This is a genomic window from Oscillatoria sp. CS-180, from assembly GCF_028330965.1.
Taxonomy (GTDB): Bacteria; Cyanobacteriota; Cyanobacteriia; order Phormidesmidales; family Phormidesmidaceae; genus Halomicronema.
On sequence record NZ_JAQMUB010000044.1, the window covers coordinates 1 to 57671 of the forward strand.

The following is a 57671-nucleotide window of genomic DNA, read 5'->3' on the forward strand; positions in this document are numbered from 1 at the left end:
CGCGTCGCTATGCAGAATCGCTGCGATTGCGCGGACATGGGAATCCAGTTGCTGACGGTCCTCGGGGGTCATGACTATCACCGAATAGAAACGATATCTTCTAGGATATTTTTTCTACCATGAGCGGATGACGTGCTCCCCAATCAACTGGCAACAGAAACGCGGCTCGACCTGTGTCAACCTCTATACGTTGAGCCAGGTCGAGCGCGGAATAACGTGGTCAAGCGTGAGTCGCTGCTACGGTAAAGGCGATCGCTCAGCGAGAGGAACGATGCGCTCTGACCAAAGAGCTGATTCTTGCCGGACAGCCAATGTTGCTGGGGCTAACAGAAGATGGGCGCATGGTGGCAATCGCACAACAAAGCGTTAGGGAATAAGATGGCCTAATTTGTTCCCTAACATTCGGACAAAGTGACGTACATACCCTCGACGAATAGAGGTCCGACTAGCTCAGCTCAAGGGCTTTAGCTATTTGCGCCTGGAGAAACGAGAATCCGTGAACTATAGAAGGATGGCTCCGTCGTCTCTAACTGGAATCCCCCCAACAGAAGGCTTAACCAGAGTTGGATCAAGGGCCAGCCTAGATTTTGCTGGAGGTCCAACAACGGAATGGGTTGCGGATATTGTTCAAACCACGCTTGAATCTCACTTACCCATTCTTGGACTCGCTCCTCATGGGCGACCGCTAGAGCTGCTGTCTTTCGTGTTTCCAGTTCCACTTGGTCCAGCATCTCTAACAGGTTAGCTTTGGAAACTTCTCCAACAACGGTATCTTGCCCTGGTCGGTGCTTTTTGGAGGTGTTGGTACGTGAACGCCTTTGAGCTGGTGCTGTCAAATCGGACAAATCGACCTGCTGGGTTTGCCGTACTAAGCCTTGAAGCCAATCTCCAGGCAGATTCGGATCTTGAGGGTCGTAAGCATACTCCCAGTCATCGAGCAGCCAGTTCGCTTTAGCTCGATAGATGCGGGCTAAGCATTCGATCGCTTGACTGCCTAACCGTAGACGCTCTTGAGTCGATAGCTGGGCTGAAGCCACTTCAAACTGCTGCCAAAGTTCGCTTAAATCGGCTTCGGCCGGATCATCTAAGGCCAAATCGAGAGCTAGTTCTAGTTGCTTGGACTCATCGTTCATTCATCTGCCTCAGCGATCGCAGCGGGTTTCAGGGGACAAGGCACAATCGGACATTCAGTGGGCTCTAGGCGAATCTCAGGCTCAAATTTAGTGATACCAAACCGTTCCCGCAACGTTTTGAGCACGTCCATCAGATAGCGCTGAATCTGCTGATTCCGCATTCCCGCACAGTGGATAGGTTCGACTTCTAACACTCGCTTGCTGCCTTCCCAAACCGAAACCGCAATGGCATGAAGCGGAGCATCCTGTCGTTTCTGTCGATAGAGGTACAAATACGCAACTGGCTTTATGGCTAGAGGGAAGGTCAGGGTTTCAGGTGCGGTCGCGTCTTTTTGCTGCTGTCGCTCTTGATTGTAGTGACTCCGACGAGCGGCGTTATTGTCGCGGCGATTACGGTAGTGCGATCGCTTGCGATGACAGCGGCTCTCGACCCAACAGTTGTCCCCCTGTGGCCCGTGTTGCTCACGCGCTTCAGCGGTTGAGAGTTGAGTGCAGTCTAGGCACTTGGGGTCGATACGTCGGGGCATGGCTCAGGTAAAAGAGAGCGTTGCAATTTTAGTGTAAGTTTTAGCGTAAATCAACAGTCAATCCACATCAGCATTCCCGACGGCATCGCTATCAGGCAGCTTTCTTACACTACGAATTACACAAATAGAAAAATTGCTTGCATTGACTCGTTTGAATATTGCTCAAGTGCGATTCTGATTCACCTGTACTATAAATGAAGTGCTGATTGCTCGCTGCTCTGATGGCAAAGGTGTGATGGAATGGCAAATCTATTGCTCATTGAAAGTCCAGGAAAAGTGAAAAAGCTGGGTCAAATCCTGGGTGCTGGCTGGATCATCAAAGCCAGCATGGGGCATGTGCGAGAACTGGCCAGTGACGGCGTGGATTCTCTGGGGTTTGATTTAGAGGGCAAGACAATCACCTGTCGCTATCAGCCCCGGGATGCTCGCTCCAAGCAGGTGTTGTCAGACCTCAGACAGGCGGTGAAGAAAGCTGATCGCATCTATATCGCTACTGACCCTGACCGTGAGGGGGAAACGATTGGTTGGCATTTGCAGCAGGCACTCCGCCTCAAGAATCCTCAGCGCGTCGTCTACAGCGAGATCACGCCCCAGGCAGTGAGGGCCGCGATCGCTCACCCACGCCTTCTTGATCAAAGCCTGATTGCCGCTGGTCGAGCGCGGGATTGCCTAGACAAACTTGTCGGCTACACCGGCAGCCGTCATGTCGTTTGGCCTTTGAATAATGGCGCAAAATCGATGGGGCGAGTCCAGAGCGCGACCTTACATCTGCTCTGCGGGCGTGAACGAGCCATTCAAGCCTTTGTCCCTCAGGACTATTGGAGCGTTTGGATCAGTTACGGTGAAGGCTTTAAGGCGTTCTATCGCAGTCGTCTTCAGCCTCAGCGTAAATCGACTAAAGATATTGCTGAAGATAAACGAGCTGAGCCGGAATCAGAACGAATCACCTCACAAGCAAGAGCCGATGCGCTGGTGGCGATCGCCCAGGCTCATCCTCATACTGTCGTTCGGATTGAAGGGAAGCAAACGACACAATCGCCGCTGCCGCCCTTTGTCACCTCAACATTGCAGCAGGCCGCTGGCTCTAAGTTGCATCTGAGTCCAGAGCGTACGATGAAGGTGGCTCAATCACTATACGAAAAGGGCTACATCACCTACATGCGCACCGATTCGGTCCAGCTCTCGACGTCTTTCTGTGAGTCGGTGTGCCAATACCTTCAGCAGCAGGATCCGACCAACCTGCCGAAAAAGAGAACTCGGCATCGAGCGGTGAAAGGATCTCAAGAGGCTCACGAAGCCATTCGCCCAACCAATGTGAATCATCCACCTGATGTCCTTCAGTCAGAACTCGGGGCAGAGGCAGGGCGTCTTTATGAGCTGATCTGGAATCGGGCGGTCGCCTCTCAATGCGCTCCAGCTCGGCTGCGGAAGACACGCATCGTCACCCAATCTGGCGAAGCCTACTGGGAAGCGCGAGGTCAGGTACTCGAATTTGCCGGATATACCCGCTACTGGAATAACATCAGCGCTGACTCGGTATTGCCAGCACTCACACAGGGACAAACGCTGCAACTCAAGCAGGCCCAGGCAGAGCAGAAGCAAACCCAGCCACCGTCGCGCTATAGCGAGCCGAAGCTGGTCAAGCTGATGGAGCAAAAAGGGATTGGTCGGCCCAGCACCTACGCGCCGACGATTAAAACCCTGAGGCAGCGGGAATATGTACGAGTGGTGAAGGGTAAACTGCAACCGACCGCGCTGGGGCTGGAACTGGATGGCGCATTGGAAAAACTTCTGCCGGATCTGATTCAGCCTGAATTCACCGCGCAGATGGAGACGGCACTAGATACGATCGCCACCGGCCAGCAAGATTGGCAGGCTTATCTGACGGGTTGGAATGAAAGCTACTTTGCTCCCGCGATCGCTCAAGCCAAATCCCAACTCTTGTCTCTGCCCACCTCCTCAGAATCACCCGAAAAGGTTTCTCAGAGATCGTCAGCCCCGAAGTCTAAGTCCGCAAAGGGTCAAGTCACTAAGACCAAGTGCCCCACCTGCGGGAAAGCGATGACCAAAGTGCCGTCTCGTTCCAAAAAGATGAAAGCCAATCACTTCCTGAAATGCTCTGGCACAGGCTGTAGCACCGTCATGTTCTGGAATGGCAAGGCGAAGCGCTATGAATTGCCTCATACTCAGCGACAAGCATTCAATCCACAGATGTTTGTGGACCAGCCCTGCCCCGTTTGCGGAGCCATGCTGGAACGCTACGCTTACACCAAAGACGGGCAAGAGAAAGTGATGCTGCGCTGTTCAATCCTGGAGAATCGCCGAGGTAAGTGTAAGGAAGTGGCATTCTTTCAGAGTCGAGGGGAGTTTTGGTCGCCCAAGTTCGGCACGATGCAATTGCCAACGTCAACGTCAGCCACCTCAGAGGAAACAAGCAAAGAGCAGAGCACTGCACGAGCGAAACGTTAAAACGACCAAAAGACAAGCAATTTGTGCAAATCTCGGCTTCTCAGCTCTCTGTTACTGCTGCGCTGCTCATCTCATGGGTCGCAGATAATCCATCTCAGTCGCGAGCGATCGCACGTCTTTTGAAAGCTGACTTACAATTTGCGAGAGTTGGCCCATCGCCATCGCCATCTGAGCAACGTTCTAGCCGGCATCGGCGATCGCGCCCCTCATTATAGATATTCGGAGAAAATCTGATCGGCTGTCAGCTCTAGCTCTGGAAAAGCAGTCGAGTCGATTTCGTCTTGCCCGGTAAAGACCTGCTCCGTATAGCGGTGGTCTTTCAATATGAGCACCGTTACCTTCCGAGCAGTGGCATCAACGATCCAGTACTCAGGAATCCCTCGATGTTCGTACTGCTTCCGCTTGCCAACATAGTCGCGTTGATAATTTTCGTCGCTAGTTCGTTCATAGGGACTGACAAATTCAGCAACTAACGTTGGATTTGGCATATCGAGCTTGATCGCACTACTCTTTTCGGTTTCCAGGCGTACCAAAAGCTCGGACGTCAGAATCATTAAGTCCGGGTAGCGATTTTGTCTAGAGAGCCCAGGCAGGGGTTTGACTTCGATGGTGCTGGCGTGAGTTCGGATCAATTTCCAGCTAACGACTGATCGAAGCAGTTCAGCTAACCACAGAGCCAAACGAATATTCAGGTCGCTCTCTGGTGCCACTTCGATAAGTACTCCATTGTCTAGCTCATAGCGCTTATCGGTCCCATCGTCATACTCTAGGAACTCTTCAAAGGTAAGCTTGGGTTTTGGCTTGGCTTGGGTCATTGTGCTCCCTCCAGCACTGAGATTCGTGCCTCGTCACTTAAAGCTTGATTTGTTCTGGTAGCAAGCTAGAACGATAGGCAACGACGTAGCGATCGTGCGTCCAAGTGATTCGTTTAATTTGCCTATCGAGCGCCTCTGTCATCAGTGATGATTCCGCTACAACCTCTATCATCCTACCCAATCAGGAGCTAAGGACAATCGTTAGAGACTTCTCCATCTTAGGGAACGGAATTCCAATCCAGATTAATACTGCGATATCAGGAACAATCGTACGATCCTCACAGACACAACGCAATTCTAGTAACGCAAGAACAACCTATTCGGCTTAGGACTGAATGAGTTTTAAGTTCTCAGTTTTGAGTTTTGAATGATTGAGTCATCGGCGAATCCAAAGTTCAAAGTTGATACTTAAATACGTTCCCGTTCCTTAGGTATCCCAACTAATCACCTCAACCAAGGGCGCTTGCAGTAAACCGCGTTTCCTCTTCAGCATTGTTTTTTGAATAATCTGGCCTTTTCCAGGCATCGCGAGGAACAAGTCATCGATTGAGTCACAAACAGTGGACTCCTGATTATTTGCCTCTAGCTGTTCGTGCAAATTCATCGCGCATCTCAGTCGCCCAGTCGTGATCAATCTCGATGCCATTTCCGCAGGAATATCCATCAAAACTATCATGACTGTCCAGACCCAGATTACAAAACTGTAATTCAAAGCAGGGTAGCGCTGTAATTTTCTGCCTGCTTAATAGAAACAGTTCAGGCTTAAACCCCTAACTAATCCGCCTCGGAGATAACCCACCATGAAATTCAACAGAGTTGAAAAAATGAAACTCAATCAAACAGCTAAAGTCCTTTTGTCCACAGCATTAGTCAGCACTGCTTGCATGGGTTTTATCGCAACTGCGGCTACCAGCGCCCAAGCCCGCGATGTGGAAGAGAGACCGCGTCAGGTTGTGATCGCTCAGAGAGTTGAGAGGTCACCGGCCCCACCGGAACTAGCCCCGGAACCAGCCCCACCGGAACCAGCCCCGAGAGCGCCCGTTAGACTGCCTGATAACCCTCAAGACAATAGGCCAGAACCTGCCGACGTTTCCCTCGATATTGAGATCCAAATCTAGGCCCGAAATGTCATAAAGGGAGACCGCTGCAGGCATTAACTGGAGGGCTCTCCCAAGCTAGGGCGCATCGTCAATCATAGCCCTGTGCAGTTTGGTCAAGTACATCTCAGTGTTTTAAGGGAATAGGGAACGGGGAATGCGGTGTGCTTGATTCAAATGCATGCCGCTATAAACCGAAAGCCTGACGGCATCAACATGAACGCGCCCGCTCCGCAAAATTAGCTAGGGGCGATCGGGTGTCAGCTTCAAGGATTGACGGCTAAACGATGACGGCTACTAGAACAGAACCAATCGTCAGGGGTAGGGCTTCAACAGAGAAAGAAAATTTGCTCAATTTTTCAACTTCAGAGCGATCGCCCTGAGTAAGCCGTGACCAAACAGTTTTTACGTGAGAATCGTCATTCATAACATCAACTGAAAAAGCTATCTCCGAAAAGAAGATGCAGAATCACCAACCAATTGCCAATGACAAGAAATCTATGATGTTCTCAAAAGAGAACGATGAGAGTCAGCATCCAACTATTCCGTCCATAATCGGTAAGCTTAGTTCAAATTCGGTTAGGTCATCTGTAAAAGAGGGTGCTGCTCACCCAACAGCAACTCAGCCCTCAATGTCTCCTCTGGAACTAGCAGAGCCTATTTTCCACATCACAATCATCATTCAGCTCAATTGTGAATTCACAATCTATACGGATCTTCCTAACACTAAAGGCTTATTGATTCGTGAGTCTTCCACTTGGGTGATTGGCCGAGCTCCAGACTGTGCGATCGTGCTTTCCGATCAGATGATTTCTCGGGTTCATGCCATGTTGAGTCACAATGATCAATGTGGTTTTTTCATTACAGATTTAAGAAGCCAAAACGGCACATTGCTCAATCGTCGGCGTTTGCCTCCTCTACAGCACTATCTGTTAAAGGATAGAGATATTTTGGTACTGCCTCACAATGCTATCCAAATCAACATTCATTTCCACTCTTGATTTCTCTTTAGTGTCTGAAAACTGATTTCCAGATAATTTTGGCGACGCTACTTGGCTTGAAGCCGTGACCTACGCTAATAGAATAGTCGGCGTTGGCAACAAACTTGGCTATACCAAATTTTTAGACGTTTTTATCGGCGCTAATGCTGAGTTATCTGGTTTTCTAATCTGATTTTGAACAATTTTGTGCTGGCCAGAAAAGCCGTTCAGTAATCTTTTTTAGCGGTGAAACTGGCCAAAAATTTAGCTGGAAATCATGCCTAAAACACAAGCTTATTTGCGCTATTTAGCGTTCTCTTTGACTGGAGCTATATCCATGAAAAAAGTAGGACTAATCATTCTTGCATTGGGCGTTGCGATCGCGGTGCTGGCATTCGGATTACATCGTCCGATGGCCCAGCAGGGTCACGAAAGCGTGACTCAAGATGTTGCCCCAAGCAGACCCGAAGGCGGTTCACCCAGAGACCGGCCGGGTAGCGATCGGCCAGAAGGTGACCTAGGGGAACCCATTGCATCCACCGAGGCCGACACCTCTGGCGTCCTATGCGATGCCAGTACCAACGTGCTGAACGAGCAATTGGGTCTGCCAAGTGAGGCACAGTGGTCTTGTGCTGATGGGCAGCGGCAGCTGGTTGCAAACGGGGTCCCGAATCATCAAACGGGTGAACAGTTCGTGGGGGAGCGTAATCCCATTACGACCCATGAGGTCGATGTTGCGATGCCGCTGAATCCGGTTGCGCGTACGGGCGCTGGTCAGCGGATTATAGTACCGGCCTATGGGCTGAACGGGGTGAACTTTAACCCTGGGACGGGTGGGCGGTGTGCCTCCGGTATCACTAATGTGTCTGAGTGCAGTTTGAGGCCTGGCAGCACTGGGGAGTGGACGATGGAAGCGCTAGGCCAATCGACCTTTGACTTTGGTGAAGATGCTAATCACGCCCATGTGCAGCGGGGTGGTGTCTATCACTATCACGGTATTCCCGAAGGTATGCTGTCAGAACAGAATTTGGCAGGCGAATCGATGCAGCTCATTGCTTGGGCGGCAGATGGGTTTCCGCTCTATGCGCGGTATGGCTACAGCGCTCCCGAATCTAGCACCAGTGTCTTGCAGGCGATGGAACCTAGCTATCAATTGAAAGCCTCGCCAGATCCGGATCGGCCCAGTGTCGACCTCATACCCATGGGTACGTTTTCCCAAGACTATGAATATGTTGAAGGTTCTGGTGACCTTGACGAATGTAATGGCCGTTTTGCAGTGACGCCGGAATTCCCGCAAGGCATCTATCACTACTACGCGACCGACGCTTACCCCTTCGTGCAGCGCTGCGTGAAGGGAACGCCCGAGCCATCAGCACGGCGCGGACCCCCAGAGGGTGGTGAGCCTTTCTAACAAAACTCATACTCCATTAAAGGAGGTGCTCTATGGATATAAATCCGATGAATTTGCGATCGCCCCAAACCTCAAAGACCATTTCTAAATCACACGCAGAAATTGCGTTCAAACATCCAGCTAAACATCGCCTCGCTCAGGGTATTGCTGGCCTTTTTATGATTAGTCTGCTCACCAGCGGCGGTTATCTGCTCTATCGGCAGTTCGTTCTGTTGCCCCAGCAGCAAGAACAAGCTCAAACGCAGACCGTTGAGGTTGAAACCACCACCCTACCCATTATGGTGACAGCTAACGGAACGGTCGAAGCAGAGCAACTGACAAACGTTAGCCCTAAAACGTCAGAGCGTTTGGAAGAAGTGACCGTAGCTGAGGGCGATGCGGTTGAAGCAGGTCAGGCGTTAGCCTACATGGATGATTCTGATTTGCAGGGACAGCTCATCGAGACACAGGGGCAACTTGCTTCGGCCCGCGCTAATTTGGCCATGCTCGTCGCGGGTAATCGCCCACAAGAGATTGCCCAAGCTGAGGCTAATCTGGCTGACGCCGAAGCCAGTTTAAGCCAGGCTGAGGAAAACTTCCGCCGCTATGAAGTCCTCTATGAGCAGGGGGCGGTCTCAGCTGAAGAAACGACGGGCTATCGAACCGCTCGTGACACGGCGCAGGCACAGGTGAAAAGCGCGCAGCAGGCACTTGATCTCAGTCAGTCAGGTAGCCGTCAGGAAGAGATCGCTCAGGCCGAAGCCGCAGTGATGGAGGCGGAAGGAGCGTTTGTCACGATCATGACTCAGATTGAAGATGCGGTCATTCGAGCTCCTTTTAGCGGCGTTGTGACAGCTCGCTATGCAGACCCAGGTGATTTTGTTTCTCCTTCTACGGCTGCGAGTGAGACTGATTCGTCTTCGTCTTCTTCTATTCTCTCTTTGGCCTCTAACTATCAAGTAGTCGCAAGCGTAGCGGAAGCAGATATTGCTCAAATTCAGCCTGGGCAAACGGCTAGCATCACAGCTGATGCTTACCCTGATCGCCAGTTTGAAGGGACCGTAGCCCAGGTTGCCGAACAGGCCACAGTCTCCTCTGATGTGACCAGTTTTGAGGTCCGAGTCAATCTTTCTGAAGCGGTACAGTCACAACTCCGACCGGGGATGAACGTAGATGTCGAATTTCAAGCCGGTGAACTGACCGATGTCTTGGTCGTGCCAACCGTTGCTATTGTGCGAGAGGAACAAGGAGAAGGGGTCTTGGTCATGGGTCGCGACGGTACGCCTCGATTTCTCTCGATTGAGACGGGGCTGACAGTTGACGATAAAACGGAGGTGATTTCGGGACTGGAAGGGGATGAACAAATCGTTTTGAGCGCGGCCCAGGGACTGCCTGAGAATTTGCAAAACCGAGGGGGGTCGCCTCTCCTTCCAGGCGGTGGAGCTGGCGGTAATGGTCCGCCACGAGGAGGGGGCCCTGGTGGTTAAGATTAGGTCTAAAAAGCCTCTAGCTTCTATTCAGCCGCCATCGATCTCTATCATGGAGATTTTGGCGATGGCGATCGCCGCACTGTGGAGCAATAAGCTACGCACCGCGCTCACCATGCTGGGCGTAATCATTGGGATTATGGCTGTGATTGCGGTTACCTCAGTCGGGCAAGGGGTACAGGCTGCTACCGAAGCAAATTTGCAGAACTTAGGCGCAGATGTTTTGCAAATTAGGGCAGGGGCCGCGAATAGCGGCAATATCAGCCAAGGCCGTGGGAGTGCAACCACACTGACTTGGAGCGATGCCCAAGCCATTGCATCTCAGGTGACCGTAGCCGATACGGTAACGGCCTACCTAGAACATACGGCCCAGGTGGTTTATGGAGAAAACAACACGTCTACAACTATTTTAGGGACGGATACCGATTACTTAGCGGTTAATAACATCACATTGCAATCAGGACGTTATTTCACCGAGGCGGAACTCACAGAAGCGCAGGCGGTGGCAATTTTGGGAGCAACTGTGAGAGATGATTTATTCGGCACAGATAGTGAGGCGATTGGGGCCAATATTCGCATTCAGGGGCAGCGCTACAGCGTGCTTGGGGTAGCCAATGAAAAAGGGGCTCAAGGACGAGAGAATCCGGATGAGCAGATTTATGTCCCCCTCACGAATATGTCAGCTCGGTTGGTGGGCAACAATGCGCTGAGCGGTATTGCCGTTCAAGGGATTGCGGTGAAAGTGACTGAGCAGGCCCATTTAGAGGCGGCTGATTTTCAGATGACGAATTTACTGCGTGTGCGCCACAACATTCATCCCGCTAAAGGCGATGAAGATGATTTTGAGATCGTGAGCGCGGCTGATCTGGTTGAGACTCTCACCAGTACGGTGGGACTTTTCACCATTATGGTGGCGGCGATCGCGGCGATTTCCCTCATCGTCGGCGGTATTGGCATTGCCAATATCATGCTGGTCTCAGTAGTCGAGCGGACCCGCGAGATTGGCATTCGTAAGGCTGTTGGAGCAACCAATCAAGCAGTTTTAAGTCAGTTTTTGGCTGAGGCGATCGCCATTGCCGCTGCTGGCGGTGTTTTAGGCGTGGGGCTAGGCGTAGCGATCTCTGGGATAGCCGCGACGCTATTCGATTTTCCCGTTGTGATTGCGCTCTGGGCGATCGCCCTAGGAGTAGGACTCTCTTTTGTCATTGGCATTGTGGCGGGGGTGATTCCGGCCCGCAGCGCAGCCAAATTAGATCCAATTATTGCCTTAAGAAGTGATTAGCAGGCGTCATGATGACCACCATGATTTGGATGACAGGAATTCGTAAAACTTACCGCTTGGGTGAAGTGGAAGTGCCCGTACTGAAGGGCATTGACCTCACCATTGAGGAAGGCGACTATGTTTCGATTATGGGAGCCTCAGGGTCAGGCAAATCGACGCTGATGAACATTATTGGCTGCCTTGATCGCCCCTCGGCGGGCCACTATGTCCTAGAAGGGCGCAACTTAACCACGCTGAACAATAAAGGCCTCGCCTACATTCGCAATCAGCGCATTGGCTTTGTGTTTCAGCAGTTTAACCTGTTGCCTCGGTCAACGGCGTTAGAAAACGTCATGCTACCAATGGTTTATGCCGGTGCGAGTCGGAGCCAGCGACGTCAACAGGCAGCAGTCGCTCTGACTCGGGTGGGCTTGGGCGATCGCCTAGGCAACCGGCCTAGTCAGCTATCGGGAGGACAACAGCAGCGAGTGGCGATCGCCCGGGCGCTAGTCAACCGTCCAGCATTGGTGCTGGCGGACGAACCGACCGGCGCGCTCGATAGTCAAACCTCTCATGAGGTCATGACCCTCCTCACCGAACTCAACCACCAAGGCATCACCGTCATCATTGTGACCCATGAGCCTGATATTGCCGCACAAACCCATCGCGTCATCCACGTTCAGGACGGGTTGCTTCAAGGACAAGAGCATACAGGGAATAGTGCCAGTCTTCGGATGCAGAAGTGACACGTCAGTTAACCCATACGCCTCTGCCTCAACAGTTCTGATAGGCTACCTAAGTTGCTCCTCGGCAACCTACGCGGCAAACTCGAACATTGCTTCATACAACATTGGGCAGGCATAGGATAAAAACGGTTTGATTGCCAAACGTATCATCTAGAATCAGCGTTCCTTGATGGGCACGAATAATTTCTTGTGAAAGGCTAAGTCCTAGACCAAGGCCATCTACTTTGCGAGTGCGGGCGGGGTCACCTCGGTAAAAGCGATCAAAGATGCGATCTCGCTCTGCTTTTGACAATGGGTTAGAGGCATTTGCAACGGTAATTTGAACTTGCCCCTGCCGCTGTCTAGCCTCGATACGAATCCATCCATTCGAAAGATTATATTTGACTGCATTGCTGGTGAGGTTTTGCAGCACCTGAGCAATTAAATCTCGATCTCCTTGAACACCAAGATTGGGAGCAATGTCAGCTTGAATCGAAAGGTCATCTGCAAGCAGGTCTAAATCCTCCACCAAGACGGTGAGCAATGCCGAAAGGTTAATCGACTCTTTGTTCAGTCTCATCTGTCCAGCGTCAGCCTGCGAGAGTAGCAGCAGCTTACGGACAATGCCGCTAAGACGACGGACTTCTTCTAGGAAACTACTCAAGGTTTGCTGAAGCGGGGAACCCGCTTCGGCTTGCTGCAAACCCTGTTCGAGTTCGCCTTGCAGAACGGCAAGGGGCGTTTTGAGTTCGTGGGCAGCGTCGGCACTGAAGCGAGAAGCTTGCATAAAGCTGCGCTCTAGCCGCGCTAGCATCCGGTTAAACACCTCGATTAGGGCGGTAAATTCAATGTCCACATCGCTCAAAGAAACGCGCTGGTTGAGGTCAGTGGCGGTGACCTGCTGCATCGTTGCCGTTAGCTGACGGACCGAACGGAGGGCACTGCCCGACAGCGCCCAGGCCCCAACTGCCACTAGCAGCAAGACAGAGGGAATAGTAACCAGGAAGGTGTTGCGGATAACGGCCATGTCTTGGCGGAGCCCCTGCAGATTGGTGGCGATCGCTACTTGATGGGCGGGAAAGCTGGTGGCTCCCACTCGCCAGCTGGCATCTGCTGTATGTAGCGTCATCAGGCGAGGTCGCAGATTGGGCGGCGGCGGGGGCGGGCGACCATTACTGTCTTCTGGCGGAGGTAAGTCTGATGTTGGTGAGAGCGCCGGACGGGGCGGATACAGACTAGGTCGGTCGAACGCAGGATCCCAGCTCTCTGACTGGTAAAAGGGCTCACCCTGGGCATCGAGAATTTGTAGCGCAATTTCACTACCCATTTCGGCGTCTAGGTCTTGTGTGAGATTTGTGTCCCAATCTCGTGAGTCACCGGCAGTGGGCAGCGGCCTATCGAAGCGCTGGATCTGATTTTCTAGGCGAGTGTCCAACTGGCTAATTTTAGCGCTATAGATTAGCCGCCAAGCCAAGCCACTGAACCCGACTAAGGCTGAACCGGCCAGCACCGTAGACAGCAGGGCCAGACGCAGCCGAAAGGACCGCTTCACGGTGCTGCCTCAGGTGCACGAAACCGATAGCCGACGCCGCGCACGTTCTCAATGTGGCTAGGTTCACCTGCGCAGTCAATTTTCTTGCGCAGCCGCTGAATGCACACGTCTACTACGTTGGTGCCAGGGTTGAAGTCATAGCCCCATACGTGCTCTAGAATTTGAGTGCGGGTGAAGACGCGACCGGGCGATCGCATCAGATATTCCAGCAGGTTGAACTCTCGCGTGGTCAGCTCTATCGTTTGTTCCTGACAACTCACCTCCCGCGTAATCCGGTCCAACCTAAGATCGGCTACCGTCAGCAGGTTCTGCCGTTCGCCCACGCTGCGCCGCACGACCGCGTGAATACGAGCCACTAGCTCTTCGACAAAAAAGGGCTTGGTGATGTAGTCATCGGCCCCCAGGTTGAGCCCTGTCAGCCGGTCGTCTAGCTCACTGCGGGCTGTCACCAAAATTACGGGCGTGCTCCGTCCAGACTGCCGTAGCTGTTTAAGAATCGCCAGTCCGTCTTTTCCCGGTACCATAATATCGAGAACTAGCACATCGTAATCTTGGTCTAACGCTAGCGCTAGTGCCTCGTTGCCGTTTTCACAGTAGTCCACGACAAATCCCTGCTCGGCTAGGCCAGTTCGAACAAAGTTAGCAATTTTGGGTTCGTCTTCTACAAACAAAACGCGCATCGTTCAATCGGTGGCTTGGGCAGTAGCGGCTTTCTTAAATTACAAAGCCTAGGCACAAAAAGCTCAACCCTATCCGAATTACAAAACTGTAAGTCAGAGCGGGGCAGTGCTGTAATTTTCTGCCTGCTTAATAGAAACAGTTCGGGCTTAATCCCCTAAATCACCCTATTTGGAGACACCTACCCTGAAATTCAACAGAGTTGGAAAAATGGAACTCAATTTTTTCGGATCATCTCGATGACTTGAGATAAATCTTTTCAATATATAGACCGTCATCATTCTTGGAAGGTGTGTTGCAGCTACAGTTGCGTCGCTAGACCTGCCAAAACCTCATGGCTTTTGGTAACTGGCTACTCGAATTATCAGCTTTCCCTGCTGAGGATTGCGAGTGAAAACAAAAGCTCCCTCAGTCGTTTCTTGGCTTGATAAAAACTTGAGAATTTGCTCACCTGATTCAACAGTTGCGCCATCGATTTGGAGTTCTGCAATGACCTGAACTGACTCGGCTGTTTCGCCTCCTATGTTAGTGACTTCAAAGGGAACGTAGAATGATCCTTGCGACTGGCGCATCTCAGCCCGGCTGACCTGCAAAATCGGCGGTTGTTGCTGCTGATCGCTAGCCCATAAATACCCAACTAAAGCAATCACACCAAGCAATAGGGCCGAAGCTATGGCAAAACTAGTCCACTCGGCTATGGAAGAAGGCCAGGAAGACGCTACAGCGTCTTCCTTTGGGTCAGCCTTGTTAGGTGCGGTATTTGATTCCTTTAGCTTCATAAAGCTAGCCTCCCAGCGGCGCCGCCAATCGTTGTCGGCAATCCCAAAATCAAGATATGGCGAAAGGCAACCTCCCAAGGAGTCGACCAGCTAATCTGCTGGAAAAAGCCCAGCATTACCGCAGCCGCCCCTAGGGATACTAAATAGGACATAACGGTTTCGCTAGGTGGACTTTGAAAGAGCCCTTGCTGCATCTGTCTTTGACTTTGGCGAGTGAAATTAGCCTGGAAAACAATCATGTATGAAATGCCTAGCGAGGCTAGCACGACGCCCAATAGCCAAGGGCCTTCGACCGCACCTACCAGGGTTGGCACTTCTTCAGTAGGGGCAATGCTAAAGGCAACAATTAGAGCCCCCATTAGCGTTACACCAATATCGGCCAGCGTTTCATTGAGATTTTCTTTTGGGAAAAACTGCTTAAGGGCTTTTGATTTGAGCGTACCTTGTGAATTGGGTGGGCTGTCATTATCACCGTCGGCAGGTTGCAAAAACTGATTCGCTAGCGCTGCTCCTAAGGCAAAAGGAACACCTTCAAAAATAATTTTGCCAAGGGCTTCCCGGAGCTGGGTTTGTAGCGTAATCTCACGCAGTAGAACAAGCATCAGTGTGGCACTGACTAAACCAATGGCAACAGCATCAACGGTATCACTGAGGGCCTCACGGGCAGTAGAAGCGCCGCTCTTACGAAACCCTTCAGTGAGGTTAAGGGCAAACACAACCACTAACATAGCCACGATCGCAGCTAGCATAATCGGCGGCTCTACCCACGACCCAATCCACCAAACCTCCATGGTGTAAAGGAGCGGAATCCCAAATAAAAAACCCCCTGCAGCTCCCCGCAGCAGGTCATTGAATTCTTGGTTAAACGCTTTGCGGTAACGACGACGGTGACGGTGAGATGACATCGAAATATAACTTCTCAGACGGGCAGCAAATTTAGCGTGTTGTAGGTGCAATCTATAAAGCTGGATCACGCTGGCGCTACATGATGTAATGCGGCTGTGAGGAGGAAACTACCGTTTTGCAGGGATTCTAGGGCTAGTTCTACTAACAGGTCCGCGATCGCTTGTAGCACTGTCTAAAGTTCTAATAGTCGCAGACAGTTGTAATGCTCCCCAGAGCAGACGTTCCGATAACAAAATAGGATTACCCCTAAAGTATATGGACTCCTTTAGGATTTCAGGAAGTAGCTCTACTGACCTCTGCTGTGAGTAGGATTCGGCGTGATCACTCCCTCTTTCTAAGTAACGATCTCCTATTAGTATTAAAGTAGATTTTTACCCGCATATCGTCATCCTATATAATCATTGATATGAGAGGATTCCATAGGGAAATAATCCTCCAATAAAGTCTTTCTTGATAATCCAAATGGAATCGCTATATCTTTCCAATGAAGGAGTTGAATTAAAAAATACCCGCTTACTGTTGAAGAACGTCCTTCTGAGGCTTTTTCCCTCAAAGCAATTCCTCAGAAGAAGCGAAAAGAATCATTGCAACTTTCATCGAAATCATGTTTTTTCACAAAAAAGAGCTCATTGCTAAATCCGTTAATGTTGATGCTCCTGATCCCAAATTTGCTCAGCTATTGTTAGAGCAATTTGGTGGTGCTACAGGTGAACTTTCTGCTGCTCTTCAATACTGGGTGCAGTCTTTTCATGTCGAAGATCAGGGCATTAAGGACATGTTGCAAGACATCGCCGTAGAAGAGTTTAGTCATCTTGAAATGATTGGAAAATTGATTGAGGTTCACACTAAAAATGTTGATCAATCCGATGCCTTCAAGAGTACTTTGTTTGCCGTTAGAGGTGTAGGTCCCCACTTCTTGGATTCGCAAGGTAGTAACTGGACAGCTGCGTATCTCAATGAAGGCGGCGACGTCGTACGCGATCTACGGGCTAACATTGCTGCCGAGGCAGGTGCTCGCCAGACTTATGAGTCACTGATTAAACTGGCTCCCGATTCAGGGACTAAAGAAACGCTTGTGCATCTACTGACGCGCGAAATTTCTCACACCAAGATGTTCATGAATGCTTTGAACTCGCTTGGTAAATTGACTGATCCATTCTTCGGCAACGTTGAGCCCGATGAGACGGTCGATATTTACTACAACCTCTCAAGTGGCAATGGTCAAGATGAAAGGGGTCCCTGGAATTCTGATCAGGATTTCAACTATGTTGCTGATCCCTTGAGCGCTAAGGCTTAGCACAATGCTTTGTTAGCAGGTTGGGTGAGTTCAGCTGGCATCAACGCTAAAACAGCTTGAACCACCTCCTGTGGGGCCAGCAATCGCAGACAGTTGTGATGTTCCTCGGGACAAACGCTTTTATAACAGAGGCGACAAGGAACATCGTGGAACAGTACCCGGTGAGGAACTTGCCAGGGGGTGTGCTGCAAATTGGTCAGCGCATAGATATCAACTACCGGGGTATTGACGGCAGCAGCGATATGAACTGGCCCCGTATTGTTCGAGAGTAGTAGCGGTGCAGCGGTAAGTAGGGCCGCAAGTTCTGCCAAGCTCAGCTGTCCCACGAGGGAATGCGAAGGAGCCTTCATTTGTTTACGGATGCGGTCTACCAAGGCCCGTTCGGGTTCGGTGCCGGTGAAGAGAACAGTTATCCCTCTTTTTACCAGCGATCGCGCTACCTCAGCAAAAGACTCAGGCGGGTAGCGACGCGAAGGGGCTGACGCACCGGGATGAACCACAATCCAGGGATGCTCTGGGGTAATATCTAGAGTTCTCAGCAGGTCAGCGCTGCGACGATGAGCGGATATAGGCACTGCTAGCTGTAGAGTTTGGTCAGGGGTGTGATAGCCCACACTGGCGACCAAATCAAGCTGTCGCTGAACTTCGTGCCGAAAAAGTTCAGGTTCGGGGTCGCGGATGGTGTGGGTCAGGAGTTGGTAGGGATTTTCGCGACAGTGGGCCAGTCGCAAAGGGATATCGGCCATGTAGGTCATAAAGGCCGATGGCAGCGGATTTTGGCTATAGACGGTGAAGATGATGGCGGCATCAAATTGACGCGATCGCAGCGCTTCTAATAGGGCATATTCCGGCTGGCTATTAAGGCGTGGTGCCGTTGCTTTGAGCCAGGGAGCGTCATATACCCAAACATCATCCACCATCGGCAGCTGCGGCACTACGGTAGCCCCAGCTTCTGACGTCATGAGCGTCAAGTGACTCTGAGGTAAGGTTGCTTTAATGGCAGCCATGGCGGGCGTTGTCATCAATACGTCCCCAAGACTGTCAAGCCGGATGCAAAGAATGCGACGAGCCGTACTCCAGTCCATTATTGCTCCCCCGATGTCGCACGAATTTGCTGAATTAGAGTGGTGGTGGAGCGATCGCCCACGTAAGGCAAGATCACTACTTCACCGCCCTGCTCTTCAATCAGGGGCGTTTCGGGCAGTGACTGGCGCGTGTAGTCACCTCCTTTGGCATATACATCAGGACGAATCAAGCGGATCAGTTCGCGTGGTGCCCGATCCGCAAAGGGAACGACATAATTGACACAGCCCAGAGCCGCTAGCACCGTCAACCGATCCGCGAGGGCGTTGACGGGACGAGAGGGTCCCTTGAGCTGACGAATACTGTCGTCGGTGTTGACTCCCACAATCAGCACATTCCCCAAAGCTTTCGCCTGCTCCAGACAGGTCACATGGCCAGAATGGAGAATGTCGAAGCAGCCATTGGTGAATACAATCCGCTGCCCCGCTGCCCTATGTTGTGCTACGACGGAGACCAGTTCCGCCTGATCCGTAATACGTTTGTTGCCTTCCATCAGCGCACGTCGCAGTGCTAGCAAGTTACAGCAGGTTGTGCCTGCTTCTGTGGTAGTCACAGCGGTGGCTTTGGCCGCTAAAGAAGCTGCCCCATGGGGGTCGGCTCCTGAGGCTAAGGCTAGGGCCAGTGTGGCGACATAGGTATCTCCAGCGCCAGTGGCATATGTACTGGGTGCTGGATTGGCGTAGGTCCGAGTGGGTTCTCGAACTATCTCCTCATCTTTAATAAAGATGAGCGCCCCATCTCGATCTAGGGTAATTGTAGCTACATCGGCTCCTGTCACTGCCAGCACTTCTTGGCCGCGACGGGTCATCTGGGCAACTCGCTGCGATCCCGTTAAACGGGGTAGCCCTATCAGTCCAACGGCTTCATCATAGTTGGGCTTAACAGCGGTGACGTGGAGCGAAGCATAGGTCTGAAGGCGTTTGGAATCAGCCACCAGTATGTAGGGGTAGCGAGCCTGTAGCTGCTGTAGCGCAGCGATTATCTTAGGCGTGAGAATGCCGTAACCGTAGTCTGAAATGATAACGGCATCGCAGGTTGGAATAAAACGATCCAGTTGCTTAATGAGCTGATGCTCAAGCTGGGTTGAAATGGCCTCTGTGCTGCCCTGGTCAAAACGAACGAGTAGTTGATGTTCGGCTAGAAGCCGTTGCTTGGCAAGGGTTTGGCGCTGGGGCGATCGCACGAGTCCCTCTAGTCGTACCCCCCGCTCCTTGAGGGTGATACAGAGCTGGTCGCCTGCTGTATCCTCACCGATAACGGACAAAAAGTAGGTTTCTCCCCCCAAGCTGGCAACATTGGCGGCGGTATTCGCAGCACCACCCGGCACCTGTTCCGCCCCCGCTACATCGACAATGGGTACTGGAGCTTCACGACACAATCGGGTTGCAGTTCCCTGCAGGTAGCTATCAAGGATGGCATCACCGATAACCAAAACCTGTAGATGAGGGAAGCGATTGATTTGATTCAGTAAACGTTGCGTTTGAGTGTCTAGGGTAGGCATAGCTTTGGTGAAGGATGAAGTCGGCAGCTTGGTCGAATCGCGATACGGTTGCGTGAGGAATTCGTCCTGGCGATAAAACCCACTCGGTCTCGTTGCCGTTGTTAATCAGGACGGTGCGGCACCCAGCTTGTTGACCCGCCGCAATATCGTTGAGTATGTCGCCCACCAACCACGATTGGCTGAGGTCAAGGTCAAGGTCTGCGGCTGCCTGCAGCAACATACCAGGAGCGGGTTTCCGACAGTTGCAGGGCTTAGCGTAATTAGGCACAATTCCGTCGGGATGATGGGGGCAGTAGTAAAAGCCCCCCAGAGGAACGTCTAATAATTGACGGAGGCGGTGCTCGACGGGAGCGATCGCCGCTTCGTCGAAATATCCCCGTGCTACTCCCGACTGATTGGTAACGACCACAAGTACAAACCCCGCCTCGTGTAGCCATTGGATGCCCGTTGCCACTCCAGCACATAGCCGCATCTGAGCTGGGTCCACGTTGTAAGGCACGTCGTGGATGAGGGTTCCGTCTTTGTCGAGGAAGATGGCGGGAAGCATAGGAGGGTGGGAGGGTAATCAGGGGTCAAGGGGGTAGAAGGGTAGGGACTGTGAGAGTCAGGAGGGTAAAACTAAAACGCCATCACGCCATCGCCCCGTCACTCCCTACGGCCAAGAGGTTTCCTTCATTGGAAGGACCATCATTTCAGAAATCACTGTTCCCTCTGGCTGCATCATGAGATACCGGATGGTGGCAGCAACGTTGGCGGGGTCTTGTAGGGTGGTTTGGTCGATGTCGGGGAAGCGATCAAGGAGGAAGGGGGTCCGCATGCCGCCGGCGATGAGCGAAGTAACTTTGATGTTGTGGGGGCGACCTTCGACGTGAAGGGCTTGGGAGAGACCTAAGAGACCCCATTTGCTGGCGTGATAGGCAGAGGCATTAGCCCAGGCTCGCTTCGCTGCGGTGGAAACAACATTGATAATATGACCGCCACCGTTTTCGCGTAGGTAAGGAAAGACTGCTTTGGCCATAAAGAAGGGACCATTGAGATTGACGTCAATGACTCGCTGCCATTGCTCAACCGTCAAGTCTTCCACTGATTCAGTGATATCGATACCGGCGTTGTTTACCAAGCCGTCAATGTGGCCATAGCGGTCAATAACTTGTTCAATGCAGGCCGTGATTTGATCGGGACTGGTAACATCAAGAGCGATCGCGATCGCGTTACCAGCAGTGCCATCAGTCGTGTTTAATTCCTCAGTCAACGCTGCTGCTTGCTCATGTCGTAAGTCAGCAACGACAACAGGCGCACCGGCCTCAGCTAGGCAGCGACAGGTTGCCGCTCCCAGCCCTCGCGCTCCGCCTGTAACGAGAACGACTCTGCCATCGAGTGACAGAATTGGGCTAGTCGGTTTAGATAACGTTTGCATCAGTATCTCCTTACCAAGAGTTGTAAACGGTTATGGGTCTTAAGCCAGTTTGAAGAACCAGCTATCTTCACAAGTGTTGCCTCCTACCTGTTTGTGTCTTCTGCCTCCCACCTTCGACCTTTCCTATCACCAGCCACCAAAAGCTCCCTCAAAAGCGCTGACTCGCGGAGATGACCGCAGCCGTAGAGCCAGGACTACTGATGGCCTGACGCGATCGCCAAGGCATGACGTCCTCAGGATGCGACTGCAGGATTGGCGTATCGAGTCGCTGCAAATCCGCTTCAATCCACTCACAGATCAGGTGCAGTACTAGCAGCTGAATCTCTTGAATACGTTGGGGATCAGGGCTGGGAATACAGATAGCCTGATCGACCAAGGGCAGTAAGTCGCCGCCATCCCTGCCAAGCAGCCCGATGCAGGTGACATTTTGAGCTTTGGCAGCGGCGACTGCTTGAATAAGATTTGGCGATCGCCCACTTGTACTGATGACCAGCAACACATCTTCAGGGTGGGCAAAAGTCTGCACCTGACGGGCAAAGATATCGCTGTAGTTCACATCATTCGCCCAAGCCGTCAATAGGGTCGTGTCCGCTGTCAGAGCCATAACAGGCAGCCCAGCTCGATTGGTTGAGCCAAAGCGCCCTACTAGTTCAGCAGCAAAGTGTTGCGATTCGGCAGCACTGCCGCCATTGCCACACACTAATACTTTGCCGCCCTGGTTAAAACATTGGCTGATGCGGCGAGACACTGCCAGGATGTCAGTGCTTAACAGCCGTCGGGACTGTCGCATCGCTAAAATGGCAGCGTCAAAGCGGGCTTCCATCTGAACCAAATCGCTTAGCCTCGCTTCAGCCATGGGGCTAGAATGCCGGCGGTCAGCCAGGAGGGCTTCATAAATGCCAGCTAACGCGCTGGCTACTTTTGTCCAGGTAAACCGCCGAGCGACGTGACGAATGGCCTGCTGACCCAACAGACTTAGCATGGCAGGATGTCGATAAAGAAAAGTGATGCGATCGCACACTGCCTCAGGATCCTTTGGCGATACCAGATAGCCCGTCTCCCCATCCTTAACCGTAAATTTGATGCCGCCTACGTTGCTGCCAATTACGGGGGTGCCGCAGGCCATGGATTCTAGAGGAGTGATGCCAAAAGGCTCATACCAAGGCGTTGTTACAAAAATGTCAGCAGCACTGTAAAAGTATTTCAGGACCTCTCTGCCCCGTTGACCGACAAAAGTCACTTGTTTCCTAATCCCTAGGTCTGTCGCGATCGCTTGTAAGCGGCCAATCTCTGGAGTTTGCTGCGGATCAGGTACAGCTGATTCACCACCAACCACCAGCAGCCTTGTCGGGAGCTGCTGCTGCGCCAACAGCGCCATTGCCCGAATTACGGTCTCTACCCCTTTGCGGGGCACCATGCGCCCCAACTGGAGCACCACTCTTTCTTGAGTAGGCAACCCCAAGGTGGCCCTAGCCTGAGCTTTAGGAATCGACCAGAATTCGTCAGAATCAACCCCACAGGGCACGACATAAATGCGATCAGCAGCTGCCCCATAAAGCTGTATCAGGTCATCTCGATCCTGGGGACATTCGGCAATAATGCCATCGGCCTCCTGCACGACCTGCGTCTCAATCGTAAAGCGATCGTCCGGGAAGCCATCCGCTTGCCCCTGATGCTGTCGGCGCACTTTGCCTAAGGCATGGAACGTCACCACAAAGGGGATGCCCAACTGCTGCTTAATCCGGCTTGCCACCAGCGCTGACATCCAAAAATTAGCGTGAATCAGATGGTAGCCTCCAGACGGCTGTTCCTGCTGCGCAAAGCCCGCCACGAAGCGAGTGAACTCATCCATGTGGGGCAGTAACTGCTCCTTGGCAATCAACCGAGGCGGTCCTGCGGGAACGTGAACAATGCGTACGCCGTTGTGCCAAAGGACAATTTCTGGCCAGTGTTGAGCATCCCGACGCGTGAACACGTCAACCTGATACCCCAATGCTGCGAGCTGCTTTGCTATTTGCCCAACATAGACGTTTTGCCCACCACTATCGGTCCCGCCAAAGGTACCCAGAGGCGATGCGTGTTCACTGATCATGGCAATCCGTTTAGTCATGGCGTTTCAGGTGATTAGAAATAAGGGAAGAGGGTGAGGGGGATGGCAGGTTGGTATCTCAAATCAGGGCTGAACTAGTCCGCTCTTGACCCTGCCGCAAATTCAGTGCAGCAGAGAAAACGGCATTCCAATCCTGCACAAACCGCTGAATGTTGAATCGCGATCGCCCCGCCTGTCGTGAGCCGTGACTCAAGCGATGAGCTAGGTCAGGGTCGGCAATGAGCCGCTGCATGAATGGCACCAGCGCGGCTGGATCGGTACTGATGTAGCCGGCAACATCATTGGCAATAACGGTCGGTAACTCGGTTGTGGCTAATCCTACGATCGGCAGTCCTAGGCACATGGCCTCACAGACAGCCAGGCCCAAACTGGTGTAGCGAATAGGATGAAAGAAAAATCGATAGCGAGCCATCAGCTGGGGTAGTTCCTCATGCGCAACTTCGCCTAGGCCCCCTAAACTTTCAGAGTCGATGCCGACCAGGTCCAGCGGTACTTGCTGACGAATCTGCTGAAAGACATCAGCGCCTAATCGACGACCCCGCGATCGCAGCCCATTGACTACCACAATTCCCCTGGGAATGTCGCCCGAGTAAGGTACCGCCTCTGGCACGGTAACCCCATGCTCAACGACCCGGGTTGGGGTGTTGCCACAGTCCCACATCAGCTGATTAAATGCCGTGACATGGACTAAGAGCACCTGGGGATCGTCCACCCCATGACGAGTATCAGTCGGATGCTGACGCGGCGGATCATGCTCTAGAAACAGACGGGGCAATTGCCGCTGTTCAGCGCTGAGAATGTCATACTGATCCTGCTGATAGTTACGGGCTGACTGAAACAGGATGCAATCAAAGGTCTGATGCCGCACCGCTTCAGCAGGAATGTCATGAACATTACGACCCCAATCAAATCCTGGCAGACGCCCACCGTAGCCCTCGGGTTTACCGGGTTTAGTCGGCAGGTAAAAGTCGTGGGGAGCTTGGGTTAGGTAGTAGAGGTAGCTGCCGTGGACGTGCCAGGTAAGGATTCGGAGCCTTTGCATGATTGGGAGAGGAGAGGTAGGTGGACGGGTAGATAGGGAGGAAAAGTCAGCGGAATTAGGTTTGATGGGCAATCTGCTGCAGAAAGGGTTCTTGAGGTTTGAGGCAGTGGCTGAGGACTTGACCGCCAAACTCATAGGATGAGCCAATGCGGATGGGGATGGCCGCGAGATAGCATAGGTAGCCGAGGGTGTAGGGCGAATACCCTGGCGCAGTTAGGATAATGGCGGCCTCAAACTGATTTCGGCGGAGTTGGTTGACCGCTTCACCCCAGTTGAGCGAAGTGGTGTCTGAGTGACTCAAGAGCCAAGCTGTTTGGTTCGGGTCAATGACTGTGAAGTCAGCCGAAGGGAATATGTGTTGCAATTCTGCAAAATCGGCGTTAAAGGTATCCGATGGGTTGGGCGCAAAGACGACGATCCTTTGTAGAGCTGAACTGAGGTTAGCGAGCATGACAAACCTCCGCGATCGCTCGATGCTGGAACTGAGTTGACAACAGAGATTCAGCCTGAAGTAAAACGGCTTCTGCCGTGGCGGCACCCATCTGGCGACTATCAACAATGCGGTGACATGTGCGATCGCTGGGTGCCCACCGCTGGATGTCAGAGTTGCTAAACACCACCACGCTAGGGACTTTTAAGGCTGATGCAAGATGTGAAATTCCTGTGTCATTACTAATCAGCAGGGCTGAATACTGTAGTAAAACGGCCAGCGTAGATAGAGAGGTCTGACCCGTTAAGTTGATAGGCGATTGAATGCTAGCCCCGATGGCAGCCAAAACTTGGCGAGCCAGGTTTTGCTCGGCGGCTGTGCCAGTTAGGACAACACGATATCCCCGATGAGTCAGCCTGTGCACCACTTGGGCAAACCCAGCAGTTGACCAGCGACGCTCCTCAGAACTTGCCCCTGGATGCACGCAAACATACTGGCCAGGAGTTAAGGAATGCGCCTTTAAAGTCTCTAAGCCCAATTGATATTCAGTTTGACTCAGCGGAAATTCTAGCTCTGTGCCTGGCTCTGGCATCCCTAAGAACGCCATGAACTGCAGCAGCCGGTTCACCTCTGAAGTGTCTTGAGGGTAGGGTAAAAAATAATCAGGATCAGGACAGTATTGTCCTGGCAAGTAGAAGCCTGCCTGCTGTCGCCCCTTTAATAGAGTCAGGAAGCAATTCATGGCGCTACCGTTGCCGTGGAACTGTAGCGTTAAATCGTAGGGATGGCGATGCACTTGGTGCAGAAAGCGGACGATCGCGTCAGGCCCTTGCCAGCCCTCTGGAATACCTGGGAAGCCAGGAAACAGTCGCCAATCATCCAGTAGATGAGCAAACCGCTGCCCAAACCACTCAGTCCCCGATAACCCTAACCAGGTGATGCGAGCAAAGGGAAAAGCAGCCCGTAGCGATCGCAGTGCTGGCACACTACAAAGTAAATCGCCTAGGCCAGGAAGCGATCGCACCACTAAGATGCGAGCATCTGCAGGTATTAGGAGGCGACAGGCCATATTCGCATGCCCTAACTAATCACGATGTGAGTCATCCTAGAAAGACTTAGACCTAACTTCATTGGACATTTGACAGAAAATCTCCACCCTTTTCGCGTCTTGTTTTGTACATTTTGACAGTCTATATTTTTGATGAAATTTGACTGAAATCGTAACCTTTATAGTGCTATAAACAGTCTGTTTATTCTCTGTATATCTCTCCTTAGATAGATGCTTATTTAAACTCTTAAAGTGAAATTTTACAACTAATAGAAATTATTCAAGGCATTTCAACTCTACCTTGAGAGGGGTTTTCCTCATTGCTCATATTCAAGAAGAGAGCGGTAAGTTAGGCTTTTGAACATTGACCGTTTAGAATTTGAATTTAGACGTGCATCCCATTGAACTATTAGAAAGATTCTGTACTCAAGAAATTGCATTAACTTACTGACATCTTTGAGTTTTCTTCCTGTTTGAAAGTTTTGCGTCTTTTTGGCTGTGTCAAAGGTATTTGAGCAAATTGCCCAAATGGTTGCGAGAAAGCTGTCGTCCCTCTTGGATACAGCTGTCTTTATTAGCGATTCAAAACAGACTATCGTTGCGAGTTGGCGCTGCGATATTCCCTGCCCTTTAAATGGAATCAACTCAAATCATCAAGAACGTAATAATCGTTATTTGAAGCTACCGTTCTACATACAGGATCAAGTTGGTGAAGTAATAATTGAGCAAAGATCAGATAGCGAAATACTCCCTCAAAAATATGCTAAAGCTTTTGTCGACCTTATAGTGACTCAGGTAATTGATCCTGCCTTTTCTAGTCAACAAGCCTATAAGAATCGAGTTATCTTTGACCTTTTGCATGGCTATATCAGTGATGAAGCCGTAGCTTTACAACAGGCCGGTTTACTGAGTATCGACCTGACACTGCCCAGAGCTGTCATTCTAATTGAAATAGAGGCATTTCTATCCCAGAACGACGATGCAAAACCCTCTAATCGTGATCAGCAACGGTACTATGGCTCTGTTATCAATAGCATCGTCAAATTTTTTAATCTGCCTGATGACACTATTTGTGCAGATTTGGGTGGAGGGCAATTTGTCGTGCTTAAAGCCAGTGATAGCAAAAGTTTAAGCCCTTGGACTATCCAGACTGGGACAACCTCCGATGTTTTAGGTGCTTCTTGGACTAACCTAGATGCCCTGAAACGAGCCAGCAAAGATTTACTCACGCGATTGCGGCAAGAAACCGAAACGGCTCTCAACATTGGTGTTGGCCGTTATCATCCTGGCATTTTGGGATTGTCCCGCTCTTATCAGGATGCTCAAGTCGCTTTGCGGTTAGGGCGCAGGTTCAATGGGCAAAACGGCGTCTATTGCTTGGATGACTTAGGAATTGCGGCCTTTGCCTGTGTTGCTGATGAGCGTACTAAAGTGGAGCTAGCGCTGCATTTGCTGAGTCCCCTAGACAACGAGCCGGAGTTGATTAATACACTACAGGTCTTTTTCGCCCAAGACTGCGCTCTCTCACCTACAGCTAAACAGCTCTGTATTCATCGCAACACACTGACTTACCGCTTGGAAAAAATCACCTCTCTAACTGGCCTCGATCTCCGTCGTTTTGATGAAGCCGTGCAGGTTCGTTTAGCACTCCTGTTGAAGGGGCTCATTGATTAAAGCAGCGCGGATTTAGGTCTTTGAGAGGTACTGTCGACTTGATTTGCCGCTTGTCCTGCTCCCGAAGCGATGGATAGTGAGACGCCCTGATGGCTGGCTTCATGGGTGTCGTCTTCTCAATGTCGATTATGAGCGCTTCCCTAAGTCTTTGGCAGCCTTCGTTCACATTGCCATGATTGGTCTGATGCTATGCAGACTGGGGTGATCAGTTTTTATCTCTCTGTATTTCTAAATATCCTCTCAACGAGTTCACAGATATTAATGGTTTGAAGTGCGAAAAAGTAACGGCTTCACAGTGGAAATAAATAGCTGTTCTGGCTTAACGAACTGAGGAAATTCTCTAACTCGGCACTTCCTACAGCGGAGTGTAGCCGTTGTTCAGAAACTGATCAAGATTGCATACGGATACGGACATGGTCACCTTTAGTCTGGTTGTCATCCAGATCATTGGTTTTAATGCAACAACTTCCATCGGAGGTTGTGTAGGAGAGCAGATGTATGGCAAGAGCACCCTACCCCATGCCTGATTTGGTCCCACTCACGCGATTACACGTGAGTGACAGTTTGCGTGTCAATGCGGACCGCTGGTCAGTGGCTCATGATTATCATCGCCAGCGGCAAAATCTGCACTATCAGTCTTTGTGGCAACCGGGTATTGTGCATGGCTTGGGCGTCAAGCTGATTGCTCCTCCGGAGGTAGCCCACAGCCAGTTTAAGGAAGCTTACTGGGTTGAGGTGCAGCCGGGGTTGGCGATTGATGGGGAGGGGAACCCCATTGTGGTGGAACCTGAACCGATAGCCAATCGAGTCTATCCGTTGGTGTTTCCAAGGCCTTTGCAATCGGATGGAGTCCTTTATATTGTGGTGCGATACGTTGATCCCAACACCCTAGCGATAGAGCCAGATACTGATCGCAGTCCAGAACGCTTTCGATTTGACCAACGCATTGATGCGCTCGAACCTCAAGACATCGAACTTTGTCGGATTCAACTGCGTCGTGGTGAAGCCAGAATTGAGGAACCTCCCAATCCTCTAGTTCCCCAAGACCATCAGCTCGATTTTCGATATCGACCTCAGGCGCAGGTGCGATCGCGGAGTTGGCTGTCGGTGGGTACAGTGACTCAACTTTCCCAACATACCGTTCGGAGCTTTGAAACGTTAATTCAGGCCATTCCAGGACTGTACGCTCAAATGCAGGTGAGCTTCGACGCAGCACCGTTATCGTTAGCGACCCCAGAACAGTGGGCTGCAACTCATCTGATCTATTGCCAAGCCAGCGCGATCGCTCCAGCGGAGGGTGCTCAGCAGTCTAATCGAATTAGCGCTTTAAGGGAGTACCTCAAGGGGGGGGGAGTCCTTTTGGTAGAGGCCGAACATCGAAGTGTTGAATGGTTGAGCAGCTTAGAGTTTCTCAAACGCGATTTACATTTGCAACCTGTTGCGGCTGACCATTTGCTCCGACGCTGTCCTTTCTTCTTCAATGCCTGGCCGCAGCCCGTAGATCATTCTATTGAGTTGCTGTGGGATGACGGCCTGCTCGTTGTTATCGGCAGTTTGGTTGACCTATGGAGTCACCCTCAGCTCAGTCGCACAGACGTGCGCGAGGCACACGAATGGGGCCTTAACCTTTTGCACTATGCGTGGCAGCATCACCATTTTTACCAGCTTTTGCGTTGAGGACTGTAGGGCTTCGACGTTCGTACTCAATCTATTTTCGGTAACGGTTTACTTGTGAATTATTCATCCAAAGTTCAACCCAAAATAGAGCTGTCTACTCGACAAATTATCTTCAAGCCTGGAGACCAACAGGACTTTGCACGGGAGGATGCAGCGGATTCCAGCGATCGCACCTCAGCGAGTGCAAACCCTGATCTCACCGTTACGGTCACCAACACAACAGAGAACTTTGTCAGCTTTCAGCTTGAACTAGACGTTGAGGGACAGAACCGTCACAGTCAAGCTAATTGGTATGTAGTGGAACCCAATGTGTGTGCTAAAAAGCCGCCGGGCGATCGCACTCAATTCCATGTCCATCTGTTGAGAGCACCCATTCCAGCCTACGACACAACCGTTCCCCTGCGGGTCAAAATCTTCTCTGCAGAACTGGCCTCACTGTCGGCTATTGAAACGGTTTATCTCAAAGTCCTACGACCCACCAAGACGCTGAGAGTCTTTTTTCCATTTCAAGACCTCAGCGTTTATCCCGGAGCTAGACTCAAGATTCCGGTACTGGTGTATAACCTTAATCCCCAACTGAGGGAAATTACCCTGCGCCTGGAAGGGATCAACCCAGAATGGTTTCCAGACGGAATTGAACAAACAACCTGGGTGGATGTTGGTAGTTCGTCGGAGGTGGAATTTTGGTGTGCGCCTCCTGCTGTATCCAGTACAGAGCATCGACTGTATCAGCTCAGCGTGCAGGCGATCGATGCGGATGGCAATAGTGCGAGTACGGGAGGGTACTTCCAGATTTTGCCGTTTGGCCAACTCCGCCATGCCGTGGAAGACGCGGAAAAAGTGATTCCTGACCAAAGTACGGTTCTCAGCGCGGTCAAAGGTCGGGGCGTGGCTTATGACTGGCTGTTAGAGAATGCCAGCAACGTTCCTCAAACCATCTATTTGCAAGCGAATGAAGCTAGCCTTCCCTCTGGCATTCAGACATTTGCGGCACCGCTAACGCTATTACCCGATGCCACCAGTCATATTGCTTTTCAAATGCAGGTGCATCGCCCTTGGTTAGGTTGGACCCGCACTCATTTTGTTGAAGTCTGGCCAACCCTTGAACATCCTGATTCTGAGGAGCCAATTCCTGAAATTACGGTCAATCCAGCCAGTCAACTCCTGACGCTGAAGGTAAGACCCCGGATTCCGCTCATTGTTCAGTTTTTGATTGCCGCAATCAGCGGTCTGACACTGTGGACACTGTGGTTTTTATCGCCTAAACCGCTGCATAGTGCTCCTGTCAACGTCGTCCGCCTGTTAGGGAACGCCAACCTTGTCATTAGCGGTTCCAGCGATCAAACGCTGCGACAGTGGCAAGTTAACCGGGCACCCTGGCAACCCGATGTCCGTCGTCTCACTGCCCAGGGGCTAATTGAGGAACCGGCTCATACCTTTGGCAAAGCTATTCGAGTGGCCGAACTGATGCCCGCTGACTTGAAACAGGTGGCAGTGGGGTTAGAGAATGGTGAAATTCAGCTTTGGGACGTGGACCCGCCACGATATCTAGAAACGCTTTTGGATGGTGGACAGTACGATCGCGTCTTTGATCTTGCGTTCACCAATGATTCTCGCTATCTCTTCAGCGGTCACGGGAGCGGTACTGTTCGAGGCTGGACTCAACGGCAGGGACAGTGGCATCCTGACACAAAACTGTATTGGGGACTCCCCACGGATTTATCGTTTGCGATCGCGAGCATTGCAGTCAGTCCTGATGATGAATTAGTCGCGATCGCAGGCCAATTCAATCGACTCACCTTGTGGGATTGGCAAGTTACCCGACGAACTCAGCAGGCGATCGCCTACGACATTCCTTATGACTACCTGCCCTCTCAAGCGGATACCGATAACACGGTAGAGGAAGCGAGTATTCCACCAGTCACCAGCCACAACAGCTACCTCACTAACATCGATTTTGCCAGCCAAAATCCCCGTCTCATGGCGACAGCTGACAGCTTGGGAATTATCACCGTCTGGGATTTGCAGCAACTACGTCGCTGTATGCCAACTGCCAAAGCCAATCCACGGGCAACTCAAGACCAGCATAGGAATCAGTTAAAGGTTTTGCGAACAGTTGATTGCCCAACTAGCGAAACAATCTTGGCACAGTGGCAGGCGGGACGACAGGGCAGCGTAATTCGAGAAATCGCCTTTGACAAGACGGGATGCTACCTTGCCAGTACCGGGGATGATGGCCGCATTAGCGTCTGGCCACTCACATCAGAGGGCGCCCTCACAGAATCACCTCGTCGCGCCCGCATCGACATTGCCACCTTCCCCAATCAACCCCTCAACAGCGTCGATATCCATCGCACCCAGGCCAACGTTTTGCTTGTCGCCGCCGATACGCCGGGGCATCGCGTACAGCTCTACCGTAAACAAGTATTAGATCATGGTTGTCAGTAACTCGCTACACAATCTACGGCTCGATATTCAAGGCAGCACCCTGGGAGCCAAATCGGGCAGCGACCCGGTTGAGCGCGTCATCACCATTCAGAATCGTGGGCAGGAAATCGCCAACGTTGAACTCTGGCTAAAACCGACAGATGCTCAATCTGAGCCACTGTTGCAGTGGAGCCTGTTTGATAAATCTGACGCAGAGCTGACTCTGGAGCCGGACGAACGTATCGACGTTACCCTGTCGTTTTTGATTCCTTTGCAAGCCGAGCCGGGATTTTACAGCTACGAGATTCGGCTACGATCGCCCCAATATCCCAACGAGGATTTGCGACGTTCTCAACAGCTCCAGGTTTTGCCGTCCGCTCAAGAGGTCCGACTACGCAACGAGCCGAAAATTACTCTAGATCCGGTTACCGATTCTGACCATCCCTATCAGCTACAGGCAGGGGGAACGTTTGCTATTGCGGTGACTGTGGAAAATCCCTCCCGTCGCACTGATCGCTTCTTTCTGACCTGTCCCGATTTGGACGACGATTGGTACAGCGTCATCTATCCAGAAAACACGGCGATCGCGGCTGGAAAACTGTCCTATACGGATGGCCTAGAACTCAATCCCGGAGAGCAGGGAATCATTCGCTGTCAAATTCATCCCCCTCAACATGCCCCGGCAGGTCATTACTTTCCCCTGCTTCGACTTCATTCAAAGGTGCGGACAGAGTTGATGCTGCTCAAAGTGGTGTACTTTGTGCTGGTTGTAAGCGATCGCCTCACTGCTGACCTAACCCCTAAGGTGCAGTCCTTACCCTCTCCGGATCCTGGCTTTCAGCTAGCCTTGACTAATCAGGGCAATATTCAGCGGCAGCTTTGGCTAGAAGCTTGGGATGTTGAACGGCAGCTCCAGTATCGGTTCACCCCGGCTGAAGTTTCCCTAGCACCAGGGGAAGAGAAAGTTGCTGGGCTGACTCTACAGCCGCGACGGTGGTGGCACCGCATTTGGCGACTGCGCGATCGCGATATCGATTTTGAAGTACTCGTTGATAACTTGCTTTCCCAGCCCATTGGTGAAACGGATGATGCCTTGCAGCCCGCTTTGCCAGAACCCGTCACCGGGAAAGTGTTGTACAAGGCTCAGCGACGCTGGCTGTTCCGTTTGCTTGTTCTGATTCTGGGACTCGGGGCTGCCCTGACGCTGCTATGGCTTATCTGGGAATTTTTCATCTGGCGACCCAGCTTGAAACCTAGCATTGTCGAGTTTTCTACCCCTCAAGAAACCTACAAAGAAGAAGGCGAACCCATTACGTTTAGCTGGGAAATTACTAATCCTGAACGGATTACTCGTCTTGTGCTGAGTCCGAAGGACGTTCAAATTAATGGTGTCGATGACGTTGTCTATCGGCTGAACGATTCAGCGATTGAGGGCAATTTTCCGCTCACAGACGACTCCACGACTGAAGGTGCGTCGTCTGACATTGAAATTTTACTACCGCCTGACTTGGACAACGCCAACTGCACCTTGGAAGAGACTAAAGCAGGCTTCTTAAGCCCTTTGCTGAAAGCCTATCGCTGGCTGTTGCGAAAACCCCTGGAAAGGCAGTCTTTAAATTGTCAGGTAGCGCAAGTGGCTGGACTGGCAACAGAGACTAGAACGCTGCTGGAAGAAGGTAAGTATGCATTTGAGTTGGAAGTCTTTTGGGATCGTCAGCTTCGGACTGCGGCGACAACTCAGGGCAGTTCAGAAGAAGCCCGATCGCAGCGACTCAGATTACCTGGCAGAGCCCCAGCGGCTGACCGTTCTGCTTCAGCGGATCGACTGGCGGATCGCGCCGTCTTGCCCGATGTCGTCATTGCCGCCCCAGACCTACCCAAGATCCTTGCCTTCAGTACTGCGGCCACAGATTATCAGGTGGCAGACGGCAACGCCCCTACTGCGGTCAATGAGGCAGACCAACCAACAGCGACAGGGGCTTCAGCAGTGCCAGCGATCGCCCCAGTGCAACTTGATTGGACCATTGCTAATCCTTCAGAAATTCAAGCTATTCAGGTCTTTGGTCTCGCGCCCGATGGGTCAGTCAATGCCCAACCGATTACATTTGAGTTTGTCGAAGGGCAACTGCCGTCGGGCCTCTTGCCCTATTGTTCAAGCGGCACAACAGGACAATTGCAGTGCGAAAACGTGCCTACAACGGCAACCAAGGTCGGAGAATACACCTTCTACCTGCGAGTCATTGCGGGACGTGATGGGACTGTGGAAGCGATCGCTGAACAAGCACCGATGGTTGCAATCAAGCCCCTCGCACCTATCATCAACAGCTTTCAGGTTGATGGCAACAGCGCTCTGGAACAACCCCGCCAGGTGTATTCCCTCAATCCAAATCTTGAAACGTTTAAAGTTTTACTGTCATGGGAGATAGAAAATGCCACGAAAATCGAGTTGTCTCCTGCGCCCGGTGAAATTGAAGGAGACAGCATTGTGTATACGCTTAGCGCATCTCCTGGCGCTGAGACCATTGAACTTCGAGTGACCAACGAGGCTGGAGAGGTAGCAACGCGATCGGTCGTAATTGAAAAAACGGAAGCCTTTATGCCTGAGTTAGCTCTGCCATTTGGTGCGCCTGGAGAAGTACCGCCCCCACCCCCACCTCCTGGTAGCGCTGGTGCTGCTGGCAACCCCCTGCCCCCTGCTTTAGAAGGATTAGAACCCGTAGGAGCCCCTCCACAAGCAGACTAATACCGCTACGCGGAATTCAAAATTCAAAATTCAGAATTCAAAACTCAAGTGGATAAGCTTCTCAATGTTTTGAATGGTGAGCCTATTTCTGCCGTGGTGTACTAGGAAAAGTTATAGCTCTTTTACCTATTTGCTATATGACTCAGATGCTAGAAATCGTCAGGAAATATCAAAACCTCAACCATTTCTCTATTCGCGTTTCTATCCCTGTCTCGGTGCAAATAACCCACCGTTTCTCCCCATGGAAAAAGACAGTAACCCGTTTCCAAATCTAATACTCCTGGATGACTGGCTTTCCTGTAATAGCCTTCACTCGTCTTTTGCCCATATTCAGCTCGACAAACCAATAAATCCAAATCAGGATTTACGGGCAGCACACGTTCTGGAATTTCATCCCCTTCAAAAGTAATCCATCTATTTTTTTCAAGCGGAATAAAGACTTCATATTCATCCCTGATCTCTATTCGCCTCGATTCATTTACGATTTCTTCATTGCTAAATTCGTAGATAGGAATATGACACTCACCAAATATCAATTTTCCTACAAGTAGCTGATTAGTTGAAAGGCTATGGCTACGACATAGATATAGAGGTAAACTCTTAACTCCATCTTCATATTCATAATCAACCAAGAAAATATCTTTAGGATGAATATCAAACTGATTATTCGAGATCCATTTATAACTGCTATCACTAGCTTTAATCAGATCTTTCTTCGAAAAAGATCTATCGTGTTGATGTCTTGAGTCTTCCTCTGAAGAGATTGCTTCGAATTCCTCTTTTGCTGTTTCATCCAGTTGAATATCACGATCATTAGATGAATAAGTATAGGCAGGTATATTCTGCTCCAAATTATCTTGCGGAATGGAATATGAACTTTTTGAAATTGAAGCGTCATCTAAATCTTCTTCAGAATGTGTTTCTAATCCCTCTTTTACTGGTCTATCTAAAGTTCCTTCATTTCCTTCGGATGAAAGAAGTAAAGGGCCTCTAGATAAAATAATGCGCGATCGCTCTATACCAGCTCCTGTTATCAGAAACGCTATTGAAAGTGAAGTAAACATTAGGCGTTGATACAGTTTAGGATTCTTCTGGATGAAAGAAGTCACTAGAATCTTACTCCTAACAATAGGATTTGAGCTAGTATGCGGCATCAAAGCATCAATGCTGCTACCCAAGACTTTCTTTTCGATCCTTGCACACTCTTTGTGGGATAAAGATAGATCAACCTGTCTTTTTTTCAGAATTTCTATAGATGACTCATCTATAAATCCTTCTTCATTATAGATTTCCTCTAAAAAATTCTCATATTTTCTGTGATTTTTTAATTCATTTTTCAGTTTATCTTCTCTGCTCCTCATACTTTTACTGACTTCTGATTCTTCAATTTTTTTTGCAATATTGTCATCTAACCCAATGCCCCAAGCCATTCGATTTAATTTCTTCCTTTGCACATCATTTAATTCGCTTGTTTTACTAATTTCAGAAATAAGGAGCTTTCTATAATCTTCTTTTTTCTTTCGCAGACTATAGAGAGCATCAACACATTTTTCTATTTCTTCTGTAACCGAAAAATAGGCAGCTTCTCTATCTGCATAGCTGCTGATTGGCTTTTGACTTCGAGGTAAAATATTAATATGTGCAATAGGTGTATCGTGCCAAAGACAAGGGCGCAACAACACAGGAATAATTCTGGCTTCTCCATCTCTATGTCTTTCAAGAGAAGCACTCAAATCAAAATCCCAAAACTGAGAGGACGCTAATGAGTCGGAACTTATTAAAAGCAAAATGATATCGGCATATTGGATTGCTGCTTTAGCTTCTTTCTGTATTTCCTTTCCTGGTTCAATCTTATATAAGTGAGAAATTCTAATCTTCTTACGATGTACTAGCGGGAAAAGATAGGTTTCTAACTTTTCAAGATATTCTTTATCATTACTAGTAAAAGAAACAAATACCGATGCAGGAGCAGAATTCGTTGTTAGTTGCATGGGGGAACTACTTTAAATATGGGGGTTAAGCTTGAGAAAGATTCAGCCTCTTTATGCTTGCAAATTATAGTGAGGAGGATTTTGAGAAAAAACCGCAAAAAATTCAGAAAAATTCAGTGTTATACTCAGCTAACTTGTGTTTTTTTTGAAGCACTCAAAGATTAGGACTAATGTATTGACAAAAAATGAATTGAATGTGCCGTCCTGAACAGATCGAACACGATGTATGAGACTGCTTTGGCAATGAAAATTAAGCGGTGTATCCATTGAATCAGCTACTAACTCAACGTTCGATAGTAGCCCGCAGGGTCTTAGACCGCTACGCGGCAGGAGAACGTAACTTTCAAGGGCAGAATTTGAGGGGTGTTGTGCTCAGGGGGCAATGCCTCTGTGATGCTGATTTCAGTCAGGCTGACATTCGAGGCGCTGATTTCTCGAACGCTAATTTAAGCAGAGTCCGGTTTAGGCAAGCCAAAGCAGGCGTGGGACAGCCTTGGCAATGGACTGCTCGGCTGCTCGCGTCCATTTTGGGACTAATGTTTGGTTTTCTGAGCACGCGCCTTGCAGTGCCTCTTGTCAGTTCTGATGGCTCTGAGCTGATATCTGGCATTGCCAGCATAATGGTTCTGGGGCTGCTCTGCTGGACAATTAACCGATTCAGCCTACTCAAAGGCGTAACAATTACATTACTACTAGCCGCCCTAGTCGGGATGACAACAGGCATCCTAGCGGTCATTTTTGACTACGTGAGGTTGGGGATAATCACTTTATACACCGCTGAAACAACGGTTTTGTGCGTCGGTGTTGTGGGTGTCTTTCATCTAGGGCTGCCGATCGCTCAAGCGTTGACGAAACACAGCACTCTCTTGGCTTGTGTGAGTGCGGTGATGGGTGCCATCAGCGTGCCGACGCTGGCATCGGGGCCGTTAGCAGATAATTTGACACCAAAAGGGACTGTTTTCGCGATCATAATCTCCCTTATTGTGGTGCGACTGGGCGCTCGGTTTGCTCAGCAGGTCTTGTCTGGAGAGTCGCGTCATGCCCTAATGCGATCCTTCACAATCGGCGTGGCAGCCGCCTTAGGGACCCGTTTTCGAAATGCCAATTTGACTGAAGTGGATTTTGCTCAAGCTCAGCTATGTTACACCGACCTAGGCGCAGCCTGTCTGGATTATGGGCGCTGGGATGGCGCTTATGGGCTAGCCTTAGCTCGTTGGGGGAACAGTCCAATGGCAGATCCCGTTGTGCAAAGTTTGTTGGTTTGGCGTGATCTCAAAGGTCAGTTCGATTTAAGTCGAGCGAATCTTGCGGGAATGGATCTTTCCTATCTCAATTTACAAGGAGCTAATTTCAAAGGCGCAAACCTCCTCTGCACGAACCTACGAGGTAGCAACCTGAGTCATGCCAATCTGACGCTGGCACAGGGACTAGGGGCTGATTTTAGTCAAGCAACACTGACGGGAGCTTGTATTGAAGGTTGGGCGATCGATAGTCACACCTGCCTGGCCGATGTGACCTGCCAGTTTGTCTATCGCTTAGAGTTTCCTCGAACGGACACTGACGATCGCGAGCGTTATCCCAGCAGTGGTGTCTTTAACCCAGGAGATTTTACGAAGCTGTTCCAGGTTGTCTTGAATACGGTTGAACTGATCTTTCGCAACGGCATTGATCGAGGGGCGATCGCCAAAACCTTAGAACATATCCAAGCAACCGTTGATGACCGAATTAATCTACGCAGCGTAGAAGACACGGGAGACGGCTTATTCAAAATTGCTCTTGGGATCCCGGACGGGATGAACAAGGCTCAACTCCATCATGAATTCAAATCAATCTATCAGGAACACCTTAGGCAAATTGAAAATCGGTATCAGGCTCAGCTGTCCACGGCGCAGCAGCAGATTGAACACTATCAAAAAACAACTTCAGAACTCACTCATATCCTGAGGCAATTAACAAATAGTTCAATGCTTGAGGTAGGACAAGCTGCGACTGATGATAGGCGTGTCATCCTCACCTTTTGGGATGGCAGCCTTGAACAAGGCTATCCGGTGACTGCGGATATTCGTCTAGGAGCACTGGCGGAACCTTTGAAATTTCATGCCAGTCTACCTCCTATCCCGGATTTGGCAGTGCTCTATCAAGAGTGGCAAACGCTTTACCGGCAAGCATTTGGCAACTGCTCACGAATTCAGTTTAAGCATCACCAGGAAATCACGAACGTCTCTCACCAGGAACTCTATCTTTTGGCCGAGCGGTTAGTAGAGACACTTCAATCCTGGCTGCGATCGCCCACTTTTCGGTTGATCTCCGACAAGCTGCGAGAAAAATTTCTCCCTGATCAGGAAATACGAATATTGATCCAAACGGAAGATATCTGGCTAAGACGATTGCCTTGGCATACCTGGCACTTTCTACAGGACTATCCGAAAGTAGAAATTGCGCTAAGTGGCATGACGCTAGAAAACAACAACTATCAGCGGCCAACTCGACGTCGGACTCGTGTCTTAGCCGTTTTAGGTAGCAGTTCAGGCATTGACGTGGGGGTCGATCAGCAGCTTTTAGAGGCTTTGGGCCGTTCCAACATAGACGTTGTTTTTCTCTCAGAACCTAATCGCAAACAGTTTCACGATACGCTTTGGGATCGTCAAGGTTGGGATGTATTTTATTTCTCAGGCCATAGCTACAGCGAGCATGATGGTCATAGTGGCGTGATGCAGCTCAATGCCTTTGAACAACTTTCGATTAAAGATTTACAGTTTGCTCTGTCAGAAGCAGTGGAGCAAGGGTTACAACTCGCGATCCTTAATTCCTGTGATGGTCTCGGCTTAGCCAAAGAGCTTTGCGCCCTGAAAATTCCTCAGATTGTCGTCATGAAGGAAGCCGTACCTGACCAAGTAGCTCAAAGCTTTTTGGAGTACTTATTACAAGCCCTTACTACCCAAAAATCTCTATATTCAGCGATTAGAGAAGCCCGTCAGCAACTGTCGAGTTTGGAGGATCAATATCCCTTTGCAAGCTGGCTTCCTACGCTGTTTCAGACCACAACGGAGGCGATCGCGCCACGGCTCAGTTCAAAATAATTGCGTTCAGCCCTATCCCGGTCTTCCGACTCCCAACCTGTTGCCTTCAGCTCTAGTCCAGCGGTCCTATTCCAAAACCATAAAGCTAAAATCGGCAAGACTTTTCAGCACCTTCACTACAACACCTACAGCTGAAAATGCTGACTTATTGCGCCGTTTTCGGTCGAAATTTGAATAGTGAAACGTTCCCCAAAATAACCCTGAAAGAGAGGCAGCTGAATACAGTTGTCGCGGGGAAAGGTGCGTGAGACGACCTCTTTGGACAGGAAATTCTCCTCTGTTTTTAGAGATAGCCTGATGTTAGGTATCAAGCAGTCTATAAGCGAATAAACCAGGCGAGTTCCGTTGGGATGACTTTCGGCCAGAACGGCTGGATGGAGCTGGACTCTGAGATCGACCCTATCTTGCTGCGGCATGATTGAAACCAGCAGGATGACGTCCCGATAGTCTGAATCCAAATTCAATCCCAGCTGTTTAGCTCTTTGAAACTTTGTTTGAGGGTGGCTGAGGGCTAGTTGCTTAGGTCGCAGTAGTTTTTCAGGAGGCTGCCAATCAAGCTGATAAGCCCCTTCCAGCCACTGTCTCAAATCAACTACGGGTTCCCGATGAGCGAGATAGCGCGGCAATTCTGCCATAGGACGTAATTGTTGCAGAGATACCTGTTCAGAATTGACGTAATCAACAAACCCAAGCAGCGTAGCCATTTGATCACTGTCAAGACGCACCATGACATAACCGATGCGATCGCGCTGACTTTCCAGAGGAATAGTGCAGACTTCATCACCGGGCTGAACCGGGCGACAATCCATGGAGCCGTGACCCACAATCACTAAATCAGCGACATCGTCAGCTAGACGGACAGCTGCGTTCCAGCTGTCTGAGGCTGCCAAGTCTGTCTGTATGTCCAACAAGGCAAGATAATTATTGACAACATAGACCGCTAAGGTGTTCTGATAAACCTGCGCAGCTTTCTGTGAATTGGGTTGCTGATGGGCAAAGTCTTCAGCCTTATGTCTGGCCGATTGAGTGATCCATACGGGTACGTGAGCATCATCTGATAAGGGTTTCAAGGAATTCATGAATACCTTTGCACTCAATCATCGACATTTTCGAGATAACCTTCTGCCCGACCCCACTCTCTTAAAAAAGAATTGCAATAGCGGCTATACCATTGCGCAATATATTTTTTGTCGGCTGAGAACTCTGCAGCGATCGCGTCCCAAGACTGCTCGTTCGGCGGCAAGCGCTTGAGCAAAAGAATTTGAGCATTAATCTTGGGATATCTCATACATTTTCGATTTCGTAATTTTTCGTCCGGATCAGCTTGTACCCAGCGGATCAAATGGGTCCAGATTCTCATGGCCGTATGGGAATCCGCAGGCGAAACGAGCATCTCAGTTGGGTCTATAAATTGACCTTCGTCTGATATGAAAGCAGTCATGTGCCGCTTTTGTTGCCGATGCTTGCGATCACGATAGCGCCGTAACGTTCTCTTCAAGCAATCATCCAACCACGTTGTCAGAGTACATACACCAGGGTCATACCCTTTTTCCGGATCATCAATATATCGAAAGCAGTATTCCCACATTTCCTGTAGAGAATCTGGATAATAGGCGGTTGATTCACGCCAGAGTTTGCCCGAACGCATCACCAAACGCACAATTTCGGCAAACGCCATCTGCCGTTCCTGACTACCGACAGGAGAATGACAAGCTTTTGAAACGAGCACTTTGAGTTGCTGATTCAAATCCTGACTCAGATCACCACCATCCATACCCAACTGAGGCAACTGAGATATAAGACCACATAACCAGGGTTATCCGGCCTTATAAAGGGCAAGTTTGACGACAAAATATCGTCTTTTAATGTGTTTCACGGCGATCGCCCACACTTTTCGCAACGGTGTGAACTTAATATTTCTTTTCATCATGAACTGCGAAAACGAAGGCTGCAAAACGGCAGAAACTCATAAGCCGCATGGGGGAATTTTCGAATTAGCTCTCACCCTTGACCAACCAGTACTTAAAACGTTCAAAACGAGTTTGAAAACGACGTCTTGTTATTAGCCAGGACGACGAATGAGTGAGTCTGGTGCAACGGGTCGTTGGGTGCTCAATATTCCCTCTCAATAGGTCCCTGTAGATCTATCAGTGATCTATCAGTGATCTATCAGTCAGAGAACACACGAAATGCGGTGACGCTCAATCCTCTGCCAATATTGCTTGAAGGAGAAAATGTATGGCTCGACTGGATTATTTCGCTCCTGGAGTTTATGTCGAAGAAGTTTCACGGGGTAGTCGTGCAATTCAGGGGATTAATCTCAGCGTGGCGGGTTTTGTTGGGTTCACCGAAGATATTCGAGGCGATGCCGAACTCTTCGAGCCGATTTTAGTGACCAGTTGGAGCCAATACCTCGAAAACTTTTCCAAGATTGGATCTGATGGTTTTACAGACTTTGGCGCTTACCTGCCGTTTGCCGTCAAAGGCTGGTTTGAAAATGGCGGTGGACGATGTTGGGTTGTCAGCATCGGGACAGAATTGCCCATGCCTGACACGACGCCAACCCACGAATTAGACGACGCCCCCCCAGCCTTAACGCCAGTTAGCACTTCGGGCAACAAGCCGTCTTTGAGGTTTGCTCTAAAACCCGAAAAAGAAGCCGAAGGTCGAGTCCGGGTCTTCATTGAGCCGGATGAGCCCCTGCCGCCGGATAACCCCGATGAGGAACCCTTCAACAGCGGTGAATTCTTCCAAGTTAAGGTAGTGCCCCGCGATGGCGACCCTGAAGTCTTTCGCTATCTCACCATGCAAAACCCTGAAGGTGTGAGCGAAGAAGATCAATCCGCTGGAATTTTTGTGCAAGAGGCCCTGAGCCAGTCTGAGTACGTCAACGTGGAGCTCACGGCCCCTGAAGGAATGCCGCTGGCGCAGCGTCCCGCCAACGGTGTTTATGAAGTCAGACCCCGCCCGATTCCCTACCGGACCAAGCAGTGGTATCGGGAAATGTATGGCTCAACGAAGCGGCGATCGGGCGTCCAAGGCCTGTTCGAAGTAGACGAAGTGGCAATGGTTGCCTGCCCTGACCTGATGCTGGTTTATCAGCGAGGACTCCTCTCCTTACAGCAGGTGCACGGCGTTATGGAGATGATGATCACCAATTGCGAAACGGCGGCTCCTGGACCCGCCTATCGCATGGCGGTGATCGATCCGCCCCCAGTCAAGCCCCGTAAAAGCGATTTGCCCGTTCTTCCTGAGCAGCAAAAACCCCAAGACATCGAAGCATGGCGCATGGATAGCTTCGGTCGCTTTAGTCAATTCGCGGCCCTCTACTATCCCTGGCTGCAAGTACCGGATCCCCGCAGCGCAGGCAAACCGATCGCGGTTCCCCCCTGCGGTCACATGATGGGACTCTGGTGCCGCACGGATGAATCACGAGGGATTCACAAGGCCCCTGCCAATGAAATTCCCAGAGGCGTGGTTGGCCTGGCCTACGATACCAACTTCCGGGAACAAGAATTCTTGAATCCTAAAGGGATCAACTGCGTTCGTAAGTTCCGCAATCGCGGCACGCTGGTTTGGGGTGCTCGGACCCTGGCGCAACTTGACGATACGGATTGGCGCTACGTTAGCGTTCGACGACTGATGTGCTACATCGCCAAGTCAATTGAAGAGGGCACCCAGTGGGCCGTCTTTGAACCCAACGATGAGGACTTGTGGGCACGAGTCACCCGCACGGTCAAAAACTTCTTAGAACGGATTTGGCGGCAGGGTGCTTTGTTTGGCAGCACTCCCGAAGAGGCGTTCTACGTGAAATGCGATGCCGAGTTGAACACACCTGAAACCATGAAGCTAGGACAGCTCTTTGTCGAAATTGGTGTCTGTCCTGTCCGTCCGGCTGAGTTTGTGATTTTCCGCATTAGCCAATGGGATCAGTCTCAGGATGCGGCGTAGGAGATGGCTGAGTGGCTTTTTGGACGTTGAATTGAGATAAGGAGATTACTGAAAACGATGGCTGAGTTGTTGACGGCTTGTCGGTTTTATTTTGAAGCTGATGGCATTGCTGAAAAGTTGGTTCTGGAAGTGGCCGGGCTGTCGGTAGAGTCCCCCGTCGCGGGTGATGGCGGCGTACACGGATCGGGCAAATCGGGTGTCCGCATTCGTCAAGCAACGCCTACGGTGGAGAAATTTTCCAACGTAACGGTAAAGATGGTGGCGACTACAGATAAGGATCTGTATCTCTGGTACAAGGACTGTAATACGAATGATGGCGGGTCGTCTCAGTGGACGGGCAACCGGAAAGCGGCTTCTGTGAGTGCCTATGATCAGGCGGGCGGAATGCAGGCTCGTTGGGAACTGGTCAATGCCTATCCTTGCAAGTATGAGGGACCAAGCTTCACGGCGGGGGATAGCAATATGGCGAATGAAACGCTGGAGTTGGTGCACGAAGGCATTGAGCGAGTTCAGTAAGCGATGGCTACCGAGGACTTTTCTGAGCTGCTTTTAGCCAGTCGATTTTATTTGAAGCTGGAGCTGCAAATTGGTGGCGGTAGCGAAACGGTGGACGCGGTATTCCTGGAATGTCGGCGGTTTCAACGATCGCAAAAAGCCATCTCCATCGTGGAAGTGACGGCGAACCAATGGGCTAAGGCCAAGTATGGGCAGCTTTTGACGACCCACGTTCCAGGACATGTTGCTACGGAGAATCTCATGTTGAAGCGGGGGCTCACCAATTCCATGACGTTGTGGAATTGGTTTAACCAGGTGGAACTTGGTCAGTGGAAAGATCACGAAGCTGAGGGAGCTTTGAGCATTTTTGATCAGGCTGGTGGTGAGCAAGCCCGCTATGACTTTCAAGGAGCTTGGCCTATGCGATACACGATGTCCGAAGTGAACGCGAAGAGCACCGAGGTTGCGATCGAGGAGTTGGAGCTAGCCGTCTCGTCGTTGACGCGATCGCAGTGAGGTGACGGAGAAATGCTCATTGGGGATTGACAATTTTGGATGGATTAACACAAATAACCCACTTTTCAAGCCTCTACATCAGTGAGGACTCAATCAGTAAGGACTACGAAGTGAAACCAAGGGGGATAGGAGAGGTGTATCCGTATGTTTCAGACAGAGTTTGACTTCACACTACCCAAGGGTTATCTCGATGGCGAGGGCAATCTCCATCGCCAGGGCGTGATGCGCCTAGCAAAAGCGATGGATGAAATTGTGCCGCTGAAAGATCCGCGCGTGAAGAGCAACCCTGCCTATGCCACGGTGTTGATTCTGTCGCGAGTAGTTGTGCGTTTAGGGGCTTTGGAATCAGTCAGTCCGCGCGTGATCGAAAACCTGTATGCCGTAGACCTGAACCATCTTTATGATCTCTATCGTCACATCAATGACCTCGATCCCCTCCCACCAGAAAACGGACAATCTGTAGCTCAGCCGAGTGGCTCAACGATGCCCCCTGAGCAAGGAGGTGCGCCATGAGACTGCCGGACTTTGTAAATCGCATTCGCCGCAAATTCAGCGAAGTTGGCAACTTTGTTAGGAATCCTGAGCAGGTGATTTATCGCCACGGACGTAAAGTTGCTCTGGAAAAATATGAACAAATGCCTCTTCCGGGAAAAGGGGCAAAGCAGCAGGGGGCAGAGGAGGCTGTCAAACAAAAGGGAACCGTTCAGGAACGATTATCGCAGGCGATCGCCCGTCCTAAGCGAGCAAAGACCGCGATCGCAACCGCTTCACACGCTCCAACTCCAATCACTGCCACGGCGATCGCGCCCTCTCCTGAAGCACCGACCTGGGTCGATCCAGACTTTGCGGTTCTGCAACCGGGTGATGTATTAACCCGGGGATGGGTGGGTCGATACACCGTGGGTGAATGTCTGCAAGAGCGAGGTTGGATGCGGCTTTATGAAGGCATTCAGGACAACGGGCAGGACGCAGTCTGGATTTATGAATATCGTTTGAGCGATTCTGTTTTTCGGTCGAGAGATATTCAAGCACGTCGCACCGCATTCAAGCAAATTATCGACCTCAACTCTCGATTGGGCGATGGGTCTGACTTTCGCATTCTGAAACTGCGGGATGTGATTACGGCGGTGCAGCAGCCCTGCTACCTAATCACCAAAGCATTGCCCGGCAGCCAGGGCTTGACTGAATATTTAGAAAATCGCCATCAGCCGTTTTCGCCCAGTCAGGTGCGGGAGTTCCTGCGGCAGGTGCTTCAGTCATTGCAGTATTTGCAGGCTTACCAAGTTCACTGGCCGGACGGTTCTTCACAAACCGGCTTGCCCCACGGACGCCTGACCCCAGAAAGTCTATGGATACGGTTTTCTGAGGCGAAGCTGCCGACTCAAGGAGACTCCTTTTTTGTTTATCTCTCTCGCCTAGCGTTGTGGGAGCATTTGTTTTACGCAGGGGAGTTGCCGATTCAAGACATCGCTAAAACAACTCAAGCATTGGGCGCGATCGCAGACGACTTCAATGCATTGGGAAGGATGGCGTTCCTATTACTGACCGATAATGCTCAAGCTAATCCAGCAGATTTGCAGGCATGGCCCGATGACCCCCAGGCGCGATCGCTCTATCCCTTTATTTGTCGCTTGCTAGGGGTCGGACCTGAAGAACCGTTCAAAAGTCCGGACACGGCGATCACAGCGCTCAGGGCTTTGCCACCAACTTTTGTTACCCCCATTGAAACAACTCCCTCAGAAGACACGCCGGTAGAAACTTCTGTTGACGAGTCGAGACGCTGGCTGTGGTGGCTCATGGGCCTCATTTTATTGGGAGCAGGGTTCTCAATGGTGTGGCAATTACTGCGAGGGAGAGCACCATTGGAACTGGTTGGCCCCGTCTGTGAAGAAGCCGATGGCTGCATTCTCAGTCTTGGTCGCTTTGGTGAATCCACGAGCCTGACCTATGGATTTGAACCGGGTAGTTACTGGAAAGAAAGCTTTTCCAGGTCGCTGAGGAGTCCTGTTGAAAGTCCAAACCGCTCCGTCATGCTGGAGGAGAGCCTTGAAAGACGAGCCGATGTCCCGTCTGCAACTTTGATACGGACGAATGTTGCCCTGCGCGATCGCCAAGATTTGCTCACTCAAATTCAACGGGGGCAGTTGCAGGCCGGTTTTGTGCGGGGAGGGCAAGCGCTGCCTCCGGGCCTTGCTGAAACGACCGTCGCCTATGACGGCATTGCTGTTTTCGTGATTTATAGCGATGCCCAGCGCGATCGCACTCTTCCCAAACTCGTGAATGGGCAAATCTCGCTGACGGAACTGCGGCGGTTGTTCACTCAGCAGCAGCAGACTCTCGGTCAGGAGGACACGCCGGTCCAGCTTTACGTCCCACAGGGCTATCTCAAATCTAACGAAGCGGCAGAGACGATCGCCCTTTTCCGCGAACTCGTTTTTGACACTCCTGAAGACAAAGCTCAGTTCGATGCGGTGCAGCGCCAAGTTTTAACTGAAGTCACCGCCTTGGATACTCGACCTGATAGCATCTATGCCCATATGCTCAACGATTTTGAGACTCAGGCAAATACAGACCAGCCCATTATGGGAGTCGGTTTTGATCGCATCAGCCGCATGAATGGACAATGCTCCGTCTATCCGCTCGCGATCGCGCATCAAGGAAAAACCTATCCCGTTCTGGTGGGCAACAACGGACCAACCGATTGGGAAACGGACCTGTGCGCTGATAGAGGAGCGTACTGGGTGAACTCAGATAGTTTTCAGCCGCCGAATGGCAACGTCAACCACCGCTATCCCTTGGCCTATCCGATGGCGGTGGCTCATCCCGAAAGGTGCTTAGACGTTGGTGCTGATCCAGAATGCCAGCCTCCCGGTCAAGCATTGGTCGATCAGCTCTTAAGTGTAGAGGGTCAATATTTACTGAGTGAAGTAGGGCTGGTGCCTATTGAACCTATCGGGCGGATTCGTCGTTTTTTATGGAGGGGAAATGATGTCATCCAATAATCCGCCAGAACAGGCTGCACTGATTCAACTCGCCAGTGAAGTGCTGGATTCGCCCACGCTATTGCGCCAGCTGAGCGATCGCGTCTATGGCCTCTTGTTGACTGAATTGCACTATCAGCGCGATCGCTCTGGTTCCCTTCGTCGGAGGCTGCCATGACTCAAGGTCCCCAGTTCAACTACGTCACTGCCAATCGGTTTTATGTCGAAATCGATAGCGAAATTGCCGCTTCATTCAGCGAATGTGCAGGACTTGGAATTACTTTACAGGTGCAGCCTTTGGTGGAAGGGGGCGTCAACGACCAGCAGCGGTTTTTGCTAGATGCCCCTAAATTCTCAAACGTCACGCTGAAGCGGGGCGTCACTGACAGTCTAGATTTTTGGAACTGGTTGCAAAAGATTCTTGACAATGAAACGAATCAGCGCCGCAATGTCAGCATTTTGCTCTTCAGCCAGGCGGGAGAGACTATGCAGTGCTGGACCCTGATCGGCGCTGTGCCCATCGGGTGGAAGGCTGACGCCCTACAGGCCCGATCAGAAGCCGTGGCGCTGGAGGAACTGACGCTTGCCTATGAAGGGTTGAAGATCGAAGGCAATAATTCCGGCAGCGGATTTGCCCAACAATCTCAAGGGCGGGATACAAGCTCCGGCTACTTTGCAGGGAAATCGTGATTATGGCTGATTGGAATCGCTGGCAAACGCTACCACTGCTGAACTGGGGACGTCCCCTGGGTCGTCGGGTAAGAGTACCCTTGGGACGATTTACAGACGTGTCCAGCCGCGATAGGGGTATGCCGCATGGGCAACCCCTGGCAGCTTATCTATTGGGCTATCCGATTCCGCCGATTGAGGAGTTGCAGACCGCCCTTTCGCTCCCTGCTTCAGCCTCCTCTTCCGAATTGCAGGACCTGCCTTTTATAGGGCAAGCCTCTTCCCTGCAACAAAAACCACCGCCCGAAGTATCCCCTGACGATCAATTCAAACCAGCTGCCGACACCCCTCCCCTACAAGCCCAGTTCACGTCCCCACCTGCTGCTGCCGCTCCGGTACCGAACCGCTCAGACGATCCCCCGGTTGAGACCACGCCGTTTGATCCTCTGGAGTCGCAGAGCAATGGGGTTTCTACGGAGTTGGATGTCACTCGCGTTGAGAGGGAAGACCTACCTCAATCGGCACTGGCAACACCCGAGGGAACGAGGTCAGCGATCGCCCCTGAAACGATCACGATGCCGGAAGATGAGCCAGAACCTCTAGCTGCCGGTGACTCAAACCACATTCAGCCCAGCTCCGTCTTAAACAAAAGCGACGATCCTTTACGGCTAGGCGATACACCAACTGAGCCTCCAGCCAATAGAGACCTCATTCAGCCTCAAATGCTGAACAACGCTGTGCCCCCTGATGCCTCCAATCCAGACTTGGCCAAAAGCGACACCGGTTTTGATTACGTCACGTCCACAGATCCCTTACCTAGTCCCTCTACCCCAGAGGTTGTTGCAACAGACATAACCGGATTTCGCGAACAGCCCTCCCTGCGAGACTCATCAGCGCTTAAGACTGTGCCGTCTGGAGAGGAGATCCCAGCTGAACAGCCAACTCGACAAGACGCCCCAACCCCTGAAACTCTGCCATCCATCGCCACAACTTCAGATCAACCCCCTTCAGCAAAAGAGACAAGCAACCTCCCTGACTTGCCAGAATTAGACTCAAAGTCTGCTGCCCCTGCTGCCCTGCCCTCAAAACCTGGAGTTCCTGACAAATCTGGAGAGAAAATCACAAGCCCCGCAGCTCCCACAGCCCCTGCAAAGATCCCTGATCAAGACGTGGAGATTAGCGAGTCCAGTTTTTCTGAGGATGAAGCGATCGCTCAGCCTCATCTTCCCTTCGAACAGGCCGTTGTTCAACGCACCACTGAACTCGCCCATTCCGATACGGACATCGCAAATGCTGACCAACCTGGCCCCCAGCCTGTCATCCCTAATGCGGAACTTCAGACGGTGGTTCCTGCTGAGCACCTGAAGAACAGTGACATTAACGCCGCCCCTGTTGACTTTCAGGAGGCGTCCACTACATCCCAAACGCCCTATCAGCCTGAACAAATCCCACGACTACCATCCGTTCAGCGATATGGGGAATCTGCCAAGTTTCGAGGTTTACCGCGATCGCACCGCTCTCCTTTGGTCGAGCTAGAAGACTACCAGGTTCAGCCAATCTCTACGCCGTCTGTAGACCCACCTGCTCTGACGCCTGCTGACTTCTCCAGCAAAGACCCACTACCCCCAATGTCACCAACATCGCCGTCAACTTTAGAACGGTCCCTACAAAACCTAACTTCGCCAACCGTAGATTCTGCAAACTTGCCCTCTCAGCAGCCCTCGTCTTTTCAGCTACGGACGCCAGAGCCTCCTGGCTGGCCTACCAAGCAGCAGCCGAACCTGGGGAAGATTCAGCCGACCTTACCGGTTCAGATGCGATCGCTAGAGTCTCCTGTTGCTAATGAGTGGGCAACTCAGTTCGATTTAGAATCCAACTTTGACAATTCTGACTTTGATCTTGAAGCAGACGATTTTTCCTTGGATGATCTGGAGCCAGATGACGCGATCGCCCCTGAAACCGATACCGAAGCTGCGTCTATCAACATCACTGAATCCCCCGAAGTTCCTGCTTCCGAAACTGACCCAGCGGCAGAGACAAACCACGAAGCAATAACCCTCACTGCCGACATTGCCAGGGCTAGCGCTGATGACGAAAGGCTGGATCACTTAGCGGAATGGGTATACGGAGAATTGCGATCGCACCTCCGCCTCAAACCAGAAACCCATTTTGGTCGATCAGCTTCCTTCACACTTTGGTACCCGCAGCATCCCAGCTTTGCCACACCAACAGCGCGATCGGAACGAAGTTTTCCGATGCTGCCCTTGCCGCCCAAATTACATCAGCTCACTACTCTCGTTCGCCAGGAAGTAGAGTCTCGCCTACAACACGATTGGGAAAGAACATAGGCCAGAGTTTTTAAAGCCTAGCTTCACCCAGTTCAATGCCAACAACCAACAACCAACAACCAATAACCAATAACCAACAACCAACAACCAACAACCATGAAATTCTTCAAAGCTCAGCTTAAAGCTAAATCTGGCGGTGAGGACATCACCTTCATGTTCAATCCTAAAGAATTGTCATTTTCAAGCACTGTTCAAACAACGGATAATCCAGGGGCAAGATCGACTCGTTCTGGCAGTCCTCGCGTGAGTTTCAATAATCTGTCGCCTCGGCAAATTATGATCAAAGAAATCTGGTTCGATACTTACGAAACAGGCAAAGACGTTATCAAAGAACATATGAAGCTTTTTATCAATTCAGTGAAATTCGACAAAAAAGAAAGCTTCCAGCGCCCACCCATCTATTCATTTATATGGGGTGGAAATATCTATTTTGAATATTGCTTTATTGAGCAGCTAAGTTACCGCCTAACCAAGTTTTTACCTAATGGTCAACCCGTGCGAGCTGTGATTGATTCGTTAGTGCTTAAAGAAACCGAAAAACTATCAGACGATGCAGCAGGTCTGCGTAGTTCTCAAGAAGATTCAGGAGATAACCGTCAAAATCGCAATAAAGGAGGATAGGTTCACCGTGTAAATCAAAGGATAGAACCCAATATTTTCACAATACGAACTTCGATTTTTTAATTCTCTAATTGAAACAGTAACTCATTCAAAACTCAAAACCTAAAACCCCAATCTTTTACCCATGCCCACCAGCTATCGCGCCCTACCAACTCTCAAACTTGATGATAAGGCTGCTCCAGACGACATCCTAGAAAATATTTTGCAGATTATTGTTGAAGAAAGCCTGCATCGTCCTAGTTTGTTTACGCTGGTGATTCGTAACGATTATCAGTCAGGGATGACCAAAGATGATCCCTGGCGGCGGCAGAAGCAATTCTATATTGGACAAAAGATTTCCGTTGGATTTAAACCTAGTGTGCAAGAGGCTGAATCTAACTCTCGAAAAGGTTCAAATAAAGACTCCAAACAGCCTGAAAAAGGGGACCTTATTCACGGCGAAATTACAGCCTTTGAAACCCACTTTTCAGAGCGAACCCAAGCCCCCATCATTATTAGAGGCTATGACATTTCTCATCGACTCCATCGAGGAGTCCATAATCGCTCGTTTCAAGATATGACGGATAGCGATGTGGTCGAAAAGATTGCCGAAGAGGTATCGATCAAAACGGATCAAATTGACGCCAGTGGCGAACCCCATGATTATTTGTTTCAAGAGAATCAAACCAACATGGCCTTTTTGCGATCGCGGGCTGCCCGCATTGGATTTGAACTTTTCATTCGTGATGGCAAACTCAATTTTCGCAAACCTCAGGCCCATGGTGACCCACTCAAACTGACCTGGCTGGAAGATGTGCGAAGCTTCCACGTGCGCGTGTCCAGCACAGAGCAGGTGCAGTCGGTTGAGGTGCGCGGTTGGGATTACACTACTAAGTCGCCAATTGTCTCCACGGCGCAGCGGGAGGAACTCATTACCGAAACCGATCAGGAAAAGACGGGTAGCGAGACGAGTACTGTCTTTAACGGGATGAAGGAATCTCCCAAAATGATCGTGTGCGATCGCCCTATGTTCAAACGCAAAGAAGCCGATGCCATGGCCCAGGCGCTGTGCGATGAAATCGGCGGTGAATACGTAGTCGCCGATGCCAGAGCTGAGGGCAATCCAGAGATTCGACCCGGTTTGCAGGTAGAGCTAGACGAACTGGGTCCCTATACGGGCAAGTACTACGTCACTGAAACCCGCCACGTCTACGCCGAGCGGAACTACGACACTGAGTTTTCTGTCCGAGGACTGCGCGGTGGCGACTTCCTCAATCTGCTGGTTCCCCCAACACCCACCAAGCCAGGACAAACACTCCTCGTCGGCATCGTCACCGACAACGAAGATCCCGACGACATGGGCCGGGTGAAGGTCAATTTCCCAACGCTGACCGAAGACCACAACAGCAACTGGGCACGAGTCGTCAGCATTGGAGCCGCTAACAGTCGTGGCTTCGACTGCTTACCCGAAATCAACGACGAAGTTTTAGTTGCCTTCGAACACGGCGATATCCATCGCCCTTATGTATTAGGCGGCGTTTGGAACGGAGAAGACGCCCCACCCAACCCCGTCAGCAAAAACGTGCAAGACGGCAAAGTCCGCCTCCGCACAATCCAGACTCGCACCGGACACAAGATTCAGTTTGTTGAAGAGAATCAGGCAGGCATTTGTATCAAAACGACAGGTGGACATGTTTTTCATTTAAATGATTCTGCCAAAGATATCACCATGAGCTCTACAGGCAGCATCAACATTCAAGCTGTAGGCGAAATTAGCGTTAAAGGCGCAAAGATTATGCTGAACTCTGTAGGCGAAATTAGCGTTGAAGGCAAAAAGATTATGCTGAACTAAGTTGCTACAAAGCTCATGAGACCTACTCCATTTCACTTCTTAAGGATTTAATTGTCATGCCTGGTCCCCCTGCTGCCCGTATTTTCGATGCTACTGCTCATGGAGATCCTTTAAAGCCGGGTCCCTGTAGCTCCGACGTTTTTATTGGTGGGAAAAAAGCCTGGCGTGCGCTTGATCCTGCGGCAGCACAGCAGTTATTGAGCTTGGCTAAAAAAGCGGCGAAAAGCGTTACAAAGGCTGCCAATGCCATTACTGAGGTCGATAGAACTAAACACTTAGATGACCTAGCAGATACAGCAGAAGAAATGGTAAAGATTATGGGTTCGACTGATCAACATGCTTGTACGGTTGTTAAGCTCCTAATTCCTGATGGAAATGGAGTTGTAATTAAAGGAAGTTCGAGCGTTTTTATCAATGGATTACCTGCTTGTCGAATTGGTGATCTTATTCAAGAAGTAACAAGTGTTAACAGTATTGTCGCTGGAGAACCTACTGTCTTAATTGGTGGTTGAGAATTATTTTTGGTCCAGACAATAAGGTGGTCAGAAAGTAGGATGGGCATGGCCCACCATCTCCAAAAAAGACGCTACAAGCCAGCAAACCAAAGAGATTTGAAATGGTATTTACAAACGATTCAACTAACTATATCGGTGCAGGGTTGGCCTTTCCTGTTAACACCAACGTACAGGGCAGTTTTCAACTCAGCAGCGACACTCAAAACCTAGAAGAATCCATTCGAATCATCCTAGGCACTCGTCTAGGCGAACGGGTCTATCGCCCCAATTTTGGCTCTCGATTATCCGAAATGGTCTTTGAGCCAATGAACACCCAAACTCTCCTCATGATTCGGCTACACGTGCAAGAAGCGCTGGAAATTTGGGAACCCCGAATTGACCTCATCGAAGTCATCACAGAGCCTGACCCAATGACCGGAAGAGTCAATATCAATATCATCTATCAGCCCCGCAACAGCTATGACAGTCGCAGCATGGTCTACCCCTTTTACCTGATTCCACCAGACGAAATGCGCGAACGAGAAGACTAGGGAACTCAAAATTCAAAATTCAAAACTTACACAGCGCATTATGGCCACTCCCGACTCCACAACCGACTTCGATTTCCTGCCCAAGTTGCCCAAAGCCAACTTAGACGATCGCGCCTTCGAGGATCTGGTCGAAGAATGTCTGCTGCGAATTCCTCGCTACTGCCCTGAATGGACGAACTATAATCCTGGTGATCCCGGCGTCACGCTGATTGAGCTGTTTGCCTGGTTAGTGCATCAGATGCTCTATCGGTTCAATCAGGTCCCCCGTCGGCATTACGTAGCCTTCTTAGAACTGCTAGGCATTCGCCTACTGCCACCCTCTCCGGCTCAAGCCGAACTGACGTTTTATCTCACCCAAGCGCAAGTGACGCCGAGAAGCATTCCCCAAGGAACGGAAGTGGCGACCGTACGGACCGAAACGCAGGAAGCGGTCATTTTTACAACGGATCGAGATCTAACCATAGGACGACCGCAGATTAAACATTTATTGTTCGCCCATGAAGCGACATCGGCTAGGACACCGCCTGACTTAGAAACGCTGAGTAATCCCTTCCGTGATGCCCCCTTTGAGCAAAACGGTGACTGGTCAACTTTGGAGACCACCGCCGACTTGTTGATTTCCTGCCAGCCAGGGAACTGTTTCTACCTTGTGCTGGACGCTAATCCAAACAGCAGACTTAATTCCACCGTTGAAGTCACTTCGAACGATCTAGCGGGTAATGTCCTTGCGCTGACCTTCAAAGGACCCGCCGCCGTGACAACGGGGATCAACCCCAATAATCCTCCTTTGGAATGGCAGGTTTGGGACGGATATCAGTGGCAGAGCGGCATCTTGCGATCGCCTACCGACGACCAAACCAAAGGCTTCAGTTTTGACCAGTTGGGTCAGTCCGGGCCTAATCCAGAACAAGAAGGAGCCAATATTATCTTACACTTGCCCCAGCAATGGCCGATCGCAACTTGGGGGGACTACCGAGGTCGCTGGATTCGCTGTGTGTATACGCCAGTTAATGCCGAGCGGCAACAGTATGAATATCAGCGATCGCCTGAAATTACCGGCTTGAGTGCTCGCACCATAGGCGGCGTTGTGTCGGCGAGCGAATGCGTACAACTGTCTGATGAACTGATTGGCACAAGCAATGGTAAGCCGGGCCAAACCTTTCAACTCAGTCGACGTCCTATTCTCAGTCGACGTCCAGAAGAATACCTCGACATTCGTTTGCCAAACGGCTTAGTCGAAACATGGCAGGAGGTGAGCGACTTTGGGGACTCGACCGCCGACGATACTCATTACACCATTGATGATGAGAGCGGCATGATCCAGTTTGGTCCGCTAATTCGTGAGCCTTATCAGTTGCGGCAGCAAACGCAGGAGCGCAGTCAAGTCCAGTCTTGGGGACGTCCTGTGCGGGTCCGGCAATCATTGACGACCGTCACGGTGCAGGAAACCGCTATCCCAGCGGTACTCGAAGCCGCTGATCGTCAGCCCGAACGCCAATACGGCAAGGTGCCGCCGATGGGAGCTGAGATATACATGCGGGCCTATCGTACCGGTGGTGGCAGTCAGGGCAATGTTCAAGCGGGACGATTGACTGTCCTCAAATCCTCAATGCCCTACGTGAAAAAGGTTACCAATTATGTTGAAGCTACAGGTGGACGAGAAGCTGAATCGTTGGAAGAGGCCATGATCCGGGTTCCGGCACTATTACGGACGCGCGAAACGGCACTGACCCCGGAGGAGTTCGAGCACAAAGCGAGTCGCTTTCAGGACGGCACTGCTGTAGCCCGATCTCATTGTGTGACCGCCGATCATCTCACCACTCCTGGCGTCATTCGTTTGCTGATTGTGCCTACCCTACCGAATTATCGACAGCTAACCTTCGAGCAGGGTTTATCTCCTGAACGGTTACAGCTCTCGGATGAGTTTCAGCGATCGCTCAAAGCTCATTTAGATCAGCATCGTGCTTTGGGCATTCGCGTATCCATCGAAGCGCCTGAGTACATCGGCATCAAGGTGCAGGCTCAAGTCTATCTGAAGCCCCAATATATCTATGATCGCGCCACCATTGCTAGCAAAATTAAACGGGCTCTATATCGATTTCTCAATCCTTTAGTTGGCGGAGTTGAAGGGCACGGTTGGCCACGCGGTCGATCCGTCGAGAGTTCCGATGTCATTGCGCTAATTCAGCACGTGTCAGAGGTGCATTCAGTTGCGCAAGTTCAGTTGTTTGCGCTCAGGCCGTATCGCTATCAAGAGGAAACAGGCTGGATGCAAATACCGATCCCACAACCCAAAGTGGAGTTAGGGGAACTGGCGATCGCGATTGCTTGGGAAGAGGACAGTGACCTAAATCCGGGGCACGAAATCGAGTTTTTGGATCTTTGAGGAAGGTTTGAAGGTTGAGTGCTTAGGTTTGAATTTTGAGTTTCTGGATGACTGGTTTCTATGGTGCAAAATGTTCCTCAGGCTGATATCGATCTGACGGTTAGCCCGTCTGAAACCATTGATTGGGATGTGGCGATCGCAGAGACCGATTTGATGGCGGTGGAGCGATCGCCGACTGACCTCAAGCTGATACCAGGGCAGCGCTGTGATTTGACAGTGCGGTTGAGGAACAACAGTGCTCGGCAGCTGAATTTACATTTAGCGCTAGCAGGAGGGTTTCCCGTTGACTGGTTTACGCCTGACTCGCCCTGGCTCCAGTCCAGTCTGGAAAATCAACAGTTCACCAGTTTGCCTTTTGAGATAGAGACCCGACAGACGCTCTATCACACCCTCAGTTTTACGGTACCCAAGCATTTTTTTGAAGAGCCTCAAGCGCTTGTTCAACACCCGCATCTGCCACTGCGGTATGGCTGCGAGTTATTTCTCTATGCCACAGCATCCTCCGAATCTTCAGCCCAGTTGGTCGGGCATCGTCCCTTTCAATTGCACCCTCGCCCTGAGCAAGTGTATGTAGACTTTCTGCCCGAAATCTATCAGCAGTCAGACTTCTTAGGACGGTTTTTGAGTCTTTGTGAGCAAGCTCTGGAACCCTCTTTTGAGATGCTGGATTTGTTTTGGGCTTATCTCAATCCGCTTACGGCTCCTAAAGAATTGGTGCCCTTTTTGGCGCATTGGGTCGCATGGCCGATGAATCCTCGCTGGACTTTGAGCCAGCAGCGTAAGCTGATTCGTCACGCGGTAGAAATTTACCAATGGCGGGGGACTCGTCGGGGATTGCAGTTTTGTCTACACCTTTGCACAGGGCTGCCGCTGAGCGATCGCGCCATTCATATTCAAGACGCGGATGAAGCGGGGTTCGTCCTCGGAGAAATCACGTTATCCGATGAACCGTGCCTAGGTGGTGGCCAGTCGCATCACTTTTCAGTCACACTGCGCCCCGAAACGCTCGACCAGTCCCAACAGCTCAGAGCAGACGAAGCTCTCCTACGCGATCTAATCGAACAGGAAAAACCTGCCTTCTGCACTTACGAATTACAGATTGTTGATTACCAAACACCGGGTTCCTCAGCCGAGTTTTGAAACAATATTGGTAGCCAACTGGCGTAGGGAAATCGATCTTGAATGCTTTCCAACTGTTGGCGAGCTTCTCGTAGGGCTACCTGCAAAGGTTCTCCTACAGCGAAGGCTTTCAAGAAGTTTTTTAGAAATAGCTGCGCGACTTGATCGGGGACAGGTTCTTTCATGACGACTACAAGTGGAATTTGTAGGCTTTCGAGCTGCTGAGCTAGACCGATGCCGTCACAGGAATTAAAGATGGCGAGCTGGAGACCCTGTTCGATCGCTCTGGATAGTGCAAATCGCAGCTCAGCGAACTGTAAGTGGTCGAAGCCGTTGAGTTGAATGGTTCCTAACAATGCCTCGTTGCCGCTATCCTGTTCTGTTTCGCTG

48 protein-coding genes (1 of these 48 running past the window's edge) are annotated in these 57671 nt (G+C 50.8%); 27 read left to right on the top strand and 21 right to left on the bottom strand.

What is annotated here, in order from left to right:
- Positions 1–464: 464 nt before the first annotated feature.
- A complete protein-coding gene (locus PN498_RS10810) occupies positions 465–1133 on the bottom strand; it encodes a hypothetical protein (RefSeq protein ID WP_272062764.1) in 669 nt (222 codons plus the stop codon).
- A complete protein-coding gene (locus PN498_RS10815) occupies positions 1130–1660 on the bottom strand; it encodes a hypothetical protein (protein WP_272062765.1) in 531 nt (176 codons plus the stop codon). Before PN498_RS10815 ends, PN498_RS10810 begins: the two co-directional genes overlap by 4 nt.
- A 240-nt stretch (positions 1661–1900) precedes the next feature.
- On the opposite strand from PN498_RS10815, the gene topA reads away from it, so the two are divergent.
- Positions 1901–4129 carry a type I DNA topoisomerase gene (topA, locus tag PN498_RS10820; protein ID WP_272062766.1) on the top strand — a complete coding sequence of 743 codons (2229 nt, stop codon included), beginning with the start codon at positions 1901–1903 and terminating at the stop codon, positions 4127–4129.
- A gap of 209 nt (positions 4130–4338) precedes the next feature.
- On the opposite strand, the gene PN498_RS10825 is transcribed toward topA, so the two are convergent.
- Together PN498_RS10825 and PN498_RS10830 are read right to left on the bottom strand one after the other, a co-directional pair.
- Positions 4339–4944: a Uma2 family endonuclease gene (locus tag PN498_RS10825; protein ID WP_272062767.1), complete on the bottom strand. Its 606-nt coding sequence runs from the start codon at positions 4942–4944 to the stop codon at positions 4339–4341.
- A gap of 427 nt (positions 4945–5371) precedes the next feature.
- Positions 5372–5620: a hypothetical protein gene (locus PN498_RS10830; protein WP_272062768.1), complete on the bottom strand. Its 249-nt coding sequence runs from the start codon at positions 5618–5620 to the stop codon at positions 5372–5374.
- Between the two features lie 148 nt (positions 5621–5768).
- On the opposite strand from PN498_RS10830, the gene PN498_RS10835 reads away from it, so the two are divergent.
- Complete coding sequence (locus tag PN498_RS10835; protein ID WP_272062769.1) at positions 5769–6062, top strand: hypothetical protein; 294 nt, start codon at positions 5769–5771, stop codon at positions 6060–6062.
- A gap of 259 nt (positions 6063–6321) precedes the next feature.
- Here the strand turns inward: PN498_RS10835 and PN498_RS10840 are convergent, their stop codons facing one another.
- On the bottom strand, positions 6322–6468 hold the full coding sequence (locus PN498_RS10840) for a hypothetical protein (RefSeq protein WP_272062770.1): 147 nt from the start codon (positions 6466–6468) through the stop codon (positions 6322–6324).
- A gap of 205 nt (positions 6469–6673) precedes the next feature.
- On the opposite strand from PN498_RS10840, the gene PN498_RS10845 reads away from it, so the two are divergent.
- The 5 genes from PN498_RS10845 to PN498_RS10865 all read left to right on the top strand — a co-directional run bounded on the left by PN498_RS10845 (position 6674) and on the right by PN498_RS10865 (position 11905).
- Positions 6674–7042, top strand: coding sequence for an FHA domain-containing protein (locus PN498_RS10845; RefSeq protein WP_272062771.1), 369 nt, complete (start codon positions 6674–6676; stop codon positions 7040–7042).
- A gap of 316 nt (positions 7043–7358) precedes the next feature.
- Complete coding sequence (locus PN498_RS10850; protein ID WP_272062772.1) at positions 7359–8432, top strand: YHYH protein; 1074 nt, start codon at positions 7359–7361, stop codon at positions 8430–8432.
- Between the two features lie 32 nt (positions 8433–8464).
- On the top strand, positions 8465–9898 hold the full coding sequence (locus PN498_RS10855) for an efflux RND transporter periplasmic adaptor subunit (RefSeq protein ID WP_272062773.1): 1434 nt from the start codon (positions 8465–8467) through the stop codon (positions 9896–9898).
- Positions 9891–11180 carry an ABC transporter permease gene (locus PN498_RS10860; RefSeq protein ID WP_272062775.1) on the top strand — a complete coding sequence of 430 codons (1290 nt, stop codon included), beginning with the start codon at positions 9891–9893 and terminating at the stop codon, positions 11178–11180. The genes PN498_RS10855 and PN498_RS10860 overlap by 8 nt, the downstream gene beginning before the upstream one ends.
- A gap of 8 nt (positions 11181–11188) precedes the next feature.
- Entirely contained in the window at positions 11189–11905 is a 717-nt protein-coding gene (locus tag PN498_RS10865) for an ABC transporter ATP-binding protein (protein WP_272062777.1), read from the top strand.
- 94 nt (positions 11906–11999) lie between these two features.
- On the opposite strand, the gene PN498_RS10870 is transcribed toward PN498_RS10865, so the two are convergent.
- From PN498_RS10870 to PN498_RS10885, 4 genes are all read right to left on the bottom strand, one after another.
- A complete protein-coding gene (locus PN498_RS10870) occupies positions 12000–13436 on the bottom strand; it encodes an ATP-binding protein (RefSeq protein WP_272062778.1) in 1437 nt (478 codons plus the stop codon).
- Positions 13433–14116 carry a response regulator transcription factor gene (locus PN498_RS10875; protein ID WP_272062780.1) on the bottom strand — a complete coding sequence of 228 codons (684 nt, stop codon included), beginning with the start codon at positions 14114–14116 and terminating at the stop codon, positions 13433–13435. The genes PN498_RS10870 and PN498_RS10875 overlap by 4 nt, the downstream gene beginning before the upstream one ends.
- 330 nt (positions 14117–14446) lie before the next feature.
- Positions 14447–14893, bottom strand: a complete 447-nt coding sequence (locus PN498_RS10880; RefSeq protein ID WP_272062781.1) for a TIGR02588 family protein — start codon at positions 14891–14893, stop codon at positions 14447–14449.
- Positions 14890–15798, bottom strand: a complete 909-nt coding sequence (locus PN498_RS10885) for a TIGR02587 family membrane protein (RefSeq protein WP_272062783.1) — start codon at positions 15796–15798, stop codon at positions 14890–14892. Before PN498_RS10885 ends, PN498_RS10880 begins: the two co-directional genes overlap by 4 nt.
- Before the next feature lie 605 nt (positions 15799–16403).
- Here PN498_RS10885 and PN498_RS10890 point away from each other — a divergent pair.
- Positions 16404–17096, top strand: a complete 693-nt coding sequence (locus PN498_RS10890; protein ID WP_272062784.1) for a manganese catalase family protein — start codon at positions 16404–16406, stop codon at positions 17094–17096.
- On the opposite strand, the gene waaF is transcribed toward PN498_RS10890, so the two are convergent.
- The 8 genes from waaF to PN498_RS10930 all read right to left on the bottom strand — a co-directional run bounded on the left by waaF (position 17093) and on the right by PN498_RS10930 (position 25748).
- Positions 17093–18181, bottom strand: coding sequence for a lipopolysaccharide heptosyltransferase II (waaF, locus tag PN498_RS10895; protein WP_272062785.1), 1089 nt, complete (start codon positions 18179–18181; stop codon positions 17093–17095). The genes PN498_RS10890 and waaF overlap by 4 nt on opposite strands.
- Complete coding sequence (rfaE2, locus tag PN498_RS10900; protein ID WP_272062786.1) at positions 18181–19680, bottom strand: D-glycero-beta-D-manno-heptose 1-phosphate adenylyltransferase; 1500 nt, start codon at positions 19678–19680, stop codon at positions 18181–18183. The genes waaF and rfaE2 overlap by 1 nt, the downstream gene beginning before the upstream one ends.
- Complete coding sequence (locus PN498_RS10905) at positions 19598–20227, bottom strand: D-glycero-alpha-D-manno-heptose-1,7-bisphosphate 7-phosphatase (RefSeq protein WP_272062787.1); 630 nt, start codon at positions 20225–20227, stop codon at positions 19598–19600. Before PN498_RS10905 ends, rfaE2 begins: the two co-directional genes overlap by 83 nt.
- Positions 20228–20332: 105 nt before the next feature.
- Entirely contained in the window at positions 20333–21097 is a 765-nt protein-coding gene (locus tag PN498_RS10910; RefSeq protein ID WP_272062788.1) for an SDR family oxidoreductase, read from the bottom strand.
- A gap of 148 nt (positions 21098–21245) precedes the next feature.
- Positions 21246–23207: a glycosyltransferase gene (locus PN498_RS10915; protein ID WP_272062789.1), complete on the bottom strand. Its 1962-nt coding sequence runs from the start codon at positions 23205–23207 to the stop codon at positions 21246–21248.
- Positions 23208–23265: 58 nt separating this feature from the next.
- On the bottom strand, positions 23266–24249 hold the full coding sequence (locus PN498_RS10920; RefSeq protein WP_272062790.1) for a glycosyltransferase: 984 nt from the start codon (positions 24247–24249) through the stop codon (positions 23266–23268).
- A 55-nt stretch (positions 24250–24304) separates the two neighbouring features.
- Entirely contained in the window at positions 24305–24700 is a 396-nt protein-coding gene (locus PN498_RS10925) for a hypothetical protein (RefSeq protein ID WP_272062791.1), read from the bottom strand.
- Positions 24690–25748, bottom strand: coding sequence for a glycosyltransferase family 9 protein (locus PN498_RS10930; RefSeq protein WP_272062792.1), 1059 nt, complete (start codon positions 25746–25748; stop codon positions 24690–24692). Before PN498_RS10930 ends, PN498_RS10925 begins: the two co-directional genes overlap by 11 nt.
- Before the next feature lie 765 nt (positions 25749–26513).
- On the opposite strand from PN498_RS10930, the gene PN498_RS10935 reads away from it, so the two are divergent.
- The 4 genes from PN498_RS10935 (at position 26514) to PN498_RS10950 (ending at position 34248) form a co-directional block, all read left to right on the top strand.
- Positions 26514–27401, top strand: coding sequence for a PucR family transcriptional regulator (locus PN498_RS10935; RefSeq protein ID WP_272062793.1), 888 nt, complete (start codon positions 26514–26516; stop codon positions 27399–27401).
- Positions 27402–27899: 498 nt separating this feature from the next.
- Positions 27900–29078 carry a hypothetical protein gene (locus tag PN498_RS10940; RefSeq protein ID WP_272062794.1) on the top strand — a complete coding sequence of 393 codons (1179 nt, stop codon included), beginning with the start codon at positions 27900–27902 and terminating at the stop codon, positions 29076–29078.
- 54 nt (positions 29079–29132) lie between these two features.
- Positions 29133–31526: a WD40 repeat domain-containing protein gene (locus PN498_RS10945; RefSeq protein ID WP_272062795.1), complete on the top strand. Its 2394-nt coding sequence runs from the start codon at positions 29133–29135 to the stop codon at positions 31524–31526.
- The gene (locus tag PN498_RS10950) at positions 31513–34248 is read left to right on the top strand and encodes a COG1470 family protein (RefSeq protein WP_272062796.1); all 2736 of its coding nucleotides are present in this window, start codon (positions 31513–31515) and stop codon (positions 34246–34248) included. The genes PN498_RS10945 and PN498_RS10950 overlap by 14 nt, the downstream gene beginning before the upstream one ends.
- A gap of 149 nt (positions 34249–34397) precedes the next feature.
- Here PN498_RS10950 and PN498_RS10955 read toward each other — a convergent pair whose 3' ends face one another.
- Positions 34398–36239: a toll/interleukin-1 receptor domain-containing protein gene (locus PN498_RS10955; protein WP_272062797.1), complete on the bottom strand. Its 1842-nt coding sequence runs from the start codon at positions 36237–36239 to the stop codon at positions 34398–34400.
- 257 nt (positions 36240–36496) lie between these two features.
- Between PN498_RS10955 and PN498_RS10960 the strand changes: the two genes are divergently transcribed.
- The gene (locus PN498_RS10960) at positions 36497–39319 is read left to right on the top strand and encodes a pentapeptide repeat-containing protein (RefSeq protein ID WP_272062798.1); all 2823 of its coding nucleotides are present in this window, start codon (positions 36497–36499) and stop codon (positions 39317–39319) included.
- Positions 39320–39444: 125 nt separating this feature from the next.
- Here the strand turns inward: PN498_RS10960 and PN498_RS10965 are convergent, their stop codons facing one another.
- Together PN498_RS10965 and PN498_RS10970 are read right to left on the bottom strand one after the other, a co-directional pair.
- A complete protein-coding gene (locus PN498_RS10965) occupies positions 39445–40398 on the bottom strand; it encodes a DUF1822 family protein (RefSeq protein WP_272062799.1) in 954 nt (317 codons plus the stop codon).
- Between the two features lie 14 nt (positions 40399–40412).
- On the bottom strand, positions 40413–41108 hold the full coding sequence (locus PN498_RS10970; RefSeq protein ID WP_272062800.1) for a sigma-70 family RNA polymerase sigma factor: 696 nt from the start codon (positions 41106–41108) through the stop codon (positions 40413–40415).
- Positions 41109–41557: 449 nt separating this feature from the next.
- Between PN498_RS10970 and PN498_RS10975 the strand changes: the two genes are divergently transcribed.
- The 14 genes from PN498_RS10975 to PN498_RS11040 all read left to right on the top strand — a co-directional run bounded on the left by PN498_RS10975 (position 41558) and on the right by PN498_RS11040 (position 57302).
- Positions 41558–43270 carry a phage tail sheath family protein gene (locus tag PN498_RS10975; RefSeq protein WP_272062801.1) on the top strand — a complete coding sequence of 571 codons (1713 nt, stop codon included), beginning with the start codon at positions 41558–41560 and terminating at the stop codon, positions 43268–43270.
- A gap of 57 nt (positions 43271–43327) precedes the next feature.
- The gene (locus PN498_RS10980) at positions 43328–43786 is read left to right on the top strand and encodes a phage tail protein (RefSeq protein ID WP_272062802.1); all 459 of its coding nucleotides are present in this window, start codon (positions 43328–43330) and stop codon (positions 43784–43786) included.
- 3 nt (positions 43787–43789) lie between these two features.
- Entirely contained in the window at positions 43790–44281 is a 492-nt protein-coding gene (locus tag PN498_RS10985) for a phage tail protein (RefSeq protein ID WP_272062803.1), read from the top strand.
- Between the two features lie 144 nt (positions 44282–44425).
- Positions 44426–44794, top strand: a complete 369-nt coding sequence (locus tag PN498_RS10990) for a hypothetical protein (RefSeq protein ID WP_272062804.1) — start codon at positions 44426–44428, stop codon at positions 44792–44794.
- Positions 44791–47283: a hypothetical protein gene (locus PN498_RS10995; RefSeq protein WP_272062805.1), complete on the top strand. Its 2493-nt coding sequence runs from the start codon at positions 44791–44793 to the stop codon at positions 47281–47283. Before PN498_RS10990 ends, PN498_RS10995 begins: the two co-directional genes overlap by 4 nt.
- Entirely contained in the window at positions 47267–47440 is a 174-nt protein-coding gene (locus tag PN498_RS11000) for a hypothetical protein (RefSeq protein WP_272062806.1), read from the top strand. Before PN498_RS10995 ends, PN498_RS11000 begins: the two co-directional genes overlap by 17 nt.
- A complete protein-coding gene (locus tag PN498_RS11005; protein WP_272062807.1) occupies positions 47437–47952 on the top strand; it encodes a phage tail protein in 516 nt (171 codons plus the stop codon). Before PN498_RS11000 ends, PN498_RS11005 begins: the two co-directional genes overlap by 4 nt.
- A 2-nt stretch (positions 47953–47954) precedes the next feature.
- On the top strand, positions 47955–50279 hold the full coding sequence (locus PN498_RS11010) for a hypothetical protein (protein ID WP_272062808.1): 2325 nt from the start codon (positions 47955–47957) through the stop codon (positions 50277–50279).
- A 96-nt stretch (positions 50280–50375) separates the two neighbouring features.
- On the top strand, positions 50376–50900 hold the full coding sequence (locus PN498_RS11015; RefSeq protein WP_272062809.1) for a CIS tube protein: 525 nt from the start codon (positions 50376–50378) through the stop codon (positions 50898–50900).
- Between the two features lie 124 nt (positions 50901–51024).
- Positions 51025–52731, top strand: coding sequence for a VgrG-related protein (locus tag PN498_RS11020; protein ID WP_272062810.1), 1707 nt, complete (start codon positions 51025–51027; stop codon positions 52729–52731).
- 56 nt (positions 52732–52787) lie between these two features.
- Positions 52788–53243, top strand: coding sequence for a PAAR domain-containing protein (locus tag PN498_RS11025; protein ID WP_272062811.1), 456 nt, complete (start codon positions 52788–52790; stop codon positions 53241–53243).
- Between the two features lie 104 nt (positions 53244–53347).
- Positions 53348–53776: a GPW/gp25 family protein gene (locus tag PN498_RS11030; protein ID WP_272062812.1), complete on the top strand. Its 429-nt coding sequence runs from the start codon at positions 53348–53350 to the stop codon at positions 53774–53776.
- A 40-nt stretch (positions 53777–53816) separates the two neighbouring features.
- Positions 53817–56162: a putative baseplate assembly protein gene (locus PN498_RS11035; protein ID WP_272062813.1), complete on the top strand. Its 2346-nt coding sequence runs from the start codon at positions 53817–53819 to the stop codon at positions 56160–56162.
- A 60-nt stretch (positions 56163–56222) separates the two neighbouring features.
- Positions 56223–57302 carry a phage tail protein gene (locus PN498_RS11040; RefSeq protein ID WP_272062814.1) on the top strand — a complete coding sequence of 360 codons (1080 nt, stop codon included), beginning with the start codon at positions 56223–56225 and terminating at the stop codon, positions 57300–57302.
- Here PN498_RS11040 and PN498_RS11045 read toward each other — a convergent pair.
- Positions 57269–57671, bottom strand: the final stretch of a protein-coding gene (locus PN498_RS11045; protein WP_272062815.1) for a pentapeptide repeat-containing protein. The gene runs 2546 nt beyond the window's last position; only the last 403 of its 2949 coding nucleotides appear in the window; the start codon falls outside the window, past its right edge — the gene reads right to left on this strand; it ends in the stop codon at positions 57269–57271. The genes PN498_RS11040 and PN498_RS11045 overlap by 34 nt on opposite strands.

Coding starts and splice junctions, on each gene's coding strand:
- PN498_RS10810 (WP_272062764.1), bottom strand. CDS start 1,133: ATGAACGATGAGTCCAAGCAACTAGAACTAGCTCTCGATTTGGCCTTA.
- PN498_RS10815 (WP_272062765.1), bottom strand. CDS start 1,660: ATGCCCCGACGTATCGACCCCAAGTGCCTAGACTGCACTCAACTCTCA.
- topA (WP_272062766.1), top strand. CDS start 1,901: ATGGCAAATCTATTGCTCATTGAAAGTCCAGGAAAAGTGAAAAAGCTG.
- PN498_RS10825 (WP_272062767.1), bottom strand. CDS start 4,944: ATGACCCAAGCCAAGCCAAAACCCAAGCTTACCTTTGAAGAGTTCCTA.
- PN498_RS10830 (WP_272062768.1), bottom strand. CDS start 5,620: ATGATAGTTTTGATGGATATTCCTGCGGAAATGGCATCGAGATTGATC.
- PN498_RS10835 (WP_272062769.1), top strand. CDS start 5,769: ATGAAACTCAATCAAACAGCTAAAGTCCTTTTGTCCACAGCATTAGTC.
- PN498_RS10840 (WP_272062770.1), bottom strand. CDS start 6,468: ATGAATGACGATTCTCACGTAAAAACTGTTTGGTCACGGCTTACTCAG.
- PN498_RS10845 (WP_272062771.1), top strand. CDS start 6,674: ATGTCTCCTCTGGAACTAGCAGAGCCTATTTTCCACATCACAATCATC.
- PN498_RS10850 (WP_272062772.1), top strand. CDS start 7,359: ATGAAAAAAGTAGGACTAATCATTCTTGCATTGGGCGTTGCGATCGCG.
- PN498_RS10855 (WP_272062773.1), top strand. CDS start 8,465: ATGGATATAAATCCGATGAATTTGCGATCGCCCCAAACCTCAAAGACC.
- PN498_RS10865 (WP_272062777.1), top strand. CDS start 11,189: ATGATGACCACCATGATTTGGATGACAGGAATTCGTAAAACTTACCGC.
- PN498_RS10875 (WP_272062780.1), bottom strand. CDS start 14,116: ATGCGCGTTTTGTTTGTAGAAGACGAACCCAAAATTGCTAACTTTGTT.
- PN498_RS10880 (WP_272062781.1), bottom strand. CDS start 14,893: ATGAAGCTAAAGGAATCAAATACCGCACCTAACAAGGCTGACCCAAAG.
- PN498_RS10885 (WP_272062783.1), bottom strand. CDS start 15,798: ATGTCATCTCACCGTCACCGTCGTCGTTACCGCAAAGCGTTTAACCAA.
- PN498_RS10890 (WP_272062784.1), top strand. CDS start 16,404: ATGTTTTTTCACAAAAAAGAGCTCATTGCTAAATCCGTTAATGTTGAT.
- waaF (WP_272062785.1), bottom strand. CDS start 18,181: ATGGACTGGAGTACGGCTCGTCGCATTCTTTGCATCCGGCTTGACAGT.
- rfaE2 (WP_272062786.1), bottom strand. CDS start 19,680: ATGCCTACCCTAGACACTCAAACGCAACGTTTACTGAATCAAATCAAT.
- PN498_RS10905 (WP_272062787.1), bottom strand. CDS start 20,227: ATGCTTCCCGCCATCTTCCTCGACAAAGACGGAACCCTCATCCACGAC.
- PN498_RS10910 (WP_272062788.1), bottom strand. CDS start 21,097: ATGCAAACGTTATCTAAACCGACTAGCCCAATTCTGTCACTCGATGGC.
- PN498_RS10915 (WP_272062789.1), bottom strand. CDS start 23,207: ATGACTAAACGGATTGCCATGATCAGTGAACACGCATCGCCTCTGGGT.
- PN498_RS10920 (WP_272062790.1), bottom strand. CDS start 24,249: ATGCAAAGGCTCCGAATCCTTACCTGGCACGTCCACGGCAGCTACCTC.
- PN498_RS10925 (WP_272062791.1), bottom strand. CDS start 24,700: ATGCTCGCTAACCTCAGTTCAGCTCTACAAAGGATCGTCGTCTTTGCG.
- PN498_RS10930 (WP_272062792.1), bottom strand. CDS start 25,748: ATGGCCTGTCGCCTCCTAATACCTGCAGATGCTCGCATCTTAGTGGTG.
- PN498_RS10940 (WP_272062794.1), top strand. CDS start 27,900: ATGGCAAGAGCACCCTACCCCATGCCTGATTTGGTCCCACTCACGCGA.
- PN498_RS10950 (WP_272062796.1), top strand. CDS start 31,513: ATGGTTGTCAGTAACTCGCTACACAATCTACGGCTCGATATTCAAGGC.
- PN498_RS10955 (WP_272062797.1), bottom strand. CDS start 36,239: ATGCAACTAACAACGAATTCTGCTCCTGCATCGGTATTTGTTTCTTTT.
- PN498_RS10965 (WP_272062799.1), bottom strand. CDS start 40,398: ATGAATTCCTTGAAACCCTTATCAGATGATGCTCACGTACCCGTATGG.
- PN498_RS10975 (WP_272062801.1), top strand. CDS start 41,558: ATGGCTCGACTGGATTATTTCGCTCCTGGAGTTTATGTCGAAGAAGTT.
- PN498_RS10980 (WP_272062802.1), top strand. CDS start 43,328: ATGGCTGAGTTGTTGACGGCTTGTCGGTTTTATTTTGAAGCTGATGGC.
- PN498_RS10985 (WP_272062803.1), top strand. CDS start 43,790: ATGGCTACCGAGGACTTTTCTGAGCTGCTTTTAGCCAGTCGATTTTAT.
- PN498_RS10990 (WP_272062804.1), top strand. CDS start 44,426: ATGTTTCAGACAGAGTTTGACTTCACACTACCCAAGGGTTATCTCGAT.
- PN498_RS10995 (WP_272062805.1), top strand. CDS start 44,791: ATGAGACTGCCGGACTTTGTAAATCGCATTCGCCGCAAATTCAGCGAA.
- PN498_RS11000 (WP_272062806.1), top strand. CDS start 47,267: ATGATGTCATCCAATAATCCGCCAGAACAGGCTGCACTGATTCAACTC.
- PN498_RS11005 (WP_272062807.1), top strand. CDS start 47,437: ATGACTCAAGGTCCCCAGTTCAACTACGTCACTGCCAATCGGTTTTAT.
- PN498_RS11010 (WP_272062808.1), top strand. CDS start 47,955: ATGGCTGATTGGAATCGCTGGCAAACGCTACCACTGCTGAACTGGGGA.
- PN498_RS11015 (WP_272062809.1), top strand. CDS start 50,376: ATGAAATTCTTCAAAGCTCAGCTTAAAGCTAAATCTGGCGGTGAGGAC.
- PN498_RS11020 (WP_272062810.1), top strand. CDS start 51,025: ATGCCCACCAGCTATCGCGCCCTACCAACTCTCAAACTTGATGATAAG.
- PN498_RS11025 (WP_272062811.1), top strand. CDS start 52,788: ATGCCTGGTCCCCCTGCTGCCCGTATTTTCGATGCTACTGCTCATGGA.
- PN498_RS11030 (WP_272062812.1), top strand. CDS start 53,348: ATGGTATTTACAAACGATTCAACTAACTATATCGGTGCAGGGTTGGCC.
- PN498_RS11035 (WP_272062813.1), top strand. CDS start 53,817: ATGGCCACTCCCGACTCCACAACCGACTTCGATTTCCTGCCCAAGTTG.
- PN498_RS11040 (WP_272062814.1), top strand. CDS start 56,223: ATGGTGCAAAATGTTCCTCAGGCTGATATCGATCTGACGGTTAGCCCG.